At 53.4% G+C, this 50303-nt stretch carries 50 protein-coding genes, 1 other RNA gene and 1 pseudogene (1 of these 52 only partly in view); 30 read left to right on the forward strand and 22 right to left on the reverse strand.

Annotation, left to right across the window (positions count from 1 at the left end; translation table 11 throughout):
- The 7 genes from rnc to rpoE form a co-directional block, all read right to left on the reverse strand.
- Positions 1 to 112, reverse strand: the 5' portion of a protein-coding gene (gene rnc / locus WFP70_RS18500) for a ribonuclease III (RefSeq protein WP_034825618.1). It extends 569 nt beyond the left edge of the window; 112 of the gene's 681 nt are visible here — the first part of the coding sequence; the start codon lies at positions 110 to 112; its stop codon lies off the left edge, out of view.
- Positions 113 to 244: 132 nt separating this feature from the next.
- The gene (gene lepB, locus WFP70_RS18505) at positions 245 to 1216 is read right to left on the reverse strand and encodes a signal peptidase I (protein WP_034825616.1); all 972 of its coding nucleotides are present in this window, start codon (positions 1214 to 1216) and stop codon (positions 245 to 247) included.
- Positions 1217 to 1225: 9 nt separating this feature from the next.
- A complete protein-coding gene (gene lepA, locus WFP70_RS18510) occupies positions 1226 to 3025 on the reverse strand; it encodes a translation elongation factor 4 (RefSeq protein WP_034825613.1) in 1800 nt (599 codons plus the stop codon).
- Positions 3026 to 3243: 218 nt separating this feature from the next.
- Positions 3244 to 3708, reverse strand: a complete 465-nt coding sequence (gene rseC, locus WFP70_RS18515) for a SoxR-reducing system protein RseC (protein ID WP_058959162.1) — start codon at positions 3706 to 3708, stop codon at positions 3244 to 3246.
- Entirely contained in the window at positions 3705 to 4661 is a 957-nt protein-coding gene (gene rseB, locus WFP70_RS18520) for a sigma-E factor regulatory protein RseB (RefSeq protein WP_034825608.1), read from the reverse strand. The genes rseC and rseB overlap by 4 nt, the downstream gene beginning before the upstream one ends.
- Complete coding sequence (rseA, locus tag WFP70_RS18525) at positions 4661 to 5320, reverse strand: anti-sigma-E factor RseA (protein ID WP_337024019.1); 660 nt, start codon at positions 5318 to 5320, stop codon at positions 4661 to 4663. The genes rseB and rseA overlap by 1 nt, the downstream gene beginning before the upstream one ends.
- A gap of 27 nt (positions 5321 to 5347) precedes the next feature.
- On the reverse strand, positions 5348 to 5926 hold the full coding sequence (rpoE, locus tag WFP70_RS18530; protein WP_038645348.1) for an RNA polymerase sigma factor RpoE: 579 nt from the start codon (positions 5924 to 5926) through the stop codon (positions 5348 to 5350).
- A gap of 442 nt (positions 5927 to 6368) precedes the next feature.
- Between rpoE and nadB the strand changes: the two genes are divergently transcribed.
- Positions 6369 to 7988 (forward strand): L-aspartate oxidase, encoded by a 1620-nt coding sequence (gene nadB, locus WFP70_RS18535; RefSeq protein ID WP_166936240.1) that lies wholly within the window; start codon positions 6369 to 6371, stop codon positions 7986 to 7988.
- Here the strand turns inward: nadB and trmN are convergent.
- Positions 7973 to 8722, reverse strand: coding sequence for a tRNA(1)(Val) (adenine(37)-N(6))-methyltransferase TrmN (trmN, locus tag WFP70_RS18540; RefSeq protein ID WP_058959164.1), 750 nt, complete (start codon positions 8720 to 8722; stop codon positions 7973 to 7975). The genes nadB and trmN overlap by 16 nt on opposite strands.
- A gap of 137 nt (positions 8723 to 8859) precedes the next feature.
- On the opposite strand from trmN, the gene srmB reads away from it, so the two are divergent.
- On the forward strand, positions 8860 to 10188 hold the full coding sequence (gene srmB, locus WFP70_RS18545) for an ATP-dependent RNA helicase SrmB (protein ID WP_034825597.1): 1329 nt from the start codon (positions 8860 to 8862) through the stop codon (positions 10186 to 10188).
- Between the two features lie 197 nt (positions 10189 to 10385).
- Here srmB and grcA read toward each other — a convergent pair whose 3' ends face one another.
- A complete protein-coding gene (grcA, locus tag WFP70_RS18550) occupies positions 10386 to 10769 on the reverse strand; it encodes an autonomous glycyl radical cofactor GrcA (RefSeq protein ID WP_038645342.1) in 384 nt (127 codons plus the stop codon).
- A gap of 264 nt (positions 10770 to 11033) precedes the next feature.
- Here grcA and ung point away from each other — a divergent pair, with 264 nt between their 5' ends.
- On the forward strand, positions 11034 to 11711 hold the full coding sequence (ung, locus tag WFP70_RS18555; protein WP_160869443.1) for a uracil-DNA glycosylase: 678 nt from the start codon (positions 11034 to 11036) through the stop codon (positions 11709 to 11711).
- A 49-nt stretch (positions 11712 to 11760) separates the two neighbouring features.
- On the opposite strand, the gene grpE is transcribed toward ung, so the two are convergent.
- Complete coding sequence (gene grpE, locus WFP70_RS18560) at positions 11761 to 12339, reverse strand: nucleotide exchange factor GrpE (protein ID WP_034825591.1); 579 nt, start codon at positions 12337 to 12339, stop codon at positions 11761 to 11763.
- Between the two features lie 122 nt (positions 12340 to 12461).
- Here grpE and nadK point away from each other — a divergent pair, with 122 nt between their 5' ends.
- The 3 genes from nadK to bamE all read left to right on the forward strand — a co-directional run bounded on the left by nadK (position 12462) and on the right by bamE (position 15619).
- Entirely contained in the window at positions 12462 to 13340 is an 879-nt protein-coding gene (gene nadK, locus WFP70_RS18565; RefSeq protein ID WP_034825588.1) for an NAD(+) kinase, read from the forward strand.
- An 85-nt stretch (positions 13341 to 13425) separates the two neighbouring features.
- Positions 13426 to 15087: a DNA repair protein RecN gene (gene recN, locus WFP70_RS18570; RefSeq protein ID WP_337024018.1), complete on the forward strand. Its 1662-nt coding sequence runs from the start codon at positions 13426 to 13428 to the stop codon at positions 15085 to 15087.
- 184 nt (positions 15088 to 15271) lie between these two features.
- Positions 15272 to 15619, forward strand: a complete 348-nt coding sequence (bamE, locus tag WFP70_RS18575) for an outer membrane protein assembly factor BamE (protein ID WP_034825584.1) — start codon at positions 15272 to 15274, stop codon at positions 15617 to 15619.
- 53 nt (positions 15620 to 15672) lie between these two features.
- Here bamE and WFP70_RS18580 read toward each other — a convergent pair whose 3' ends face one another.
- Together WFP70_RS18580 and WFP70_RS18585 are read right to left on the reverse strand one after the other, a co-directional pair.
- Positions 15673 to 15963: an RnfH family protein gene (locus WFP70_RS18580; protein WP_200577615.1), complete on the reverse strand. Its 291-nt coding sequence runs from the start codon at positions 15961 to 15963 to the stop codon at positions 15673 to 15675.
- Entirely contained in the window at positions 15956 to 16390 is a 435-nt protein-coding gene (locus WFP70_RS18585) for a type II toxin-antitoxin system RatA family toxin (protein WP_034825580.1), read from the reverse strand. The genes WFP70_RS18580 and WFP70_RS18585 overlap by 8 nt, the downstream gene beginning before the upstream one ends.
- Positions 16391 to 16548: 158 nt before the next feature.
- Here WFP70_RS18585 and smpB point away from each other — a divergent pair, with 158 nt between their 5' ends.
- From smpB to WFP70_RS18610, 5 genes are all read left to right on the forward strand, one after another.
- Positions 16549 to 17031, forward strand: a complete 483-nt coding sequence (gene smpB / locus WFP70_RS18590) for an SsrA-binding protein SmpB (RefSeq protein WP_337024017.1) — start codon at positions 16549 to 16551, stop codon at positions 17029 to 17031.
- Positions 17032 to 17075: 44 nt separating this feature from the next.
- Positions 17076 to 17437: a transfer-messenger RNA gene (gene ssrA / locus WFP70_RS18595) on the forward strand.
- 78 nt (positions 17438 to 17515) lie between these two features.
- A complete protein-coding gene (locus WFP70_RS18600) occupies positions 17516 to 18118 on the forward strand; it encodes an RNase A-like domain-containing protein (protein ID WP_337024016.1) in 603 nt (200 codons plus the stop codon).
- 8 nt (positions 18119 to 18126) lie between these two features.
- Positions 18127 to 18423 carry a contact-dependent growth inhibition system immunity protein gene (locus tag WFP70_RS18605; protein WP_337024015.1) on the forward strand — a complete coding sequence of 99 codons (297 nt, stop codon included), beginning with the start codon at positions 18127 to 18129 and terminating at the stop codon, positions 18421 to 18423.
- 115 nt (positions 18424 to 18538) lie between these two features.
- Positions 18539 to 19393: a PA4780 family RIO1-like protein kinase gene (locus WFP70_RS18610; RefSeq protein ID WP_337024014.1), complete on the forward strand. Its 855-nt coding sequence runs from the start codon at positions 18539 to 18541 to the stop codon at positions 19391 to 19393.
- Between the two features lie 90 nt (positions 19394 to 19483).
- Here WFP70_RS18610 and WFP70_RS18615 read toward each other — a convergent pair whose 3' ends face one another.
- On the reverse strand, positions 19484 to 19834 hold the full coding sequence (locus WFP70_RS18615; protein ID WP_160834643.1) for an NIPSNAP family protein: 351 nt from the start codon (positions 19832 to 19834) through the stop codon (positions 19484 to 19486).
- Between the two features lie 286 nt (positions 19835 to 20120).
- On the opposite strand from WFP70_RS18615, the gene WFP70_RS18620 reads away from it, so the two are divergent.
- Complete coding sequence (locus tag WFP70_RS18620) at positions 20121 to 20477, forward strand: hypothetical protein (protein ID WP_337024013.1); 357 nt, start codon at positions 20121 to 20123, stop codon at positions 20475 to 20477.
- Between the two features lie 116 nt (positions 20478 to 20593).
- Positions 20594 to 21250, forward strand: a complete 657-nt coding sequence (locus WFP70_RS18625; protein ID WP_034825520.1) for an epoxyqueuosine reductase QueH — start codon at positions 20594 to 20596, stop codon at positions 21248 to 21250.
- Positions 21251 to 21289: 39 nt separating this feature from the next.
- On the opposite strand, the gene WFP70_RS18630 is transcribed toward WFP70_RS18625, so the two are convergent.
- Both WFP70_RS18630 and mgtA read right to left on the reverse strand, forming a co-directional pair.
- Positions 21290 to 21967 carry an SDR family oxidoreductase gene (locus WFP70_RS18630; protein WP_337024012.1) on the reverse strand — a complete coding sequence of 226 codons (678 nt, stop codon included), beginning with the start codon at positions 21965 to 21967 and terminating at the stop codon, positions 21290 to 21292.
- Positions 21968 to 22126: 159 nt separating this feature from the next.
- Entirely contained in the window at positions 22127 to 24850 is a 2724-nt protein-coding gene (gene mgtA / locus WFP70_RS18635; RefSeq protein WP_337024011.1) for a magnesium-translocating P-type ATPase, read from the reverse strand.
- Positions 24851 to 25652: 802 nt separating this feature from the next.
- On the opposite strand from mgtA, the gene WFP70_RS18640 reads away from it, so the two are divergent.
- The 5 genes from WFP70_RS18640 to WFP70_RS18660 are packed head-to-tail and all read left to right on the forward strand — an operon-like array spanning position 25653 to position 30608.
- A complete protein-coding gene (locus tag WFP70_RS18640) occupies positions 25653 to 27221 on the forward strand; it encodes an ABC transporter substrate-binding protein (RefSeq protein WP_337024010.1) in 1569 nt (522 codons plus the stop codon).
- The gene (locus tag WFP70_RS18645) at positions 27221 to 28273 is read left to right on the forward strand and encodes an ABC transporter permease (RefSeq protein WP_337024009.1); all 1053 of its coding nucleotides are present in this window, start codon (positions 27221 to 27223) and stop codon (positions 28271 to 28273) included. Before WFP70_RS18640 ends, WFP70_RS18645 begins: the two co-directional genes overlap by 1 nt.
- Complete coding sequence (locus WFP70_RS18650; RefSeq protein ID WP_034825506.1) at positions 28270 to 29127, forward strand: ABC transporter permease; 858 nt, start codon at positions 28270 to 28272, stop codon at positions 29125 to 29127. The genes WFP70_RS18645 and WFP70_RS18650 overlap by 4 nt, the downstream gene beginning before the upstream one ends.
- On the forward strand, positions 29117 to 29950 hold the full coding sequence (locus tag WFP70_RS18655; RefSeq protein WP_337024008.1) for an ABC transporter ATP-binding protein: 834 nt from the start codon (positions 29117 to 29119) through the stop codon (positions 29948 to 29950). The genes WFP70_RS18650 and WFP70_RS18655 overlap by 11 nt, the downstream gene beginning before the upstream one ends.
- Positions 29943 to 30608, forward strand: coding sequence for an ABC transporter ATP-binding protein (locus WFP70_RS18660; protein WP_337024007.1), 666 nt, complete (start codon positions 29943 to 29945; stop codon positions 30606 to 30608). Before WFP70_RS18655 ends, WFP70_RS18660 begins: the two co-directional genes overlap by 8 nt.
- 143 nt (positions 30609 to 30751) lie before the next feature.
- Here WFP70_RS18660 and WFP70_RS18665 read toward each other — a convergent pair.
- The 3 genes and pseudogenes from WFP70_RS18665 to WFP70_RS18675 all read right to left on the reverse strand — a co-directional run bounded on the left by WFP70_RS18665 (position 30752) and on the right by WFP70_RS18675 (position 33362).
- Positions 30752 to 31537, reverse strand: a pseudogene (locus tag WFP70_RS18665) (ABC transporter ATP-binding protein).
- Positions 31537 to 32382, reverse strand: a complete 846-nt coding sequence (locus WFP70_RS18670; RefSeq protein WP_160869411.1) for an ABC transporter permease — start codon at positions 32380 to 32382, stop codon at positions 31537 to 31539. Before WFP70_RS18670 ends, WFP70_RS18665 begins: the two are co-directional and overlap by 1 nt.
- A gap of 20 nt (positions 32383 to 32402) precedes the next feature.
- Positions 32403 to 33362 (reverse strand): ABC transporter substrate-binding protein, encoded by a 960-nt coding sequence (locus WFP70_RS18675; RefSeq protein WP_337024006.1) that lies wholly within the window; start codon positions 33360 to 33362, stop codon positions 32403 to 32405.
- 229 nt (positions 33363 to 33591) lie between these two features.
- Here WFP70_RS18675 and speG point away from each other — a divergent pair, with 229 nt between their 5' ends.
- Complete coding sequence (speG, locus tag WFP70_RS18680; RefSeq protein WP_337024005.1) at positions 33592 to 34137, forward strand: spermidine N1-acetyltransferase; 546 nt, start codon at positions 33592 to 33594, stop codon at positions 34135 to 34137.
- A gap of 179 nt (positions 34138 to 34316) precedes the next feature.
- On the opposite strand, the gene WFP70_RS18685 is transcribed toward speG, so the two are convergent.
- The 4 genes from WFP70_RS18685 to WFP70_RS18700 form a co-directional block, all read right to left on the reverse strand.
- Complete coding sequence (locus WFP70_RS18685; RefSeq protein WP_038645291.1) at positions 34317 to 34739, reverse strand: hypothetical protein; 423 nt, start codon at positions 34737 to 34739, stop codon at positions 34317 to 34319.
- A 96-nt stretch (positions 34740 to 34835) separates the two neighbouring features.
- Positions 34836 to 35771, reverse strand: a complete 936-nt coding sequence (gene mmuM, locus WFP70_RS18690; RefSeq protein WP_337024035.1) for a homocysteine S-methyltransferase — start codon at positions 35769 to 35771, stop codon at positions 34836 to 34838.
- Positions 35761 to 37170 (reverse strand): S-methylmethionine permease, encoded by a 1410-nt coding sequence (mmuP, locus tag WFP70_RS18695; RefSeq protein ID WP_337024004.1) that lies wholly within the window; start codon positions 37168 to 37170, stop codon positions 35761 to 35763. Before mmuP ends, mmuM begins: the two co-directional genes overlap by 11 nt.
- A 134-nt stretch (positions 37171 to 37304) precedes the next feature.
- Entirely contained in the window at positions 37305 to 37643 is a 339-nt protein-coding gene (locus tag WFP70_RS18700; RefSeq protein ID WP_034825485.1) for a DUF2002 family protein, read from the reverse strand.
- A 149-nt stretch (positions 37644 to 37792) separates the two neighbouring features.
- Between WFP70_RS18700 and WFP70_RS18705 the strand changes: the two genes are divergently transcribed.
- From WFP70_RS18705 to emrB, 11 genes are all read left to right on the forward strand, one after another.
- Positions 37793 to 38110, forward strand: a complete 318-nt coding sequence (locus WFP70_RS18705) for a DUF883 family protein (RefSeq protein WP_337024003.1) — start codon at positions 37793 to 37795, stop codon at positions 38108 to 38110.
- A gap of 332 nt (positions 38111 to 38442) precedes the next feature.
- The gene (locus WFP70_RS18710) at positions 38443 to 38685 is read left to right on the forward strand and encodes a redoxin NrdH (RefSeq protein WP_038645282.1); all 243 of its coding nucleotides are present in this window, start codon (positions 38443 to 38445) and stop codon (positions 38683 to 38685) included.
- Between the two features lie 3 nt (positions 38686 to 38688).
- Positions 38689 to 39093 (forward strand): class Ib ribonucleoside-diphosphate reductase assembly flavoprotein NrdI, encoded by a 405-nt coding sequence (gene nrdI / locus WFP70_RS18715; protein WP_166936190.1) that lies wholly within the window; start codon positions 38689 to 38691, stop codon positions 39091 to 39093.
- Positions 39072 to 41210: a class 1b ribonucleoside-diphosphate reductase subunit alpha gene (gene nrdE / locus WFP70_RS18720; RefSeq protein ID WP_337024002.1), complete on the forward strand. Its 2139-nt coding sequence runs from the start codon at positions 39072 to 39074 to the stop codon at positions 41208 to 41210. Before nrdI ends, nrdE begins: the two co-directional genes overlap by 22 nt.
- Positions 41211 to 41218: 8 nt before the next feature.
- On the forward strand, positions 41219 to 42178 hold the full coding sequence (gene nrdF, locus WFP70_RS18725) for a class 1b ribonucleoside-diphosphate reductase subunit beta (protein ID WP_200577660.1): 960 nt from the start codon (positions 41219 to 41221) through the stop codon (positions 42176 to 42178).
- A 412-nt stretch (positions 42179 to 42590) separates the two neighbouring features.
- Positions 42591 to 43787, forward strand: coding sequence for a glycine betaine/L-proline ABC transporter ATP-binding protein ProV (proV, locus tag WFP70_RS18730; RefSeq protein ID WP_034825478.1), 1197 nt, complete (start codon positions 42591 to 42593; stop codon positions 43785 to 43787).
- Entirely contained in the window at positions 43784 to 45046 is a 1263-nt protein-coding gene (proW, locus tag WFP70_RS18735) for a glycine betaine/L-proline ABC transporter permease ProW (protein ID WP_337024001.1), read from the forward strand. Before proV ends, proW begins: the two co-directional genes overlap by 4 nt.
- Before the next feature lie 63 nt (positions 45047 to 45109).
- Positions 45110 to 46105: a glycine betaine/L-proline ABC transporter substrate-binding protein ProX gene (proX, locus tag WFP70_RS18740; RefSeq protein ID WP_058959187.1), complete on the forward strand. Its 996-nt coding sequence runs from the start codon at positions 45110 to 45112 to the stop codon at positions 46103 to 46105.
- Between the two features lie 653 nt (positions 46106 to 46758).
- Positions 46759 to 47289 (forward strand): transcriptional repressor MprA, encoded by a 531-nt coding sequence (gene mprA / locus WFP70_RS18745; RefSeq protein ID WP_034825472.1) that lies wholly within the window; start codon positions 46759 to 46761, stop codon positions 47287 to 47289.
- Between the two features lie 149 nt (positions 47290 to 47438).
- Complete coding sequence (gene emrA, locus WFP70_RS18750) at positions 47439 to 48611, forward strand: multidrug efflux MFS transporter periplasmic adaptor subunit EmrA (protein ID WP_034825939.1); 1173 nt, start codon at positions 47439 to 47441, stop codon at positions 48609 to 48611.
- Positions 48612 to 48625: 14 nt separating this feature from the next.
- Positions 48626 to 50164, forward strand: a complete 1539-nt coding sequence (emrB, locus tag WFP70_RS18755; protein ID WP_141399025.1) for a multidrug efflux MFS transporter permease subunit EmrB — start codon at positions 48626 to 48628, stop codon at positions 50162 to 50164.
- The last annotated feature ends 139 nt before the right edge of the window (positions 50165 to 50303 follow it).

The raw sequence follows: 50303 nt of genomic DNA on the forward strand, positions 1-50303 counted from the left end.
CATTGTGCTTACTGCTGGCACTGCGGTGAGTCAATGCTTGCTGCAGTAGTTCCGGATGAGTAAAAGTGTAGCCCAGTTTGCGCTGCAGCTTGTTAATAAGGATGGGGTTCATGCGATTCCAGTTATTCTGTGCGTCTGTAACTCTGCATACGAAACAGGGCTGAGGTTCCAACACGTTCTGTTTCGTTTGCAGTGGCCCCCCGAAAGAGGCCAACCGTGTTGCCCACCGCAGTGGGCATAGTGCTTAGTGGATTCCGCCGATGCGACTTAAGCGCACGCCCGTTGGCCACTGTCCTTCTTGTTTCTCAAAGCTCATCCAGATAGCCACCGCTTTACCGACCAGATTCTTCTCAGGCACAAAGCCCCAGTAGCGGCTGTCGGCGCTGTTATCGCGGTTATCACCCATCATGAAATATTGCCCTTCCGGCACGATCCACGTGGATTGCGGCTGACCCGGCTGCTGATAATACATGCTTGCCTGGCTCTGCGCTTCGTTTACTAACAGGATATCGTGCGTCACCGTGCCCAACGTCTCTTTACGTGTTCCCAGACGCAGGCCGCCCTTCATGGTTTCGCCCTGTGGTGCTTCAAAGAAGCCGTTACCGGTTTCATTGCCATCAAAGCCGCTGAAGGTTTGAATGAAGCGGCTTGGCTCCACGTTGGTATAGGTGATCGGCAACGCGGTATCGCATTTGCCCGTGCCACAACCCGGGTTAACCGTCAGCGTTTTACTGTAAGGATCAAACACCACTTTGTCGCCCGGCAGACCGATCACACGTTTAATGTAATCGACGCTCGGATCTTTCGGGTATTTAAACACCGCCACATCACCACGCTGCGGATGACCCGTTGGGATCAGCGTGGTTTGAGTAATCGGATCTTTGATTCCGTAAGCAAACTTCTCCACCAGAATAAAATCACCAATCAGCAACGTCGGCATCATGGAACCTGATGGGATCTGGAACGGCTCAAAAATAAATGAGCGAACGATCAGTACCACTGCCAGCACCGGGAACACCGATGCCGCCGTTTCTACCCAGCCTGGCTGAGCCGCCACTTTGGCCAGCGTTTTGCCGTCCAATGTGTTGCCCGCCTGCGCTTGTGCAGCTGCCTGCTTAGCACGACGCGCCGGAGCCCACTTAAAGCGATCGATACACCAGATAACACCCGTTATAAGCGTGGCGATCACCAGAATCAGGGCGAACATATTAGCCATTAAAGTTCCTTATTTGCTGTCTTTACCGACATGCAGAATGGCAAGGAATGCTTCCTGCGGCAGCTCAACGTTGCCGACCTGCTTCATTCGCTTCTTACCGTCTTTCTGCTTCTGCAACAGTTTCTTCTTACGGCTCACGTCACCGCCATAGCATTTCGCCAGGACGTTTTTACGCAGCTGCTTGACCGTTGAGCGAGCGATAATGTGGTTGCCGATTGCCGCCTGAATCGCAATATCGAACTGCTGACGTGGGATCAGATCTTTCATCTTCTCCACGAGGTCGCGGCCACGATACTGAGAGTTATCACGGTGGGTAATCAGCGCCAGCGCATCAACACGTTCTGAGTTAATCATCACGTCGACACGCACCATGTCAGAGGCCTGGAAACGTTTAAAGTTATAGTCCAGCGATGCATAGCCGCGAGACGTTGATTTCAGACGGTCGAAGAAGTCGAGTACCACTTCTGCCATCGGGATTTCATAGGTCAGCGCAACCTGTTTACCGTGGTAAACCATGTTGGTCTGCACACCGCGTTTCTCAATACACAGGGTGATGACGTTGCCGAGGAATTCCTGCGGCAGCAGCATATGACACTCGGCGATCGGTTCGCGCAGTTCTTCAATATTGTTCAGCGGTGGCAGCTTCGAAGGGCTGTCAACATAGACTGTCTGGCCGTCGGTGGTGATGACTTCATAAACTACCGTTGGCGCTGTAGTAATCAGGTCGAGATCGTATTCACGCTCCAGACGTTCCTGAATGATCTCCATGTGCAGCAGACCGAGGAAGCCGATGCGGAAGCCGAAGCCCAGCGCCGTTGAGCTTTCTGGCTCATAGAACAGTGAGGCATCGTTGAGGCTCAGTTTGCCCAGCGCATCACGGAACGCTTCATAGTCATCAGAGCTGATCGGGAACAGGCCAGCATATACCTGTGGCTTCACTTTCTTAAAGCCTGGCAGGACATGTTCAGCAGGATTGCGTTGCAGCGTCAGGGTGTCACCGACAGGCGCGCCCATGATGTCTTTGATAGCGCAAACCAACCAGCCTACTTCACCGCAGTTCAGTTCATTACGGTCAACCTGTTTCGGTGTAAAGATGCCTAAGCGATCAGCGTTATAGGTCTGACCGGTGCTCATCACCTTCACTTTGTCGCCTTTACGCAGCGTACCGTTCTTGATACGAATCAGTGACACAACGCCCAGGTAGTTATCGAACCATGAGTCGATGATCAGCGCCTGCAGTGGGCCTTCCGGATCACCTTCCGGTGGTGGGATATCACGCACCAGACGCTCAAGCACATCCGGAACGCCAACGCCGGTTTTCGCCGAGCAGCGCACGGCATCAGCCGCATCAATACCGACGATATCTTCAATCTCTTCCGCCACGCGCTCAGGATCGGCCGCAGGCAAGTCGATTTTGTTCAGAACCGGTACCACTTCCAGATCCATTTCCATTGCGGTGTAGCAGTTCGCCAGCGTCTGTGCTTCAACGCCCTGACCTGCATCGACCACCAGCAAAGCCCCTTCACAAGCCGCTAAAGAGCGGGAAACTTCATAGGAGAAGTCAACGTGGCCGGGAGTATCGATAAAATTGAGCTGGTAAGTTTCACCGTTCAGCGCTTTGTAATCGAGCGTGACGCTTTGCGCTTTGATGGTAATGCCGCGCTCGCGCTCCAGATCCATAGAATCCAGAACCTGCGCCGCCATCTCACGATCGCTGAGGCCACCACAAATCTGAATCAAGCGGTCAGAGAGCGTTGATTTGCCGTGGTCGATGTGTGCGATGATGGAGAAATTTCGTATGTGCTTCATTTATATGAATATCTTCACGTAAAAAATCAGTGGAAAACTTGAGCACAGACACATTCAGGAAAGTGAGCTTTACCCGGAATCCTGTCAGCCTCATTAATGACGACGCATATTACACTGTTAACGCCGCGCGTTAAAGAATGGAACTGTGGGGAATCGCAACAGATTTCAGCGGGTAAGCCTAAATGAAAAAGCCGCGCATTGCGCGGCCCTGGCAGGGATCAACCTTCATTTTCTACGCGCATGGCATCGGGCGGTAACGCAACGCTGAGGATGATCGGCTGAAAGGCTTCCCGATGACCGAACACGCTGGAAACCCCTTTAGCCACAATAAAGCCACCGATGCCGCCTAACAGTGCACCGCAGGCCGCCGCCAGATCGCTGTGGAACAGCATCTGAAACAGACCTGCGACTAAAAACAGGCCAAACAGCGGCGTCATGTAAACCAGCAGCGCTGAACCCAGCAGACTGCTTTCACGGATACCCAATTCAATGCGCTGTCCGGGCTGTAAAGGCTCCGGGCTGGCAATGGTCATGACATGAGCATTTTTCGGCCCAAGTTGATTGAGCGCGTGGCTGCCGCAGCCTTTGCGGGCTGAACAGCTGTTACAGGAGGTTTTCGCTTCCGAGTGCAGCGTGGCAATGCCTTTTTCCCACGCCACCACGGTGGCCCATTCTCTCATCATTTTTGTGCACCTGAATCTATGCTGTCCGCGATACGTTTGGCCGTTGCAGGCGGTAATTCGCCCACCACGGTGATTTCACGATTATCGCGCACTTCTGTCTGCACCGTACGACGCCCAGTGCGCAATGACTGCGGCACACTGCTTTTATCGGCAGGCGTAATGTTGATAGCAAAGCTAAATAAGCCATCGCTGTACAGACGGGATTCTACGGTTTTATTCATGGCTGGCATATCGCGGCGACTCTGCGAAATCAGTGTCATACCCGCTGGCAACCAGCCTGGCTGCCAGCTGAGCTGCACTTTATCGCCCGCCGGTAATGACAGCGTGGGCGGCAGATTGGCTTTTTCCAGCCCCTGCATCAGATTACGCACGCCTTCATCCACCGCAAAGCTGATGACACGGAACTGCTCCAGCGTTTCACCATCACGATCCAGCAAATCAATGCGTAGCGGCAATTTAGTATCAACATCCAGCCACACGACATAGCTGTAGCGCGTGCCATCACGCGACACGATGCGCACCACTTCGCACATTTGATCGGCCATACGTGAACGTCCTACCGGAATAAAATCGTAGGCATCACCAAGGCGGGAGAAATCAGCAAACATCAATGCAGGCAGCGCATCAATAATGTGATTGCCCGGTAGTGAGAAAGGATCAAGTCCAGGCTCGAAGTAGCTGATGTCATTGCCACGTTGAATCACTTCACGACGCGGCCCATCCATCTGCAACAGTTGGGCAAAGATACGATTATCGATAACTGCATGACGATAGCGCAGAGATTCAATGCCAAGACGAGAGACATTGATGTAGGCGAATTCGTAGTTGAGGTTCTGGCTTGCCTGCTCCATCTGCTGTAACAACGCCCCGGAAGCAGATGTCTGCGCCGGGGCGGTGGAGGACCAAAGCAGGCTGCCTGCCAGCAGGCTAACGGCACACCAAAGTTGCTTCATTACTGCTGTTGAGTTCCTAACGACTGATTTCCGGGAACGTTAGCTTGCGCCTGCTGAGGATCATTCTTTTCATCGAACTGGACCTGATCAGCATGCAGACGGCGTTGCAGTTCATAGTCCTGCAGCATGGCATTCACACGACGACGCTGTTCCTGTACCTGCTGGTTAGAGCTATTGGTGTCAAACGCGTCAGAAGGGACGCCAAGACTGACAGGAGAAGCTTTACCCATCATCGGCAGCGTATTAAACGCTGGAGAATCTGAGGTTTCCGTTGCACTGCTGCCAGGCTGAGTATTGTAGTGCTGAACACCCACAATCACGGCCAGCGAGACACAGGCAGCCACACCAATCTGCGCCAGTTGTGCAGTCCAGGTGCCGCCACGACGCCAGAACGGCATTTTCTCCCAGCGTGATGGCTCAGGCTGCGCTTCAGTAATCAGCGGAGTCACTTTACGCAATGGCTCATTTTCAATGGCCGCTGCTACGCGTGCGGAGATATCAAAATGCAGCACTTCACCGACATCACCTCGTAAGGTGTCGCGGATTAGATGGTAGCTCTCCCAGCTTTTTTGAAGATCTGCATCCTTCGACAACGACGCCAGCAGCTCGTTATCGAGAGTTTCACCATCCATTAAAGCGGAAAGTTTTTCTTTCTGCATGCTTTGGTACCCTTCCAGTAGCCGTTATCACTGACGTTGGATAAGCGGTTGAACTTTATTATCAATGGCCTCTCGGGCACGGAAGATACGCGAACGAACCGTACCCACCGGGCAATCCATAATGGCGGCAATCTCTTCGTAACTTAAACCATCCAACTCCCTGAGGGTGATGGCCATACGCAGATCTTCGGGAAGCGCCTCAATGGTCCGAAAAACAATTTGTTTCAGTTCCTCTGACAACATTAAGTTCTCAGGGTTCGAAATTTCTTTTAATGCTCCCGCACTTTCGAAATTTTCTGCATCGATAGCATCCACATCGCTGGATGGCGGACGACGCCCCTGAGCCACTAAATAGTTTTTTGCTGTATTCACCGCAATGCGGTACAGCCATGTATAAAAGGCGCTATCGCCACGGAAAGATTCCAGTGCGCGATACGCTTTAATAAAGGATTCCTGAACCACATCAGGCACATCGCCTGAAGGGACATAACGTGAAACCAGGCTCGCCACTTTATGCTGGTATCGAATCACCAGTAAATTAAATGACTTTTGATCTCCCTTCTGAACCCGCTCAACGAGAACCTGATCCGTTAACTGCTCGCTCATCCGAGGTAATGTCTCCCCAAATCTCTTTTTATGCGTAAGTGAACTGCCAGCACATCTCATTGTTCTGAGCAAGCATGCGCTTAGAGTCATATGTTGGCCTGAAGTTCACCACGACCAGATATTTTCCGTATCGGAACCACGACATCATTGTTGTTGATTGTCTTTCAGTGTAGCGACTGGCTACGCCGTTGGCGTCATTTGCGGCACCGATAATCGCTGGGAGAGTACCCTATGACGCCCTAATTTTCACCTTTATTACCTGAATTTTCAGAGTGTTTGGTATAAAAAACACGATGTGCTTATTTTCGGACATAACTTACTGATATCGCGTGATTATGTCGCCGCTCTGGATAATTTTACCGCGTAATTTGTTCAAAATACTTCACAGGACCGGCTTCCAGGCTTATGCTCGGGAAACCTTTTGTTTAGTAAATTAAACACCATGACATCGAATCCTGATTACCAATGTGATGTGTTAATTGTGGGTAGCGGTGCTGCAGGCCTCTCTCTGGCACTGCGACTGGCACCCTATTACCAGGTGACCGTGTTAAGCAAAGCACAGGTGAACGAAGGTTCGACGCTGTATGCCCAGGGCGGTATCGCCGCGGTGTTTGATGAAACAGACAGCATTGAATCTCACGTCGAAGACACATTAATTGCCGGTGCAGGCTTGTGTGAGCGCGAAACCGTTAGCTTCATCGCCAGCAATGCGCGCCATTGCGTGCAGTGGTTGATTGATAACGGCGTGGCCTTCGACAAGGAACCACAAGGTGACGGCGAAGCGCGTTACCATCTGACGCGCGAAGGTGGTCACAGCCATCGTCGAATCCTGCACAGCGCCGATGCCACTGGCCGCGCGGTGGAAACCACGCTGGTGAGCCAGGCGCTAAGCCATCCCAACATCCGTATTATTGAACGCACTAACGCCGTTGATTTAATTCTTTCCGACAAACTGGGGCTGCCGGGCAAGCGTCGGGTGGTGGGCGCGTGGATCTGGAACCGCAATCGCGAACAGGTGGAAACCTGTCGTGCTCGTGCGGTGGTACTGGCCACTGGCGGTGCAGCAAAAGTGTATCAGTACACCACCAACCCGGATGTGGCCTCTGGCGATGGTATTGCGATGGCATGGCGTGCTGGCTGCCGTGTCGCCAATCTGGAATTCAATCAGTTCCACCCCACCTGTTTATTCCATCCTCAGGCACAGAACTTTTTGCTCACGGAAGCGTTGCGCGGCGAAGGCGCATGGTTGCTGCGCCCGGATGGTACCCGTTTTATGCCTGATTTTGACGAGCGCGCTGAACTGGCCCCGCGCGATATCGTGGCGCGCGCTATCGATCATGAAATGAAACGTCTGGGTGTCGATTGCATGTATCTGGATATCAGCCATCAGCCAGAGAGTTTTGTCCGCGCGCACTTCCCGATGATCTACGAGAAATTGCTGACCTTCGGACTGGACCTGACCAAACAGCCCATTCCCATCGTACCTGCCGCCCACTACACCTGCGGCGGCGTGATGGTGGATCAGCAGGGCCGCACCGATGTTGATGGGCTGTATGCCATTGGTGAGGTGAGCTATACCGGCCTGCACGGCGCCAATCGTATGGCATCGAATTCTTTGCTGGAGTGTCTGGTGTATGGCTGGTCTGCGGCAGAAGACATGATTCGCCGCTTGCCGGATGTTGCCGCCGTCGAGCAACTGCCGGCCTGGGATGAAAGCCGGGTCGATGACGCGGACGAACGCGTAGTGATTCAGCACAACTGGCATGAACTGCGCCTGTTCATGTGGGATTACATGGGAATTGTGCGCACCACCAAAAGGCTTGAGCGCGCACTGCGCAGAATTAATTTACTACAGCAGGAGATCGATGAGTATTACGCGCATTTCCGCCTCTCCAATAACCTGCTGGAGTTACGCAATCTGGTACAGGTGGCGGAGTTGATGGTGCGCTGTGCGCTGGAACGCAAAGAGAGCCGCGGCCTGCACTATACGCCTGATTATCCCGATCAACTCCCGGAAGCTTTACCGACTCAACTCCAGCCAGAGCATTATCGGAACAGATAGAAATCACTCACCAGACTCAGCCAGTCAGCCGAATAGCTCTTATCTTCATCACGAATGGCGAGACGTTCCAGCAACGTTTCGCCTGCCGTGGGCGAGAAACCTAACACCAGACGATTCGGCGGACGATGCGCGTAAGCCGCCACGTCGTAGCGATACCGCAGATGCCAGCCTTCAGCCAGCGCCAGTGGAATAAGATTTTCTCCCGCATCTTCGGGCAGCACCACGCAAAAAATCCCCTCTTCTTCAATTAGCTGAGCGGCACAACGCAATAGCGTGGGATGATCCAGGGTGGTGGTACTGCGCGCGCTATCACGCTCTGCGCTGGCTGACGCCGTTCCCGGCGCAAAAAAAGGCGGATTGCTGACGATCAGGGAGTAGCGTTTTTCCGATTGCTCGCTCCAGCTGACGATGTCCTGTTGATGTACAGTGATGCGATCGGCCCAGGGAGAAGCCTGCACGTTTTCCTCAGCCTGGCTAGCCGCACTGGCTTCCAGCTCGACGGCATCCAGCATCACCTGTTGTGGCGTACGCTGTGCCAGCATCAGCGCAATCAATCCGCTGCCGCAGCCAATATCCAGAATTCGTCGCGCGCCTGCCACTGGCGCCCAGGCACCCAGTAACACGCCATCGGTGCCGACTTTCATCGCGCAGCGGTCATGCGCCACGAAAAATTGCTTAAAGGTAAAACCATCTTTTCTTAACATTGCCCGCGTCTGCGGCTGGTCCTGAGACATACTTCACTACCGTTGAATTATCTACTGCGGGGAGTGTAACGTGGTCGTGAGGGGAATTCACCTTCACCTGCTGCACACAAACAGATGAAGATTATGTCTGTTCTGTCTATAATCAGCGCCCCAAACTGAGGTAGACCATGACCGTAACCACATTCTCCGAACTCGAACTCGACGAAAGCCTGCTGCAAGCGCTGCAGGAAAAAGGCTTCACGCGCCCCACTGCCATTCAGGCTGAGACCATTCCTGCCGCGCTGGAAGGCCGTGACGTTCTGGGTTCGGCGCCAACCGGAACGGGGAAAACCGCTGCTTTTCTGCTGCCCGCTTTACAGCATCTGCTCGACTTCCCACGCAAAAAATCGGGCCCGCCACGTATTTTGATCCTCACGCCAACCCGCGAACTGGCGATGCAGGTTGCCGATCACGCACGTGAGTTGGCTAAACACACGCACCTGGATATCGCTACCATCACCGGTGGTGTGGCTTATATGAACCACGCCGAAGTGTTCAGCGAAAACCAGGACATCGTGGTGGCCACCACCGGTCGCCTGCTGCAGTACATCAAAGAAGAAAACTTTGACTGCCGCGCAGTAGAAACGCTGATTCTGGATGAAGCCGACCGCATGGTCGACATGGGCTTCGCGCAGGATATTGAAACCATCGCTGCGGAAACCCGCTGGCGCAAACAGACGCTGCTGTTCTCCGCCACGCTGGAAGGCGAGAACATCAAAGATTTTGCCGAGCGTCTGCTGAACGATCCGGTATCAATTGAAGCGGATCCCAGCAAAAGCGAACGCAAGAAGATTCAACAGTGGTTTTATCGTGCTGACAACCTTGAGCACAAAACCAAGCTGCTGGTGCACCTGTTAAAACAGCCTGAAGCCAAGCGCGTGGTGGTGTTTGTGCGTAAGCGTGAGCGCCTGCATGAGCTGGTGACCTGGCTGCACGAAGCCGGCATTCGTACCAGCTATCTTGAAGGTGAGATGGTGCAGGTAAACCGCAATGAAGCGATTAAGCGTATCAATGAAAATCGCGTCAATGTAATGATTGCGACGGATGTTGCGGCACGCGGTATCGACATTGATGACGTTACTCACGTCATCAACTATGACCTGCCTCTTACTGCCGATATCTACTTACACCGCATTGGTCGTACTGCGCGTGCTGGCCGTAAAGGCACGGCGATTTCGTTGGTTGAGGCACATGATCATGTGCTGCTGGGTAAAATTACCCGCTATATCAACGAGCCGATCAAAGCGCGCATCATTGAAGAACTGCGCCCGGAATCACGTGCACCGAGTGCTAAAGTCACGGGTAAACCATCGAAAAAAGCCCTTGCGAAGCGTAAAGAGCGCAAAGAGAAAGAAGCTGAAAAACCGCGTGTTAAACAACGTCATCGTGACACCAAAAATGTCGGTAAACGTCGTAAGGCAAGCGGCAGCAGCACACCAGAGAGCGGTGCAGAATAAATCAGCACGCACTCAATAAAGCGCCTCGGATGAGGCGTTTTTTTTATCTTTAGCCTGCCAAAATAACGCTTCGGTTATATTTTTGCTGTGAATCCCCTTTCCGGCATTCCCTTTTAGGATCGATAAAGACAAAAAAGCCGCACCAAAGAGTATCGGCGCGGCCTGTATTGCTGTGTGACTTTTCGTCAGCCGATCAATTACAGACTTTCAGTGAAAGTACGGGTAATCACATCGCGCTGCTGTTCAGGGGTAAGCGCATTAAAGCGCACCGCATAACCAGACACACGAATGGTCAGCTGCGGATATTTTTCCGGATGCTTAACCGCATCTTCTAAGGTTTCGCGGCGCAGCACGTTGACGTTCAGGTGCTGGCCCCCTTCAATACGCACCTCGGGTTTCTGCTCCAGCGGGATTTCACGGTAAGCAATGTCGCCCAGATCGCTGATCGCAACGATCTGATCTTCCGTGAAATCGCCTTTTGCACACAGGCAGCGAGCTTCCGCTTTCTCATCATCCAGCAACCAGAATGAGTTCAGCAGTTGTGGGTTATTGGCCTGAGTAATTTGAATACCGGTAATCATAGTGACCTCCAGGGCTTTAGTGCGCGATGTTTCCTATCACGCGGTGTATCCATTGATCTGACACATTGATATACCACTGAGGATTTGCCGCCGTTTTGACCTGTATCAATTATGCTGGCAAGCGAAGTGCGCTTTATCGCTAACACATTGATTTACAACCATTACGTATGAAAACTTTTTCTGTATTTTTTCAAATTATTTTTACCCTTCTGCTGCCGTGTCCGACACGTTAAGCTAGGCGCAAAATTTTGCAGGGAGTTAACGATGGCTGAGAAGCTGACCTGGCACGACGTGCTGGCTGAAGAGAAAGAAAAACCTTACTTCGTCGAAACCTTAAAAGCGGTAGCTAACGAACGTGCCGCAGGTGTGACCGTATATCCGCCGCAAAAAGACGTGTTCAATGCCTTCCGTCTGACGGAACTGGGCGACATTAAGGTGGTGATTCTGGGCCAGGATCCCTATCACGGCCCGAATCAGGCGCACGGTCTGGCGTTCTCCGTGCTTCCCGGCGTGCCCACGCCTCCTTCACTGCTGAATATGTACAAAGAATTGGAGCAGGATATTGCGGGCTTTACGCGCCCACAGCACGGCTTCCTCGAAAGCTGGGCCACACAAGGTGTGATGCTGCTGAACACGGTGCTCACGGTAGAAGCCAGTAAAGCGCATTCCCACGCGCGATTCGGCTGGGAAACCTTTACGGACAATGTGATAAGCGCGATCAATCAACATCGTGAAGGCGTGATTTTCCTGCTGTGGGGTTCGCATGCGCAGAAGAAAGGCAGCATTATCGATACGCAACGTCACCATGTTTTGAAAGCGCCGCATCCCTCACCGCTTTCCGCCCATCGCGGCTTTTTTGGCAGTAAGCACTTCTCGCAGGCGAACGCGCTGTTAATCCAGTCGGGCCAGACGCCCATCGACTGGATGCCTGTCCTGCCTTAGAAATAAAAACGGCCGCAATCAGCGGCCGTTTTTGTATTCAGCAGGGTAATCAGCCCTTGGCTTTGGTTACTGCCACCATCGCTGGGCGCAACAGGCGACCATTGAGGGTATAACCACGCTGCATCACCATCAGTACATGGTTCGGTGCCATGTCTTCTGATTCAATCATCGACATCGCCTGATGCACATCCGGGTTGAATGGCACGTTGGTTTCCCCGACCACTTCAACACCATACTTACGCACGGCACCCAGCAGGGATTTCAGCGTTAGTTCGATGCCTTCAATCATCGAAGCCAGTTCGGTGTTCTCTTTATCAGCCACTTCCAGCGCGCGCTCGAGGCTATCAATCACTGGCAGCAGTTCGTTGGCAAATTTTTCCAGCGCAAACTTGTGCGCTTTTTCCACATCCATTTCGGCACGGCGACGGATGTTCTCAATCTCCGCCTGAGCGCGCAGCTGTGCTTCACGCACGCCACCTTGCGACTGGGCTAATTCCGCTTCCAGTTGCGCGATACGCTCATCACGCGGATCCACCTCAGTTGCCGTCTCTGCGTCCACGTGCTGCTGATCCTGTTGAATTTCGTCTGAGACTTGCTCGTTAGGGGTGTTCTGTTCTTTACTACTCATGAATTTCTCCGCGTTTTGCACATTCATCTCGCTGGTTGGCTTATTATGGGGATCAGTTTGACGGTTTCAAGTGAACCCATCACATTGCCTGGCCGTTTTGGCTTATGAGGAACACGCGCTAAATGAACAAACACTTTAACTGCATTGGGATTGTCGGCCATCCGCGCCATCCTACTGCGTTAACCACCCATGAAATGCTCTGGCGCTGGCTGACAGCAAAAGGCTATGAGGTGATCGTCGAGCAGCAGATTGCGCGCGAACTGAACCTGAAAGATGTGGAAACCGGCAGCCTGGCGGAAATCGGCCAACGTGCAGATTTAGCCGTGGTAGTGGGCGGTGATGGCAATATGCTGGGCGCCGCACGCGTGCTGGCACGTTATGACATCAAAGTGATTGGGATTAACCGCGGTAATCTCGGTTTTCTCACCGATCTCGATCCCGATAACGCACAGCAACAGCTGGATGATGTGCTGCAAGGCGAATACTTTGTCGAAAGCCGTTTCCTGCTGGAGGCGCAGGTGTGCAAAGAAGCGTGCTCACCGCGGATTGGAAGTGCCATTAATGAAGTGGTGCTGCATCCAGGAAAAGTGGCACACATGATTGAATTCGAGGTGTATATCGATGAAGTTTTTGCCTTTTCCCAGCGTTCGGATGGCTTAATCATCTCGACGCCCACCGGTTCTACCGCCTATTCCCTCTCAGCGGGCGGCCCGATTCTGACGCCATCACTGGATGCCATCGCCATTGTGCCCATGTTCCCGCACACACTTTCTGCCCGCCCGCTGGTGATCAACAGCAGCAGCACCATTCGACTGCGTTTCTCATCTCTGCGTAGCGACCTGGAGATCAGCTGCGATAGCCAGATTGCGTTACCTATCCAGGAAGGAGAAGATGTGTTGATTCGCCGCAGCGCGCATCATCTCAACCTAATCCATCCTAAAAATTACAATTATTTTAATACGTTAAGCTCAAAACTGGGCTGGTCAAAAAAATTGTTCTGAAAATCACCGCCAGCCACTTTACTGTATAAAAAACCAGTTTATACTGTATGAAAAACCATATCTGTTTTTACATACAGGTGATTTCATGCTGGCACAACTGACCATCAGTAACTTTGCTATCGTTCGTGAACTGGAGATCGACTTTCATCGTGGGATGACAGCGATCACGGGGGAAACCGGCGCAGGTAAATCCATCGCAATTGATGCGCTGGGCCTGTGCCTGGGCGGCCGCTCTGAAGCAGATATGGTGCGTCAGGGTGCCAGTCGTGCCGATATCTGCGCGCGTTTCCAGCTCAAAGCCTCACCTTCTGCACAGCGCTGGCTGATGGAGAATCAGCTCGATGAAGGTAACGAATGCCTGCTGCGCCGCGTGATCAGTGCCGATGGCCGCTCTCGTGGCTTCATCAATGGCACTTCGGTGCCGCTGTCACAACTGCGTGAACTCGGACAGCTGCTGATTCAAATTCACGGCCAGCATGCGCACCAGCTGCTGCTCAAGCCAGACCACCAAAAACATCTGCTGGATGCTTATGCGGCTCATGATGACCTGCTTGATGAGATGCGTCAGCACTACCAGCGCTGGCATCAAAGCTGTCGTGCGCTGGCTCAGCATCAGCAGCTGTCACAGGAGCGTGAAGCACGCCGTGAACTGCTGCAATATCAGCTGAAAGAACTTAATGAGTTTGCCCCGCAGCCGGGCGAATTTGAGCAGATTGATGAAGAGTACAAACGCCTCGCCAACAGCGGCCAACTGCTCTCTACGAGTCAGCAGGCACTGCAAATTCTCGCCGATAGCGATGACACTAACCTGCAAAGCTTGCTGTATAGCGCGCGCAATTTGCTCGGCGAATTAGTATCGCTGGATGACAAAGTGAGCAGCGTGTTCAATTTGCTGGAAGAGGCAGCGATTCAACTGAGCGAAGCCAGCGACGAACTGCGCCACTATTGTGAACGTCTGGATCTCGATCCCAATCGTCTGCATGAACTGGAACAACGTTTGTCACGCCAGATTGCCCTCTCACGTAAACATCACGTGTCACCTGAAACCTTGCCGGTGCTGTATCAGCAGTTGCTGGACGAAGCAGAACAACTGTCGCAGCAAGAGAGCGACCAGGAAACATTACAAAACGAAGTGGGTTCACACCATCTGGCGGCTGTGGCCTGCGCGGAAAAACTGCATCAGTTGCGTGAGCAGGCAGCGCATGAACTCAGCCAGCTGATCACCCAGAGCATGCGTACCCTGTCGATGCCGCACGGTCAATTTGCCATTGAACTGGAGTTCAAAGCCGATCAACTCACGGCAGATGGTGCTACACGCATTGATTTCCGAGTGACCACCAACCCTGGCCAGCCGTTGCAACCACTCGGCAAAGTGGCATCAGGGGGTGAGCTGTCGCGTATTGCGCTGGCGATTCAGGTGATCACCGCACAGAAAATGGAAACGCCGGCCATGATCTTCGATGAAGTGGATGTCGGTATCAGCGGCCCAACGGCAGCGGTGGTCGGTCAGATGCTGCGTCAACTGGGCGAATCTACCCAGGTGATGTGTGTGACGCACTTGCCGCAGGTTGCCGGTTGTGGACATCAGCACTTCTACGTCAGCAAAGAGACCGATGGCGAGATGACCGAAACCCATATGCAGCCGCTGGATAAACGAGCCCGCCTGCAGGAACTGGCACGTTTGTTAGGCGGTAGCGAAGTCACGCGCAACACGCTGGCTAACGCAAAAGAACTTTTAGCAGCCTGATTCCGCACTTTTTTCTGGCCTGGTGGTCATATGCTTGCTCTGTAGAGGTTTCCAATAGGACAAAGGTTTATTATCATCGGCAGTTATATCGCCATAATAAAGCCTGCCGTAAGCAGAGTTCAGAATTTGATGGCAACAAAACAGCCTGACAAAAGGCGTTTGGCCCCAGAAAAGGAATGTATAGATGCGCTGTAAAACGCTGACTGCCGCGGCAGTGGTAATGTTGATGATGACCGCCGGATGTTCCACCCTTGAGCGCGTTGTATATCGTCCGGATATCAATCAGGGGAATTACCTGGTCGCCAACGATGTTTCGAAGATTCACACCGGCATGACGCAGCAGCAGGTTGCCTACACTCTCGGCACACCGATGATGCATGATCCGTTTGGCAGCAATGTCTGGTATTACGTGTTCCGTCAGGAACCAGGCCATGAAGGCGTGAAGCAGCAAACCCTGACGCTGACCTTTGACAGCAACGGTACGCTGACCAATATCGATAACAAACCGAAACTCACTGGCAAAGAAGGCTAAGTGAGCGGCAACAAAAAAGGCGCTTAAGCGCCTTTTTTGTGTCTGCGATTCCGCTATTTGTTGCTCGCCGAGCGTTCTGCTCGCTGGCGACGCATCTCTTTGGGATCCGCAATCAATGGGCGGTAAATCTCCACACGATCGCCATCCTGAACCGCATCACCCAACTTTACTGGCCGGCTGAAAATACCCACCTTGTTGCTGGAAAGGTCGATGTCTTTGCGCAGTGATAACAAGCCCGAGGCTTTAATCGCCTGCTCTACGGTCGCACCCTCTTCCAGGGTTACCGAACGCAAATACTGCTTTTCAGGCAGCGCATAAACGATCTCAACGGTGATATCAGGCACGATAAACCTCTTTCGCGCGCTGACTGAACGCTTGCACCATGCTATTCGCTAATTCTTTGAAGATACGACCAAAGGCCATTTCAACCAGCATGTTGGTGAATTCGAAGTCGAGACTCAGCTCCACTTTGCAGGCATCATCACCCAGAGACGTGAAGTGCCATCCACCGGTCAGCTTGCGGAACGGACCATCAACCAGCTGCATTAAAATGCTCTGATTGCTGATCAGGGTATTACGTGTGGTAAAGGTTTTACTGATGCCCGCTTTCGAGACATCTACCGCTGCCGTCATCTGATTTCCGCTGTTATCCAGCACGCGGCTGCCGGTGCAGCCCGGAAGAAACTGAGGATAAGCGTCCACATCATTCACGAGCTGATACATCTGCTCAGCGCTATAGGGGACCAACGCCGAACGGCTAATCTGGGCCATAATGGTTCCTGTTCATCACAAAACCGTTGAATAATACCATTTTCGGACACCAAACAAAATTCACGGGTTTGCCAGCTGTGCTAAAATAGTGTGTTTTTTACCGCCCCCAGGACAGGGGGATGCGCCCACAGACTGAGTGATGTAGACTACGCCGCACTATGACAAAGAAAAAAGCTAACAAACCCGGTTCAGCCACTATTGCCCTCAACAAACGCGCTCGCCACGAATACTTCATTGAAGAAGAGTTCGAAGCGGGGATGTCGCTACAGGGATGGGAAGTTAAATCACTCCGCGCCGGTAAAGCCAATATCAGCGACAGCTACATTTTGCTGCGCGATGGCGAAGCCTATCTGTTCGGTTCTACTTTCCAGCCGCTGGCGGTTGCCTCTACGCACGTGGTGTGTGACCCCACGCGTAGCCGCAAGCTGTTGCTTAAGCAGCGCGAACTCGATTCGCTTTACGGTCGTGTCAACCGCGAAGGTTTCACGGTGGTTGCACTATCGATGTACTGGAAAAACGCCTGGGCCAAGCTGAAGATCGGTGTGGCGCGCGGTAAGAAAGAACACGACAAGCGTAACGATGTGAAAGATCGCGAATGGCAGATGGATAAAGCACGTATTATGAAGAATTCAAAGCGTTAAGCACTGGATTCATCCGTCACTATTCTGTAGTATAAGAAGTTCTTGGGGCTGATTCTGGACTCGACGGGATTGTGAAGCCTTAGGTGCATGTCGAGGGGCGGTTTGCCTCGTTAAAAGCCGCAAAAAAATAGTCGCAAACGACGAAAACTACGCTTTAGCAGCTTAATAACCTGCCAAGAGCCCTCTCTCCCTAGCTTCCGCTCTTAAGACGGGGATCAAGAGAGGTCAAACCCAAAAGAGATCGTGTGGATGCCTTGCCTGGGGTTGAAGCACTAAATCTAATCAGGCTAGTTTGTCAGTGGCGTGTCTGTCCGCAGCTGGCCGGCGAATGTAAAGACTGACTAAGCATGTAGTACCGACGGTGTAGTAATTTCGGACGCGGGTTCAACTCCCGCCAGCTCCACCAAAATTCTTTCGCGGCGATACCAGAATCGTCCGCTGAAGTCCTGAAAGCCCGCACGGCGCAAGCCTTGCGGGCTTTTTTATGCCCAGTATTCATGCTGCCGCTAATCAGATTATCGTGGGCAGAAATACCCGAACGGCAACGTACAAAGCAGCTGAAGCAATTGCAAAATCCTTTGGCGCGGATGACGAAACTGCGATGAAAATCGGCCTGACTGTCGACATCGCTGTTCCACCAGGATTTGCATTTGGTATTGGTGCAACCCGGATAGCATCGGTGAGAGCGGGTCGCATCAAACTGATTGAGCATGAATCGATGACGGGTTTAAAACCCGGAGGGCATACGCTTTCCACACACGTTGGCAAAAGCGATGCAGAGTTGTTATCCCGTTTTGAAACCAATAAGCGTTTAACGTTCTCTACCACCTTTACTAACCTGCAGATTGCTGAGGAAGCAATATCGAGAGCGCTTTTTGCTAATAGAGCCGTCATAAAGTCTGTTCTCTCAGGTGGTAAGAAAGGTGTCAGATTGACTATTCGTAATGCAGCAGGGAAAACTATTGGCTACGGCTTCAAACGAGGAGACAGCCAGCGGACAGCCATGACAAATGTGAGAGTGGTCATTGAATTTCAACAATTTAATGGGAAACCCTACTACATTCTTACCGCGTTCCCGTCTCTTTAAGGTGCAAAATGCAAAATTTCCATTTTCTTGATCAACTGATTTTCGGTTATTTCAACCAGGATGCCGACATCATTAATGATGGTGAAGACACAGTTGAAGGCATAGTCAGGCTCTTCAAAAAAACAGCCCCAGATTGGATGCTCAAAGATCTCGTCGAAGAAGTCGATGATTTTATCTCCGCCTATGATAATGGCGTAGAGGAGGAGTTCAAGCGACGCTATGAGTTTGATTTCTCGCCTGAGCTTTGGGACACCACCGCGCGTGAATTCCTGATAACAGTACGTCAAATCTCGCTTGAGAAATGAGAGTTATGGTGATACTGAATCCATCCCCTGCTCATAATGCCATGCGTCTGGCTTTTCTTATGTTAAGCCCCATGTTCTTAATGCGTGAGTCCCCTGAAATGCGGTATAAAGCCGCATGAAAATTCCAAACCGAATCCAACCGCTGGTCGATGACGGCCTGATCGATAACGTGCTTCAGCGCTTGAAGAGCGGCAAAGAAGCTGACGTTTACACTGTCATGTGCGGCGGCAAAGTCCAGTGCGCTAAAGTCTACAAAGAAGCTTCTCAGCGCAGCTTTAAGCAGGCCGTGCAATACCAGGAGGGGCGCAAAGTTCGCAACTCCCGCAGTGCGCGTGCAATGCAAAAAGGCTCCAAATTCGGACGCAAGCAGCAAGAGGAAGTCTGGCATACTGCAGAAGTCGATGCGCTGTTCCGCCTGGCCAAAGCCGGCGTTCGCGTGCCTGAACCCTATATGTGCCTCGACGGTGTACTGTTGATGGAGCTGGTCACTGATGCAGATGGCGCAGTAGCACCACGTCTGAGCGATGTGATTTTGTCGCAAGAGGAAGCTCTGACTGATTTCGCCACCATGATTCGCAATATCGTACGCATGTTGTGTGCCGGCATTGTGCATGGCGATCTGTCAGAGTTTAACGTGTTGCAAGATGAGCATGGCCCAGTGATCATCGACCTGCCTCAAGCGGTGGATGCTTCAGCAAACAATCACGCCGAATCAATGTTTGAGCGCGATGTGAATAATATCACCGAATATTACGGTCAGTTTGCCCCACAGATTTTAGAAACGCGTTATGCGAAAGAAATCTGGCAGCTATTTGAAGACGGCAAGTTAACGCCTGAAACCGTTTTAACCGGTCTGTTTGTGGAAGAAGTTCATGCTGTAGATATGGACTCCCTGCTGGATGAAATCATTTCTGCGGAAGATGAGTATTACAATCGCCAGCGAGCGGCTAAAGAGCGGGATGAAGAATAGTCAGCCAGCCTGATTCGCTGGCTTTAAGTTATAGTAAAACCACTCTTCAAATTTCACCTGCTAAACAGATACATGTGCAGCCCGTCACTCTCATTGCCAGGCTAAAAAGCTGTTTCTCATCTCATCAATTGCGCTGGGTGAAAGCAGCAGCACAGATTTAAGACTCACCTCAATACGTTCAATGATGGCTTCTCTCGGCCCTGAACGCCACGCCTCGCTGGCATAAAATGCTTCCAGAACATCGTGCATTTCCTCTTCATTTTCAAATGCTCGAAGAAGAAAATAGCTATCAGCATCATGGAGAGAACAACCGTAAGCGACGACATCAATTCCCTGCTCGACGTGCAGAGGAACACTGATATCTCGCATGATTCGATGGAAGGTTCTGCCTGTATCTGTTTTCAACCGATATTGCAGGATTTCAACAACTCTACTTTTCATCTCTCATCCTTAAGACATTTTTTGTGGTTATGGCGGCACTAAAATTACCCTTTACCAGAAAAAGATACAGTGTCAGATCCACTAAAGCTGAGGCGACTCACAACTTTCATCGGCTTGCCTGAAGTGCCTTCAGGCTGAGCACATAGCAGCATGGCTTAAAATGCTCATTTCTCGCACCGGGCAAACCCGATGATTCAATTAAGGTTATTCCTGGAGCCAATTCTGGCTGAGCGTGCCATTGTTAACTACGCTCATAACTCATAGAGCGATTGATGAGGGAATATTCATGAAAAAGACAATTATTGCTGTATCTGCCCTGCTGCTGGCTTCTTCGGCTTTTGCCGCTACCACACATGCAACTGACGACACCGTCGCGAACGCACAAGCGGGCGCAAACACCGCCAAAGAGAAGCTGCATCAGGCGCAGCATCAGGGCGAAGAGCAGAAGCTGAAAGCCAAACATGCTGTTGAAGGTAAGAGCGACAGCACCAGCAGCAAAGTGAGCGAAGGCGCACAGAAAGGCTGGAACAAAACCAAAGAAGGCTCTGAAAAAGGGTGGGATGCCACCAAAGAAGGTGCGACTAAAGGCTGGAATAAAACCAAAGAAGGTGCCAGCGATCTGAAGAAGAAAGTGACTGAATAAGTTCTTCTGACAGAATCCCGAAAGGCCGCGATTGCGGCCTTTTTCGTTTTTGCCGCTTTGCGTCCGGCTCGATATCGACTTACACTTCGCTCAACACTCATTAACCATTTTTTCTTATGTCTGACACCTTCAAACGCCAGCCCTTGCCTTTACCCAACGGTCACAACAAAGTGCTGTTGCACTCCTGCTGCGCACCCTGCTCGGGTGAGGTGATGGAAGCGATGCTGGCTTCCGGAATCGATTACACCATCTTCTTTTACAACCCAAACATTCATCCGCTGAAAGAGTACGAGCTGCGCAAAGAAGAAAATATCCGCTTTGCTGAGCAGTTCGGTGTGCCTTTCGTGGATGCCGATTACGATAAAGATAACTGGTTTGATCGGGCGCGCGGCATGGAGTGGGAACCGGAGCGTGGCGTACGCTGCACCATGTGTTTCGACATGCGCTTTGAACGTACTGCGCTGTATGCACATGAAAATGGCTTCCCGGTGATCACCAGTTCGTTGGGTATTTCGCGCTGGAAGGACATGAAGCAGATTAATGACTGCGGTGTGCGTGCAGCAGCGCACTATCCTGACATGCTGTATTGGGAGTTTAACTGGCGTAAAGGCGGTGGATCATCACGCATGATTGAGATCAGCAAGCGCGAGCGTTTCTATCAGCAGGAGTACTGCGGCTGCATCTACTCGCTGCGCGACAGCAATCGCCATCGCGTGGCCAGCGGGCGCGAACGTATTGAGATTGGTGTGCAGTACTACCAGCCAGACGAATAAGGCTATCACCTGCTGGCATCGGTCAGCAGGCGCTTACTATCACCAGGCTAATTGCCTGCCGCTGTAATCGACGTAATGATGTCCGCCCTGACCGGAAAAACGGTTCAGTTGCGCCACTAATCCCTGAGCACTTTCCACCGCAGTAATATCCGCATCATCACCGCCCATATCGGTTTTCACCCAGCCCGGATGCAGTGACAGCAAGGTTGTTCCACGCTGCTCCATCTGCTGAAGCAGCGCACGGCTCAGCATATTCAGCGCCACCTTACTGGCAGAGTAATACGGACGAATCGCCTCGGCATTCTCCGTCAGGCTGCCGAGACGCGATGTCGTGATGCCAAGCACACCCTGCTTTTCCGTCAGCAGCGGTAACAGACCTTCCGCCATGCGCACGGGCGCAATGCTATTGGTCATAAACAGCTGCATCAATTCATCATCGGAAGTGGCGATCAGCTCCATTGAATCCGGGCCGAGAATCCCGGCATTGATCAGCGCGCGGTCAAATTGCTCACCTTTGAGCTGCTGAAGTAATTGCTCACGCTGTGTGGCAACGGTGATATCCAGCGGCAGCCAGCGCAGTTTTTCATGCTGATAGGAAACGGCAGTGCTGCGATAAGTGGCCGTGACGTCCCAGCCATCGGCCAGCAGTTGCTGCACCACCGCCAGTCCAATCCCCTTTGAAGCACCGATAATTAACGCGCGTTTTGTTTGGCTCATTTGTCCCTTCCCGCAGTTAAAAGGCAAAAAGGGCAGGATAACCTGCCCTTGGTTTGACTAACGAAACACCAACGTTAGCACAACAATCACCACCATCATTATCAGCAGATGGCACACCACCTTATTAAGATTTCGATTCCGCATAGCGCCTCCATATGATTAGAACCACTGGCCGAAGCGTTTGATGTAGAGCATTTTCATACCCTGTGCGACCACGCAGTAACCTAACAAGGTCGCGACCAGCCATGGGAAGTAAGCCCAAGGCAACGGGGTCAATCCCACCATGTGTCCCAACGGGGAGAATGGCAGCAGAATGCCTGCAATCATCACACACGCCGTAGTCAGCATCACCGGCAGTGCAGCACGGCTTTGAATGAACGGAATTTTCTGGGTGCGCAGCATATGCACTACCAACGTCTGCGACAGCAACCCTTCTACAAACCAACCGGACTGGAACAGTGACTGCATTTCCGGCGTGTTGGCGGCAAACACGTACCACATCACAGCAAAAGTCGTGATATCAAAGATTGATGATGTAGGCCCAATCCACAGCATAAAGCGTTTGATATTACGCGCGTCCCATTTGCGCGGTTTGCGCAGGAACTCACGGTCCATTTTGTCCCATGGCAGCGCCAGCTGAGACAGGTCATACATCAGGTTCTGAATCAGCAAATGAATCGCCAGCATTGGCAGGAACGGAATAAAGGCGCTCGCCACCAGCACAGAGAACACGTTGCCAAAGTTGGAACTGGCGGTCATGTTCAGATACTTGATGATGTTGCCGAAGGTTTCGCGTCCTTTCATCACCCCCTCTTCCAGCACCATCAGATCTTTTTCCAGCAGGATGATGTCAGAAGACTCTTTGGCGATGTCTGCTGCACTATCCACTGAAATCCCGACATCGGCATCACGCAGGGCTGGCGCATCGTTAATTCCGTCACCGAGGAAACCGACGGTGTGTCCTTGCTGCTGCAATGCACGCAAGATGCGAGATTTCTGCAGCGGCGTCAGTTTGGCAAACACCGCGCTGTGCGCTGCCGCCTCTGCCAGTTGCTCATCGCTCATCATCGCGATCTGATCGCCAGTCACGATATCGCCACTGTCGATACCGACTTGCTGGCAAATACGTGCGGTGACCACCGGGTTGTCGCCGGTCAGCACTTTGACGCTGACGCCGTTTTCACGCAGCGCGTTAATGGCTTTGGCGGCACTCTCTTTAGGTGGATCGAGGAAAGTGAGCAACCCTTCCACGGTTAACCCTTGTTCATCCGCCACACTCAATGCCTGCTGCAAGCCCGGCTCTTCCAGTACACGACTCGCCACCAGCAATACACGGAAACCTTGCTCGTTGTACTGATGTGCCAGAGCTAACAATTCTGCACGGCGTTTTTCATCCAGCGGCTGAACCAGTTTTCCTTCACGCTCAGCCGTAGCGATGCTCAGCATCTCTTCTACCGCGCCTTTACAGATCAGCATCTGTTGATTGAGGCGGCGATCGCGCACCACCACCGACACGCGACGACGCACGAAATCAAACGGCAGCTCATCCACTTTGGCGTAATAGTCGCCCATGTCCGCCGTTACACGATCCTTGCCGTAGCGCAGAATCGCACGATCCATCAGATTCGGCGTGCTGCTCTGATAGTGGCTGTTGAGCCAGCTCAGCATCAGTACGCGAGAGTTTTCCACCCCGGCGCAATCCAGATGATGCTCAAGAATGATGTTGTCCTGGGTCAGCGTGCCGGTTTTATCGGTACACAGGATGTCCATCGCGCCGAGGTTTTGAATCGCGTTCAGCCGTTTCACAATAACTTTGCGGCGTGACATGGCAATCGCGCCTTTCGCCAGATTCGAGCTGACAATCATCGGCAGCATTTCCGGCGTCAGACCCACCGCTACCGCCAGCGCAAACAGCGAGGCATCCAGCCAGTCGCCTTTGGTTAGCCCGTTAATCAGCAGCACCACCGGTACCATCACCAGCATGAAGCGGATCAGCAGCCAGCTGACGCTGTTCACACCGCGATCAAAAGCAGTTTGCGAGCGATTACCGACAATCGATTTCGCCAGGCTGCCAAAGTAGGTTTCGCCGCCGGTTGCCACTACCACCGCTTTGGCGCTGCCGCTGGAGACGTTGGTGCCCATCAGACACACGCTACCGAGTTCCAGCAGTGAAGCCCCGTGATCGCTCGCTCCCGCGCCTTTGCTGGTGACGTGGCCCGTGACGTCATATTTCTCCACCGGCAGTGATTCACCGGTCAGGATCGCCTGGCTGATAAACAGGTCACGCGAATCCAGCAAACGTACGTCGGCAGGCACCAGATCGCCAGCCGATAGATAGATAATGTCGCCGGGGACTAAAGTGGCAATATCCACTTCCTGTCTAGCCGGGGGCTGTTGGGCAGATTCCCGACGCAGTACGGTAGCGGTAGTGCGCACCATGGATTTCAACGCCTGCGCGGCTTTATTGGTGCGGAACTCCTGCCAGAAGCGCAGCAAACCGCTGAGCGTTACCATCGTCACAATGATGATGACACCGGTCAGGTCGGTCTCCTCGCCTTTACGTAATGGCAGCAGGTAGTCAGTGAAAAAACTCACCGCTGCCAGCGCCATTAATACGTAGATGAAGGGGTTATTGAATGCCTGGATCAGCTGAATCAGCGCGTGCGGCGCTTTATCATGCGCCACCTGATTGCGGCCATAGACTTCCAGACGCGCTTCGGCTTCGCGTTCGCTCAGGCCCAGCGCATCACTGCGCAGGCGAACCAGGGTTTCATCGGCGGTGAAACCGGCTTCATCTTCAATCAGATAGCGCGGCGTTTTCTGACGCTGCGGGCGGGCGTTGCTCCAGGATTTTTTTTCCTGGTTGAGTTTCATGTCAGTCATGATGACATTCCTCTATTTTCTACGGCAATAAAAGTCCCTGTGCATGGAGCACATAGTTCGGGATAAATTAAATTAACGACGCTGCGTTAGATGATTAAAAATAACCTATCGGGAATTTCCATATGACCTCCCGTAAATAAAAGACGAAGAAATTCGCTCGTTAAAATAACGAGAAATAGCGATGACGATGTCAATGATGCCGCTGAAAGCGATCTTCAGTCAGTCCAGATTTGCCAGGTAGCCTGAGCACGGACGTGCCAAAACGCGCTAAAACAGCGGTTAATTATGCACGCTGAAAATCAGCGCGCGCATCGAGGTGGAGGAAAAAGTGCGTTTAAAATCATGTGCATGATGAAATCCCCACGGGCATCAACCCGCTACTGTCGTTTAAAGGGGAACAATCATCAGAGAGAAGAGAGGATTGCTGCCCGCCGTGTTGGCAAGCAGCCACAAAAGAATTCGCGCGTCAGCTTGCCTTGTGTTGCCATCTAAAAGGGTGACTGTCCAACTGAATTCTCCTGTTTGAAGTTGGCGCCATTATATTCCTGAAGACTTCGAAGTAAAGTTAATTATTTCCGTTCAGCAACGAGTTTAAATTCCGTTGTAATTTGGTTGATGAAAGGACAAAAATTAGCGAGTCTCTAGCACAGCGCGGTGCGATAACAATAACAGCATATTTAACAGGCTTATAACCAATCCGTCGTGCTTAGAACCGTAAAGCATATGTATAGCCATAAATTGACTATTCTTCATTACGGCGCTCTCGTACACTCGCGTTACTTTTTTAAGGCAAGGAAACAACATGAAAAAAATCATTCCCTCACTGCTGGCGTTATCGCTGGTAGCCGCCTTCTCCTCTCAGGCCGCAACACCAAAAGATACGCTGGTGATTGCGCAGTCGACTGATGATGCTGATAGCTTCGATCCGGCGCAGGGCTTTGAACTCACCACGGTGCAAGCGTTTACTAACATCTATCAACGTCTGGTTCAGTCGGATCCAACTAACCCTACCGATTTGAAGCCAACGCTGGCCACCTCCTGGACGCCAGGCAGTGACAACCGCAGCCTGACTTTTGAACTGCGCAAAGGCGCGCAATTCGCCAGTGGTAATCCGCTGCGTCCGGAAGATGTGATCTTCTCGCTGGGTCGCGTGGTGAAACTTAACCTCGATCCCTCCTTTATTCTGACGCAGCTCGGCTGGAATAAAGACAACGTCGATACCTTCCTGAAAAAAGTCGATGACAACCATGTGCAGATTAGCTGGAGCGCCAACGTCAGCCCGGCCTATGTGCTGAGCCTGCTGTCTGCGCCGGTCTCTTCAATTGTGGATGAGAAAACTGCGCAGGCGAATGCCAAAAACGGCGACTTCGGCCATGCATGGTTAGGCACCAACTCCGCGGGTAGCGGCCCTTATCAGATTCGTAAAGTGGTGCTGCATGAAGTGGTATTGCTGACCGCCAACCCGACCTCACCGGCGGGCGCACCGAAGCTGAAGAACATCCTGATCAAGAACGTGCCGGAACCTGCTGCGCGTCGTCTGCTACTGGAACAGGGCGATGTGGATATTGCTCGTAACCTCGGCGCAGACCAAATTGCGGCGCTGAAAGGCAAAATGGGCGTGAAGACCGAAGCGATTCCGATGGCCTCGCTCTACTACATTCAGTTCAACGTCGGTGAGAATCCAGTGTTGAAGAACCCGGCACTGTGGGAAGCGGCGCGTTACCTGTTCGACTACAAAGGTATTGCTAACGACCTGCTGAAAGGCCAGTTCGAAGTACATCAAACCTTCCTGCCTAAAGGTTTCCTCGGTGCGTTGAATGACACGCCGTACACCTACGATCCGGAGAAAGCCAAAGCGATTTTGAAGAAAGCCGGCTTGACCAACGTCAGCTTTAAACTCTCGACCAGCAACCAACCGCCGTATCTCGACATCGCGCAGGCGCTGCAGGGCAGCTTCGCTAAAGGTGGCGTGAAGGTGGAAGTGCAACCGGGTCTGAGTTCTGAAGTCTCTACCCGCGTGAAAGCGCATCAGTACGAAGCCACGCTGAACGCCTGGGGCGCGGATTACTTCGATCCGAATACCAACGCCGCCTCCTTTGCTTACAACCCTGAAGATGGCAGCAAAACCATTGCTTACCGTTCAGACTGGCACATTCCAGAGCTGAGTAAACAGACGCTGGCCGCCACCGCTGAAGCGGATAGCAACAAGCGTGTTGAACTGTACCAGGCGATGCAGCGCGAAGTGCTGAAGAACTCGCCCTACGTGATCGGCTTGCAGGCGCGCAACCTGATTGCGCTGCGCGATAACCTGAAAGGCTATGTGCAGGGGATTAACCCAGACATGGTGTATTACTCGCAGGTTTCTAAGTAATGGCAGTGTCTGCTTCACAGGCCGGGTTCGCCCGGCCACTCTGGCAACGCGTTAGCCGCCTGGTCACCAGCCTGTTGTCGCTGCTGGTGACGCTGATCGGTTTGTTAGCGTTCACTTTCATGTTGTCGCACCTGTCGCCGGTTGATCCGGTGCAGCAAATCGCCGGCGATCACGCCAGCGAAGCCACCTATGCACAGGTGCGCCACGATCTCGGCCTCGACCAGCCGGTGCTGGTACAGTTCTGGCGTTATATCAGCCATCTGGCGCAGGGTAATTTAGGGCTTTCGCATCTGACTAATCAGCCTGTCAGCGCTGATCTGATGCGCACCTTCCCCGCCACTATTGAACTCGCCACCTGTGCGATGATCTTTGCCGCCGTGTTTGGCATCACTTTAGCCTTGCTGGCCGCGTGGAAGCCGGGCAGCGTGATCGATAACGTAGCGCGCTTTATCTCGCTGCTCGGCTATTCCGTTCCGGTATTCTGGCTGGGTCTGCTGGGTCTGCTGCTGTTTTACGCGGTGTTGCATTGGTCTGCCGGGCCGGGACAGTTGGATGATATCTGGATCTACACGCTGGAGCCGAAAACCGGCTTTGTGCTGATTGATAGCTGGCTATCTGGCGATCCAGAGATGTTCCGCAATGCGATTGCCCACCTGTGGCTGCCGGTGGTGATTCTTGGCTTACTGGCGATGGCCGGTATTACACGCTTATTGCGTGCCGCGCTGTTAGAAGAGAGCAGCAAAGAGTATGTGATTCTGGCACGCGCCAAAGGTGCAGGACGGACTCGCATCCTGCTGCGACACATCTTCCCCAACGTGCTGGGGACGCTGATCACTGTGATTGCCCTCTCCTACGCCACCCTGCTGGAAGGTTCGGTGTTAACCGAAACCGTCTTCGCCTGGCCCGGTGTCGGACGCTACATGACCAACGCGCTGTTTTCCTCTGATACACCAGCGATTCTCGGCTCGACCCTGCTGATTGGCAGTTGCTTTATTCTGCTTAATGCCGTGGCCGATGCCCTCACCTGGTTAACCGATCCGAGAACCCGATGACTCAACAACTCTCTGAACTGGAGACAGTTCGTCCGCGCCGCCGTCGTGCGCGCGTGACTTCACTGACCATCGGTCTGACGCTGGTGGTGATTGTGGTGGCGATGGCGCTGTTTGCCCCGCTGCTGGCACCCTTTGATCCTAACGCCCAGGTGATCGCCCAGCGTTTGCAGGCCCCTTCCGCGCTGCACTGGTTTGGCACCGATGGCTTTGGCCGTGATTTGCTGTCACGCGTGATTTATGGTGCACGTCCTACGCTGTTGCTGGTGTCACTGATTCTGGTACTGACCATTCCGGTGGGACTGCTGGTCGGGATTACTGCCGGCTATGTGGGCGGCTGGACCGAGCGAGTGCTGATGCGCATCACGGATATCTTCCTGTCGCTGCCGAATCTGGTGATTGCTTTGGCGCTGGTGGCCATGCTCGGCCCGGGATTGATGAACGGCGCGCTGGCGCTGGCCTTAACCAGTTGGCCACCCTTTGCCCGTCAGGCGCGTGCGGAAACCCTGGCACTGCGCCGCAGTGATTATCTGGCTGCCGCACGTATGCAGGGTATTACCGGTTTGCGCTTAATGTTCGGGCACATTTTACCGCTGTGTTTGCCCACCGCAGTAGTGCGTGCGGCGCTGAGCCTCGGCGGCATCATTCTCTCCGCTGCGGGCTTGGGCTTCCTGGGCATGGGCGTGCAACCGCCAACCGCCGAATGGGGTTCGATGGTGGCGGAAGGCAGTAAAGTGATTTTCGACCAATGGTGGGTGGCTGCCGCCCCCGGCGGTGCGATTCTGTTCGCCAGTCTGGCGTTTAATCTGACAGGCGATGGCCTGCGCGACCGACTGGATACCCGTCATGCCAAATGATCTGTTAATTGATGTGCAGGGGCTGACCATCCGCAGCGAAGATACGCTGTTAGTGGATAATATCGCCTTTCAAATTGGCCGTGAGCGCGTGGCGCTGGTGGGTGAATCCGGTTCGGGCAAATCACTGACGGCCCGCTCGCTGATGGGGCTGCTCTCTCCTTCATTGCACCTGCAGGCCGATCGCTTACAGGTGGTGGGTGCCGATGCGCTCAACCTGCGCGAACGCGACTGGATCGCCCTGCGCGGCGGCAAAGTCGCGATGGTGATGCAGGATCCGAAATACGCCCTCAACCCGACTCGCACTATTGGCTGGCAGGTCGAAGAACCGCTGGTGCTACACCGCAAACTGAGCCGTGCCGAACGTAAAGAGAAAGTGTGCGAGATGCTGGATGCGGTCGGTCTTCCGGATCCCCGTCAGTTGATGAAGCGTTATCCGCATCAGCTTTCCGGCGGCATGGGGCAGCGTGTGATGCTGGCGATCGCTTTGATCACCGATCCCGATCTGCTGATTGCCGATGAACCGACCTCGGCGCTTGATCATGCGATGCGCGATCAGGTGCTGGCACTGATTCGTCGTTTGGTGGAGCAGCGTAATATGGGCTTACTGCTGATCAGCCACGATCTGCAGCAGGTCTCTGAGCACTGCGATCGCGTGATGGTGATGTACAAAGGCAAATTGCTGGATACGTTGCCTGCGGCAGAGCTATCTAATGCGACTCATCCTTACACACGCACGCTATGGTCCTGTCGTCCGAGCAAAGCCACGCACGGTGAACGCTTGCCGGTGCTGGATCGCGCTGCGCTGGAGGCAGACCATGATTGAGTTAAACAATCTGAGCGTATCGCATAAGCAGGGTTATGAACTGCGCACCGTGGTGCATGACATATCCTTGCAGGTGGCGGCGGGAGAATGTTTCGGTCTGGTGGGGCCATCGGGCTGCGGCAAGTCTTCACTGCTGTGGGTGATGGCCGGACTGAATCCCTTCTGGAGCGGCAGCATGCAACTGGCCGGCACCGACGTGCGACCGGGTAAAGCCTTTACCGGCCCGCTGCGTCGTGATGTGCAGATGGTGTTTCAGGATCCGTATGCCTCACTGCATCCACGCCATCGTCTGCGCCGCACCCTGGCCGAACCGTTGAAGATGCTGAAGCGCGATAATATCGACGACCGCATCAATCAGGGTTTTCGCCATGTCGGGCTGGATCCAGCGCTGGCGGATCGTTATCCGCATCAGCTGTCCGGCGGCCAGCGACAGCGCGTGGCGATTGTGCGCGCCCTGCTGCTGGAGCCAAAGATACTGTTGCTGGATGAGCCAACATCAGCACTGGATATGTCGGTGCAGGCGGAGATCCTGAATCTGCTGAATGATTTGAAGCAGAATGATGGGTTGACCATGGTGCTGGTAAGTCACGATCCCGATGTGATTGATCATATGTGCGACCGCGCGGCGCATATGGCATTGGGTCGGATTGTCGGTTAACGCATTTTCACTCAACCGTTGCGGCGCGATTTTTCATCCGCATCTAAAGCGATCATATCGCAAACAGATGCATGCTCCATCGTGCCGCCACGGACAAGCGTAAATCGATGCGCCATTCAATTTACGCTAAATGTGATCTCTGCTTAATGCGCCATCGCCTGCATCGTTTCGCTACGAATCGACTCGGTCACTTCGGCCTTTAACGCCATAAACTCGGGTGAGGTTTTAATGGTGTAATCGCGCCCATTATTGAAATTCACTGCTACCTCCTGCTTGATGCGGCCCGGTCGGGCGCTGAAAATCGCCACCTTGTTAGCCATGAAAATTGCTTCATCGATATCGTGGGTGACGAACAGCACAGTCTTGCGCGACTGCTCCCACACCGACAGCAACAGCTCCTGCATCATCACGCGCGTCTGATTATCCAGTGCGCCAAACGGCTCATCCATCAACAGCACTTAGGGATCGTTGGCCAGCGCACGGGCGATCGCAGTACGTTGCTGCATGCCGCCCGAGAGTTGGCGCGGATAGTGCTGCGCAAAGCCGCGTAATCCCACCTGCTGGATGTAGTAGTCGCTGCGCTCTTTCTGCTGCGCTGCACTGATGCCACGCTCCTGCAGGCCAAAGCGGATGTTCTCCTCCACCGTCAGCCACGGAAACAACGTATAGCTTTGGAACACCATGCCGCGATCGGCACCCGGCCCTTCCACGCTTTTACCGTCCAGCCAGATTTCCCCGCGCGTGGGCGTATCCAGTCCGGCGATGATGCGCAGCAGCGTGGATTTACCGCAGCCTGAGGGACCGAGGATAGTGATGAAATCATTCTCCTCCACCTGATAGTGGATCGGCTGCAGCGCCTGGGTCTGTTCCCCTTTCGGTCCGGTAAAAATGCGTTCCACGCCGCGCACGTTGAGTTTGATGTGTTTCATTACAGGGTGCTCCATGCAAACAAGCGCCGATTGAGCACTTTGAACAGGTAGTCAGAGATCAAGCCAATGCAGCCGATCACAATGATGCCGAAAATGATCTGCCCGGTATTCAGCAATGCCTGACTGTCGACGATCATATGGCCGATGCCGCTTTCCGATCCGATCAATTCAGCGACGATGACGTAAGTCCACGCCCAGCCGAGCACCAGACGCAGCAGTTCGGCAATACCCGGTGCTGCGCCGGGGATCAGCACGCGACGCACGATCGAGCGGTTGCTGCAGCCTAGCGTGTAGGCCGCCTCCACCAGATCGCGACGTGCGCCGCTCACCGTGACCGCCACCATCAAGACGATTTGGAAGAAGGAGCCAATAAAGATCACCAGGATTTTCTGGGTTTCACCGATACCGGCCCACAGAATCAGCAACGGCACAAACGCCGAGGCCGGTAAATAACGGCAAAAGGAGACGAAGGGTTCAAGAAACGCTTCCCAGGTTTTGTAAGCGCCCATCATGATGCCCAGCGGCACACCTATCACGGCCGCCAGCAGGAAGCCCGACAGAACGCGCATCACCGTCATGCCGATATCCAGCGAGAAGTTGTACTCGGTGAACAGCACCACACCTTGCTGCAGCATGGTGAGAGGATCGGCGAGGAAAGTAGGCGACACCATGCCGCCCAGCGTTACCAGCGTCCATACCGCGATAAACAGCACAAAGAACGCCACGCCGAGCGCGACACGTAAGCGCAGCGAAATCGCTTTCAGCGGCACCATCAACGGATTGTGCCAGCGCTGCGGCGCCTCCGGCAGCGCTGCTGGCGGAGTCACGGGTTGGCTTTTACTCATCTCCATCTCCTTTCTCCTGCTTACTGCACAAAGCTGGCGTCGTACAGGCTTTTCACATCCGGCATTTTCTTGATCACCCCTGCACGCAGCAGCAGTTTGCCGGCTTCATCACTGAAGGTTTCAATTTCGCCATTGAAGAATTTCTTGTTCTCTTCCGGCCCTTGCCAACGCAAATAACTGGCCGATTCCGCAAACTCCTTGCCAGTGGATTTTACTGCTGCACCCATGATCTCGTTGGATTTATCCGGCTGCTGTTTGATCATCTCCAGCGCATCGTAATAGCTGGCCACCAGCGCTTTCGCGGCCTGAGGATGTTCTTTCAGGAACGTTGGCGTACAGCCGAGCGTGTCCATGACCATCGGATAATCCAGCGTGGTGGCGAGGATCTTGCCTGCCTTAGGCTGGTTGCGGATCACCGAGAGATAAGGTTCATAGGTCACGGCCGCATCGTTTTGACCCGCTGCAAAAGATTGTGCCGCCGCCTGCGGTGCCATGGTCGCGAGACGCACGTCTTTCATCGTCATGCCGTTTTTATCCAGCATCCACGCCAGCAGGAAATAAGGTGAGGTGCCGGGCGCATCCACTGCGATGGTTTTGCCTTTAAGATCTTTGATGCTAGTGATATCACTGCGGGCGGCGAGGCCATCCGCACCGTAAGATTTGTCCAGCTGAACGATCTGCTTGATCGGCACGCCTGCGGCGTTCCAGGAGATGTAGGTTTCTACCGTGGTCGCCGCGCACTGAATGGTGCCGGAAGCCACCGCCAGATGTCGGCTGCTCTGCGGGATCATCTTCACATCGACATCAAGGCCGTGCTTTTTGAAAATCCCAGCTTTATCGGCCAGCGTCAGCGGGGCAAATCCGGTCCAGCCGGAAATACCGATGGCGACTTTGGTGTCGGCCGCCTGTGCCCCTAAAGCACTGGCGCACAGGACTGCGGCGGTTAATGCACGAATAACGAGTTTCACTGGCTTGCCCATCTTCCACTCCTGATAAAGGTGATGAAAAACAACGGTTGTATAGTCTTATCTATACAAGCCAAGCAATGGCTGTGCCAGATTGTGAAAGCCCATTGTGATGGGGAGAGGGGGTTGAGATCGCGCACTGAAACGGTGCATAAACCCTATGCCGATGATCACACTGGTGCGAAAGCAACCTTCGGCGGATGGCGCTATAATCACGCCAATTTTTCAACAGAAGGAACACCGTATGACGGTGAAATTGCGTCCGCTTGAGCGAGAAGATCTGCACTTTGTGCACCAGTTAGACAACAACGCCAGCGTGATGCGTTATTGGTTTGAGGAGCCGTACGAAGCTTTTGTCGAGCTCTCGGATCTCTACGACAAGCATATCCACGATCAAACAGAGCGTCGTTTTGTCGTTGAACACGATGAGCAAAAAGCGGGATTGGTGGAACTGGTCGAGATCAATCACGTGCATCGTCGCGCTGAGTTTCAGATCATCATTGATCCAGGGCATCAGGGCAAAGGCTTAGCCAGTCAGGCGGCTAAACTGGCGATGGATTATGGCTTTTCGGTGCTCAATCTCTACAAACTCTACCTGATTGTTGATCAGGAGAATGAGAAAGCGATTCACATCTACACCAAACTGGGATTTGAAGTGGAAGGCGTGCTGAAGCACGAATTTTTCATCAATGGTGAATACCGCAATACCATTCGCATGTGCATTTTCCAGCAGCAGTATCTGGCGCAGCATAAATCCGGTCATGCCATGGTGAAGCCGACAGCACAATAGCTTGAAATCGGCTCTCATTGTCGCTGCCGTCTTGAATATCAAACGGCAGCTATGTGATTTATCGCTTTTAACCAAAAAGATGATGCTGAACCTTAGCAGCGCGGTGTATCGCTCATCTCTCAGCGACATACCTGCTTCGGAGATGCACAAAAAATTGCGCCGCGACCACGCCATGCGGTTTAACCGCCGCGCGCACCCACCACGTTGAGACGTGGCTGCGGATGTTCAGGTTTCAGGTCGTACATGCCGCCATAGAACGGATCCACCAGCAGCCAGCCGGGGAAGCCCAGTAACGGGATATTACCCAGCAGATACCACAGGTTGGCACTGGCCTCGATCGGCAGCGTCACCGGCACGTAGCCCGGACTCTCCAGCATCACCTGATAGTGTTTTTTACCAAAATAATTACCAGTGGATTTTGCCAGCTCGACGGTTTGTGGCGTGTAGCCCTGCGCCACTGCGCGGCCGGTCTCATCCTGCACGGTGAAACGCGCGCCTTGCGGGACAGAGTCGATTTTTACCGGCTGCGTTTCCGTGCCGACAATGGTGGCACAGCCGCTCAGCAGCAATGCAGTGGCGGGAAGAAGGTGTCGCAGGTTCATGGCAGGTCCGCTATAGAATCAGATAGGACAGTCTAAACTGCCCTATCCTGCTTTTCACTCGCCTCAATCGCCCTATCAGTGCTGCTTTTCTGGCCTTTATTGCGGTTGACAACAGGCGGCAATCGCCGCGATATCCTGCGGTGTGGTGCGGCAACAGCCACCAATCAACCGTGCGCCCGCTTGTTGCCACTCAGGGAATTTATCCTGCAGCGTGCAGCCCGATGGCGCCGAGTGCCAGGTTTTGCTGCTCGCATCGTACTGTTCACCGGAATTGGGGTAAACCAGCAGCGGCTTCGCACACAGCGCCTGCAGGGCTTGCAGCGCCGGTGTCACGCTCTCCAGTGCTACGCAGTTGATGCCCATCGCCACCACTTGCGGTGCCGCATTCACTAGCTCAGCCACCTGACTCAGCGGCGTGCCGTCGCTGATGTGCTGCGCATCACGCAGGGTGAAGGAGAACCAGGCGCTGCTGTTTGGGTACTCTGCCAGCAAACTCTCCAGCGCCTGCGCTTCGGCAAACGACGGCAGGGTTTCACATGCCAGCAAATCCACACCTGCGTCCAACAGCGCCTTGACGCGCGGGCGATGGAAATCTTTCATCTCAGTTTCTGGCAGGGCGTAATCACCGCGATACTCAGCACCATTAGCAAGGTAAGCGCCATAAGGCCCAACGGAACCGGCCACCAGCAAAGCGGCTTCACTGCCTGATGCCGCACGATAATCATCACGCGCACGTTGTGCCAGTTTCACACTTTGGTCGATCAATGTGAGCGCTTGCGCCTCATCCAGCCCACGCGCCGCAAAGCCCTGCGGCGTGGCCTGATAGCTGGCGGTGATCGCCACATTGGCGCCGGCCGCAAAATAGTCGTAATGCACCTGATAAATCAGCTCAGGGTTTTCCATCAGCACTTTGGCAGACCAGAGCGCATCGGCGAGATTGCAACCGCGCGCCTCCAGTTCGGTGGCCAGCGCGCCATCCAGAATCAGTGTGTCATGTTGTGTTAAGGCTTCTGCGACAGGATTACGCGACATCATTGGCCTCCCCGGCCTTCAGGTTACGTCGATGCGTGACATGGTATGCGGCATAGCAGAACAGCACAAATGGAATGCCACACCACAGCGCAATACGCTGTGAAGGATCGAAGGCCAGCCCTACACACGCCAGCAGGCACAGCAGGAAACCGAGAATCGGCGTTAGAGGATAGAGTGGCGCGCGATAGGCGAGTTGTTGCAGCGAACCGCCTGCGGCCAAGTGGCGACGACGGAACACATAGTGCGAGGCACAGATACTCAGCCACACCGCCACCACCGCAAAACCTGAAATGGCTGACAGCGCCACAAATACGGTATCCGGCGCGATCACGCTGGAGAACAGCGCCAGCAGGCCGCCGAGCATACTGACGGTTATCGCCAACACTGGAATACCGCGACGATTTACCCCGGCAAAACAGCGTGGCAGCGTGTTTTCGTTTGCCAGCGACCACAGCATACGGCCCGAGGCATACAACCCGGAGTTGGCCGCTGACAGGATGGCGGTGAGGATCACAAAGTTAAAGATATCGGCTGCATAGGGAATGCCGATTTTCTCGAACACCAAAACAAACGGACTTTTGACGATGCCCGCTTGATCCATCGGGATCAGCGCCGCCAGCACAAATACCGTGCCAATGAAGAAGATGATCAATCGCGCGACGGTAGTGCGGATCGCCAAGGGTAAGGCTTTCTGTGGCTGTTCCGTTTCCCCAGCGGCGATACCAATCAATTCCGTACCGGAGAAGGCGAAGTTCACCGCCACCATGGTCATCAGAATCGGCAAGGTGCCGTGCGGTAACCAGCCTGAAGCCGTCAGGTTACTCAATCCCGGTGCGGCACTGCCATCCTTCATCGGGATAAAACCAAACATCGCGCCCGCGCCAAGAATGATAAAGGCAATGATGGTGACCACTTTGATGATGGAGAACCAGAACTCCCCTTCCGCGAAGAAGCGCGTGGAGACGATATTCAGCAGATAGATGGCGATGCAGAACACCAAACACCACAGCCACACCGGCGTGGTGGGGAACCAATACTGCATACAGAATCCGGCGGCGGTCAGGCTGGAGCCGAGCGCCACCGTCCACGTCAGCCAGTAGAGCCATGCCACAGTATAGCCAGTTGCCGGGCTGAGATAGCGCGCCGCATAGACATGGAAAGCGCCGGTTTCCGGCATCGCTACGGCCAGTTCGCCGAGACATACCATCACCAGCCACACCACCAGCGCGCCGATCAGATATGCCAGTAGCGTGCCCGCCGCGCCGGTGGTTGAGATGATATAGCCGGTGTTGAAGAAGAGTCCGGTGCCAATCACGCCGCCCAGTGACAGCATGACCAGATGCCGCACTTTCATGGTGCGCTTAAAGTTTTCCTGCGAAGAAGTATCCTGCGTTTGCATTATTTTTATCCGTATGGACGTCTGAACATCTATATGGACACAGGGTTATACGCGCCAGCGTGTCAATTTGCAACGTGGCAAAGGGGAAGGGTTTTAAAAAGTCGGGGGTGGCCCCGCGTCAACGGGGCCCCACATCAGGCGCCAAATACGCCTTGCAGATAGCGCTCAAGCGCAATGCGCGAGCTAAAACCGTGCGGAATACCGTAGTGTTCCTGGGATTCACCCATCAGATAAAGCGGGAACTGGGTGTAATGATCGCAGGTTTTCATTTCTGAGGCGGGCTCGGCAAAGTGCTGACTTTTCTCTTTCAGCGTGGGGTGAATGATCAATGCGGTGCGGCCCATGCGCGCTTCGCGATTGACGTAGACATAATTTTCACCACGACGATAACCGTAGATTTTTGGCGTCAGGGTGTCCATTTCGAACCCTGCTTTTTCCAGTACGCGCGCTACCTCATCCGGACGTAAATACATGCTTGCTCCTCTCTTCTCACAGCCCCGCAACCTTACAACAGCCCGACATACAGGACATTCGGAATTTCCCTAAAGCCTGGCATACGCCTGCGTTTAGTCACGTTTCGTCTACACTCAGTATTACTTGTTAAATCAAAGGGAGCGAAAAAATGTTTAATCGCGTAAGCAAAAACGATGACATTGATATCAATCAGGATGTAAACGAGCTGGCAGATTCGCTCGAAGCATTACTTAAATCTTACAGCAGCGAAGCCAAAGATGAAGTGGATAGCGCACGCAGTAAAGCACAGTCGTTGCTGAAGCAGACCCGCGCAAAACTGAACGGTGGCAACAGCCGCGTTTCTCAGGCAGCGCGTGACGCCAGTTATCAGGTTGATGCCTACGTGCATGACAAACCCTGGCACGGCGTGGGTGTCGGTGCAGCCGTGGGTCTGGTGTTAGGTGCGCTGTTGATGTCACGCCGTTAACCGTCATTAGCGTTTAAAGAGAGCCTCGCGATTGCGGGGCTTTTTTGTGCCTGTAGTGAATGAATACGCGCAAAATTTGACCTAAATTTCATACCCTCCGCCTTTACAAAATATTTTTTCGGCCGGGAAGGCGCATGATCTCTGGTGTTAGCGATTATCCGAAGATCAAAATAACAAAACCCTATATCTGGTGGGCTTGACCACCGCGAGCACTACATCTAGTATTCAACCCATCAACTCGCTACCAGATGTCGTCAAGGACGAAGTTCGCTGCAAATAGGATTTTGCTTCGTATCTCGCATCCAGACCGCAATCAAAGGGAAATACGAATCATGCGCATTATTATTTACACTAAAAACAACTGTGTCCAGTGCAACGCGACAAAAAATGCCATGGACCGTAAAGGTATCGACTATCAGCTGATCAACCTCGATACCCAACCGGAAGCCATTGATAACCTCAAATCCCTCGGCTATCGCCAGGTGCCCGTTGTCATGACCCATGATGACCACTGGAGCGGCTTCCGCCCTGACAAGATTGCCAGCCTGCGCCAGCTCGCTGCTGTCGGGGGATAAGCGATGTTCCCACTGGTGTACTTCTCTAGCCAGTCGGAAAACACGCACCGATTTATCACTCGTCTGGGACTGCCTGCTTGCCGCATACCGATTGATGGCAAGCAGCGCCTGCATATCGACCAACCCTTTATTTTAGTGGTGCCGAGCTACGGCGGCGGCAGTGCGCGGGGGGCGGTGCCCAGACAAGTGATTCAATTCCTCAATGATGACGCCAACCGACGCGGTATCCGCGGGGTGATTGCTGCCGGTAACCGCAACTTCGGTGAAGGCTATTGCCTGGCAGGCGACATCATTGCGCAGAAATGTCAGGTTCCTTATCTCTACCGCTTTGAGCTGATGGGAACCCCCGACGATATCGCTAATGTAAAAGCGGGAGTAACCCAATTTTGGCAACGACAGACACCCTGAACAGCACGCAGCTGGATTATCACGCGCTCAACGCGATGCTGAACCTGTATGACGCCGATGGCCGCATTCAGTTCGAGAAAGATCACGAGGCTACGCGCCAGTTCTTCCTGCAGCATGTAGAGCCGAATACCGTACAGTTCGCCTCGGCGGCCGATCGCCTGCGCTATCTGGTTGAGGAAGGCTACTATGAAGCCACGGTACTGAATCAGTACGACTTCAGTTTCCTGTGCCAGCTGCACGATGAAGCCGATGCCTGGGGTTTCCGTTTCCACACCTTCCTCGGTGCGTGGAAGTTTTACACCAGCTACACGCTGAAAACCTTCGACGGTAAACGCTATCTCGAAACTTTCGAGCAGCGCGCCTGCATGGTGGCGCTGACGCTGGCACGCGGCAACGAATCGCTGTCACGCGAATTGCTGGCAGAAATGCTCAGCGGCCGCTTCCAGCCAGCCACCCCAACCTTCCTCAACTGCGGTAAACAGCAGCGCGGCGAGTTAGTCTCGTGCTTCCTGCTGCGCATCGAAGACAATATGGAATCGATTGGGCGTGCGGTGAACTCGGCGCTGCAGTTGTCAAAACGCGGCGGCGGCGTGGCCTTCCTGCTCTCTAACCTGCGTGAATCCGGTGCGCCGATTAAGCGCATCGAAAACCAGTCGTCTGGCGTGATTCCGGTAATGAAGATGCTGGAAGATGCGTTCTCTTACGCCAATCAGCTTGGTGCACGCCAGGGCGCGGGCGCGGTGTGGCTGAACGCTCACCACCCTGATATTTTCCGCTTTCTTGATACCAAACGCGAAAACGCTGACGAGAAGATCCGTATCAAAACGCTGTCGCTGGGCGTGGTGATCCCCGATATCACCTTCCAGCTGGCGAAAGAGAATCGCGATATGGCCCTGTTCTCGCCGTATGACGTTGAGCGCATTTACGGCAAAGCGTTTGGTGATATCAGCATCAGCGAGCTATACGAGGAAATGCTGGCGGACGATCGCATCCGCAAGACCTACATTAAACCGCGTGATTTCTTCCAGACGCTCGCAGAGATTCAGTTTGAATCGGGCTATCCGTACATCATGTACGAAGACAGCGTGAACCGCAGCAATCCGATTGCCGGCCGCATCAATATGAGCAACCTGTGTTCGGAGATTCTTCAAGTCAACAGCGCCAGCGAGTTCCATGACGATCTCAGCTATCGTCGCGTCGGCAAAGATATCTCCTGTAACCTCGGCTCGCTGAACATCGCGCATGCTATGGATTCCCGCAATCTGGCGCAGACCGTTGAAACCGCCGTGCGCGCATTGACGGCGGTTTCTGAGATGAGCGAAATCAACTCGGTGCCGTCGGTGGCGGAAGGCAATCGCCGCTCACATGCAGTGGGCCTGGGTCAGATGAACCTGCACGGCTATCTGGCACGTGAAGGCATGGCTTATGGCTCGGAAGAGGCACTGGATTTCACCAATCTCTACTTCTTCTGCGTCACCTATCACGCGGTGCGCACGTCGAACCTGCTGGCTCAAGAGCGCAATCAGAGTTTTGATGGCTTTGAACAATCGCAGTACGCCAACGGCCACTACTTCGATAAGTATGTGGATCGTGCCTGGCTGCCACGCACCGCGCGTGTTGCCCAGATTTTTGCCGATGCAGGCATTGCGTTACCGACGCAGGCAGACTGGCAGGCATTGCGCGAATCAGTGATGCAACACGGCTTGTTTAACCAGAACTTACAGGCGGTGCCGCCAACCGGTTCGATCTCGTATATCAATCACGCGACATCGAGTATTCACCCGATCGTGTCGCGCATTGAGATCCGTAAAGAAGGTAAAACCGGCCGCGTTTACTATCCGGCGCCATTTATGACCAACGAGAATCTGGATCTCTATCAGGATGCGTACCAGATTGGTCCGGAAGCGATTATTGATACCTACGCCGAAGCCACGCAGCACGTCGATCAGGGCTTGTCGTTGACGCTGTTCTTCCGCGATGACGTCACCACGCGTGACATCAACAAAGCGCAAATTTATGCGTGGAAGAAAGGCATCAAAACGCTCTATTACATTCGTCTGCGCCAGATGGCGCTGCAAGGCACCGAAGTCCAGGGCTGCGTCTCCTGCTCATTGTGATGAAAACTATGCAACTTAAACAAATTCAAGCGATTAACTGGAACCGAATCCAGGACGAAAAAGACCTCGAAGTGTGGAACCGTCTGACCAGCAACTTCTGGCTGCCGGAAAAAGTGCCATTGTCCAACGACCTGCCAGCCTGGCAGTCGCTGGACCACCAGCAACAGCAGCTGACCATCCGCGTGTTTACCGGTTTGACGCTGCTCGACACTATCCAGAACGTCATCGGCGCGCCGGGCCTGATGGAAGACGCCATCACGCCGCATGAAGAAGCGGTGCTGTCGAATATCAGCTTTATGGAAGCGGTGCATGCGCGTTCATACAGCTCGATTTTCTCCACCCTGTGCAACACCGCCGATGTCGATGCGGCGTATCGCTGGAGTGAGGAGAACGAAGCGTTGCAGAACAAGGCGAAGATTGTGCTGGAGCACTATCGGGCCGAGGACCCGCTGAAGAAGAAAATCGCCAGCGTGTTCCTGGAATCGTTCCTGTTCTACTCCGGTTTCTGGCTGCCGATGTACTGGTCAAGCCGTGGCAAATTGACCAACACCGCTGACCTGATTCGTTTGATTATTCGCGATGAAGCGGTGCACGGATATTACATCGGCTACAAGTACCAGAAGGCACTGGAAAAAGTTGACGATGCACGCCGCGAAGAGCTGCAGCAATTTGCCATCGATTTGCTGCTGGCGCTGTATGAAAACGAAGTGGTATACACCGAAGCGCTGTATGCGGATGTGGGTTGGGCAGAGGAGGTTAAAACCTTCCTGCACTACAACGCTAACAAGGCGTTGATGAATCTGGGATATGAGGCGTTGTTCCCGTCAGAGCTGACGACGGTGAATCCGGCCATTCTCTCAGCTTTGTCACCGAATGCCGATGAAAACCACGATTTCTTCTCCGGTTCAGGTTCTTCCTACGTGATGGGAAAAGCCGTGGAAACCGAAGACGAGGACTGGAATTTCTAGCCTCTGGCATGTAGCACAGGGCGCGCCACAGCGCGCCCTTTCAGCGCCTTGATATTTCCCGTTCAGATTACCAAATATTCTCTCGTTATTTCCGTTTCTCACCTTCATTATTTTGTCATTTTAGCGCCATTAATTCGTCCATTATATCACCTACATAAGCGCAATTTATTCGTGTTTCACTGAGCATTTGCCGTGAAAGCGGGTTAATTTCATAAAAAATTCAGAAAAAAATGATTCGCTCTCATCCCTTGTGAGCACTGGAATTATCGCCAATCTGCACGCGCTTGCTCAGCCAAATATCCGAATCAAGGGTTGTCAGATATTCTCACTATGCTAGGTTATAGGGCGCTTAAATTTAATCGAGATCACTACAAGAAATAGCTAAACATTTAACCGGGAAATTAATTACTGCATGGCAATTAAACTCGAAGTAAAGAATTTATATAAGGTATTTGGGGATCACCCCGAAAAGGCATTTAAGCTGATTGAGAAAGGCGAAAGCAAAGAGAGTATTCTGGCGAAAACCGGTCTCTCCGTCGGCGTAAAAGATGCCAGTCTGGCCATTGAAGAAGGCGAGATCTTCGTCATCATGGGGCTCTCCGGTTCAGGGAAATCCACCATGGTTCGCCTTCTCAATCGTCTGATCGAGCCCACTCGCGGCCAGGTGATCATTGACGGTGTCGATATTGCGAAAATATCGGATGCTGAACTGCGTGAAGTGCGCAGAAATAAGATCAGCATGGTATTCCAGTCCTTCGCATTAATGCCCCATATGACGGTGCTGAATAATACCGCCTTCGGCATGGAATTAGCGGGCGTGCCGTTACAGGAACGTCAGGAAAAAGCGCTGGAAGCATTGCGTCAGGTGGGACTGGATAATTATGCTCACTCCTATCCAGATGAACTCTCCGGCGGTATGCGTCAACGTGTCGGATTAGCGCGCGCGCTGGCGATCAATCCCGATATTTTACTGATGGATGAAGCCTTCTCCGCCCTCGATCCGCTTATTCGTACCGAAATGCAGGATGAGCTGGTCAAACTGCAGGCGAAACATCAGCGTACCATTGTGTTTATCTCTCACGATCTCGACGAAGCGATGCGTATTGGCGATCGCATCGCCATCATGCAGGGTGGCGAAGTGGTACAGGTCGGTACGCCGGATGAAATCCTGAATAATCCCGCTAACGATTATGTGCGCACCTTCTTCCGGGGTGTCGATATTAGCCATGTGTTTAGCGCCAGGGATATTGCCCGTCGTAGCGCCGGCGCACTGATTCGTAAAGCGGCCGGTTTTGGCCCACGTTCCGCCATTAAACTGCTTCAGGATGAAGACCGCGAATATGGCTATGTGCTGGAGAAACAGAAATTTGTCGGCGTAGTTTCAACCGATTCACTTAAAGCGGCACTGGCTGCGGGTGAAGGTCTGGATAGCGCCCTGCTTGAGACGCCGTTAGCGGTTCCTGCGGATACCTCCCTGAACGATTTGCTCTCCCACGTTGCACAAGCGCCCTGCGCGGTGCCGGTGGTCGGCGAAGAAAATCAGTACGTCGGTATTATTTCCAAAAGCATGCTATTGCGCGCTTTAGATCGTGAAGGAGCCCAGTCATGAGTGAACAAACCAGCAATCCGTGGGATAGCGCCAGCCAGACCACGCAGCAACCCGCGACCACAGATTCGAGCGCGGCAGCCAGCAGTAGCGATCCCTGGGGCGGAAGTAGCAGCAGCGCACCCGCCGACAGCACGTCCAGCAGCGGTTCCGCCGATGCATGGGGCGATCCTTCAGCGGCGAGCGGTGGACATGATGCTGCCAGCAGCGCAGCCAGTAGCAGTGGTTCAGCCGATGCATGGGGTGATCCCTCGGCGGCGAGCGGCGGACATGATGCCGCCAGCAGCGCCGCCAGTAGCAGTGACTGGCTCAACAGCGCGCCCGCTCCAGCTCCCGAACATTTCAATATCATGGATCCGTTCCACAAGACCTGGATCCCACTCGACAGCTGGGTGACCGAAGGCATCGACTGGGTCGTTAGCCATTTCCGCCCGGTGTTCCAGGGCATTCGCGTGCCGGTCGACTATATCCTCAGCGCATTCCAGCAGTTGCTGCTGGGCATGCCCGCGCCCGTGGCGATTGTGGTATTTGCGTTGATTGCCTGGCAAATTGCCAGCCCGGCCATGGGAATCGCGACTCTCATTTCCTTGATTGCGATTGGTGCCATTGGCGCGTGGTCGCAAGCGATGGTGACACTGGCGCTGGTACTGACCGCCCTGCTGTTCTGCATCATCATCGGCCTCCCGCTGGGGATTTGGCTGGCACGCAGTGAACGTGCGGCACGCATTATCCGACCGTTGCTGGATGCGATGCAGACCACACCGGCCTTCGTGTATTTGGTGCCGATCGTGATGCTGTTCGGTATCGGTAACGTGCCGGGCGTGGTGGTGACCATCATCTTTGCGCTACCGCCGATGGTGCGTCTGACCATTCTTGGCATTAAGCAGGTACCTGCCGATTTGATCGAAGCGAGCGAATCCTTTGGTGCCAGCCCACGTCAGATGCTATTTAAAGTGCAGCTGCCGCTGGCGATGCCGACCATTATGGCCGGTGTGAACCAGACGCTGATGCTGGCGCTGTCGATGGTGGTTATCGCTTCGATGATCGCTGTGGGTGGTTTAGGCCAGATGGTGCTGCGCGGTATCGGTCGTTTAGATATGGGTCTGGCAACTGTCGGCGGCGTGGGTATCGTGATTCTGGCGATTATCCTTGATCGCCTGACTCAGTCGGTCGCCCGTGATAGCCGCAGCCGTGGCAACCGTCACTGGTACAGCACCGGTCCAATTGGCCTGCTGCTGCGCCCCTTCAGTAAAAAAGCCTGATTTCTATGGACGGCCCAGCGTGGCCGTCCGTCTCCGACGCAACACGTAAAATAAGGAATGACTATGCGCAAGACAGCTCTGTTCGCTGCCGTCCTGACGACGTTCGCCGCGACGCACGTGTCCGCCGCCGACCTGCCGGGTAAAGGCATCACTGTTAAACCTCTGCAAAGCACCATCGCAGAAGAAACTTTCCAGACGCTGATTGTCAGCCGCGCACTGGAAAAACTGGGCTACACCGTTGAGAAGCCGGGCGAAGTCGATTACAACGTAGCCTACACCACCATCGCGGCAGGTGATGCCACCTTTATAGCCACTAACTGGAAACCGCTGCATGACGACATGTATAAAGCGGCAGGCGGTGATAACAAGTTTTACCGTGAAGGCACTTACGTTGGCGGCGCTGCTCAGGGTTATCTGATCGATAAGAAAACCGCCGAGCAGTATCACATCACCAACATCGAACAGCTTAAAGATCCGAAAATCGCCAAACTGTTCGACAGCAACGGTGACGGCAAAGCCGACATGACGGGCTGTACGCCGGGCTGGGGCTGTGAAGCGGTGATTAACCACCAGAATAAAGCCTATGGCCTCGCTGATACGGTCACGGCCAACATGGGTAACTATTCAGCAATGGTGGCTGACACCCTGGCACGCTACAAGCAGGGCAAACCTATCCTTTATTACACCTGGACACCTTACTGGCTGAGCGACGTGCTCAAACCGGGTAAAGATGTGGTTTGGCTGCAGGTGCCATTCTCTTCCCTGCCAGGCGAGCAGAGCAAAGTGGACACCAAACTGCCTAATGGTAAAAATTACGGTTTCCCGGTCAACACTATGCACATTGTGGCCAACAAAGCCTGGGCTGAGAAAAACCCGGCGGCGGCAAAATTGTTTGCTGAAATGAAATTGCCGATTGGCGATATCAACGCCGAAAACGCGGCGATGCATGCGGGTCAGGCTTCTGAAGCTGACATCAATCGCCACGTAGATGGCTGGATCAAAGGCCATCAGGCCGAGTTTGATAAGTGGATTTCTGACGCACAAGCGGCGGCAAAGTAATCCTCTTCCCTTAAAAGCGGCCTTTTGGCCGCTTTTGTTCTCAATCCCCGCACAGTTCGTGCGTTATAGCGCACTGGTACGTCCTGTCAATTAACACACCATTGAAATAATTTTTTGGGTTACTATTAACCACAAATGATTATCTACGCCTTTCTTCCGCCATGAATGCTGCTAAGCCGAGACTTATCTCTGCGCTGCCTGAGGTTAAATTCTCTCAACGAATGCAATTCATCATTTTAGCTGGTACGGTATTGGTACCGGAATTGTTACGATTAAGTTAATTAACCCATTGATTTCGTGATGTAATGCGTTCAGCTAAAGTGTTTAGAAAGCGTAAAGACCAACCCAATCACGTGAGTGAGACTATTCATTGATGATTGAGTTTGTTATGGTTAGCAGCACAGTTATTCACCAGGGTTATTTTTTCTCGCGAAATTATTTTTTCTTAAAAATATTTCACGATGTGAATTGATGACAATGTAACCATCCTGCGTGGCACGTTGTCAGGGCGAAGCGCCCAGGGTTATGGAACGACCTGGAACGCCAGATGTTGACAATGTGATCGTGCGAACAATCACTGGCGGAAAATATGACTACGCTTAATCTGTCACCATCCTTACTATACCAGTTGCAACTAAGAGGTTTTTTTTAAAATGGAAAGTTCGTTTACTCCCATTGAACAGATGCTGAACATCCGTGCTAACCGCCATAAAGATTTTCCGTTGCAGGAAATCATCCTGACTCGTCTGTGCATGCATATGCAGGGAAAACTGCTGGATAACCGCAACAAGATGTTGAAGGCGCAGGGAATTAACGAGACCTTATTCATGGCGCTGATTACACTTGATGCGCAAGAAAACCAGAGCATCCAGCCTTCAGAACTGAGTTCTGCGCTGGGTTCCTCACGCACTAATGCAACACGTATTGCCGATGAGCTGGAAAAACGCGGCTGGATCGAGCGCCGCGAGAGCGATAATGACCGTCGCTGCCTGCATCTGCACCTGACAGAGAAAGGTAACGAATTCTTACGTCAGCTGCTGCCACCGCAGCATCAGAGTCTGCAGTATCTGTGGTCTTCGCTCTCTACATCCGAGCAGGATCAGCTGGAAGCGATTACGCGCAAGTTGCTTAACCGTCTTGATAAAATGGATGAAGATCAGGTTATCGCTTCCCTGTCGCGCTAATAGCAAGAAGTGCGACACAATCACCTTCCGAAATCGCTATTTTAATCCCCTTTTATCCGGCCAGCGTCTTATACGCTGGCTTTTTCGACTCGGGAAACCGTGTTGAAGGATCAACACAGCCCGGCTAAATGGAAAACGTGGAGAACAACATGAGTGCGACCGCGGAAGCGCAAAGCCCGCAACAGCCAGCGAATAAAAAGAAGAAGCGCAAAGGTGTGCTGATCCTGCTGGCTATCGTGTTTGTATTGATTGGGGTGGCGTATCTGGCCTACTGGTATTTGGTGCTGCGCCATTTCCAGGAAACCGATGACGCCTATGTGTCAGGTAATCAGGTGCAGGTGATGGCACAGGTTTCCGGCAGCGTGAATAAAGTCTGGTTCGATGACACTGACTTCGTGAAAAAAGGCGACATTCTGGTGTCGCTGGATAAAACCGATGCGGAGCAGGCGTTTGAAAAAGCGCAGACTGCACTGGCCACCAGCGTCCGCCAGACGCATCAATTGATGATCAACGGCAAGCAGTATCAGGCCACCATCAAGCTGCAACAGACCGCGCTGGATCAGGCTGAAGCCGATCTGAAACGTCGTGAGCCGCTGGGTGCATCAAACCTGATTGGTCGTGAAGAACTGCAGCACTCACGTGATGCCGTGGCCACGGCGAAAGCGCAACTTGATGTCGCCGTGCAGCAGTACAACGCGAACCAGGCGATGATCCTGAACACCGATCTGGAACAGCAACCCGCCGTCAAACAAAGCGCGGCTGAACTGCGTGATGCCTGGCTGGCGCTGCAGCGCACCGATATCCGTAGTCCAATGGATGGCTATATTTCGCGTCGTAGTGTTCAGGTCGGTTCGCAGATCTCCACCAGCACGCCGCTGCTGGCGGTAGTGCCTGCCACGAATTTGTGGATTGATGCCAACTTCAAAGAAACGCAGCTTTCCGGTGTGCGCATCGGTCAGCCCGCTACTGTGATCAGCGATATTTACGGTGATGACGTGGAGTATCACGGCAAAGTTGTCGGTCTGGATATGGGCACCGGCAGCGCCTTCTCTCTGCTGCCGGCGCAGAATGCGACAGGTAACTGGATCAAAGTGGTTCAGCGTTTACCGGTGCGTATTGAGCTGGACCCGCAACAGGTGGCCGAACACCCGCTGCGTATTGGTCTCTCCACCTTAGTCAAAGTGGATACCCAGAACAAAGACGGGGCCACACTGGCCAGTAGCGTGCGTCCACAAGCGGCTTATGAAAGTAACGCATTGGCAATCGACCTCGCGCCGGTTAACAAGCTGATTACTGATATCGTCCGTGCCAACGCCGATTAATTCCGCGGGAGGCTGTGATGGCACAAAAACCGCTTGAAGGTGCGCCGTTAGTCCTGATGACCATCGCCTTATCATTGGCGACGTTTATGCAGGTTCTCGACTCCACCATTGCTAACGTGGCGATCCCAACGATCGCCGGTAACCTTGGTGCCTCGAACTCACAGGGCACCTGGGTGATTACCTCATTCGGGGTGGCAAACGCCATCTCGATACCGATTACCGGTTGGTTAGCCAAACGTATCGGTGAAGTGAAGCTGTTTACCTGGTCGACCATTCTGTTTGTACTGGCCTCATGGGCGTGCGGCATGTCAGAGAGTCTGGAGATGCTGATCTTCTTCCGTATCATTCAGGGTGTGGTTGCCGGTCCATTGATTCCGCTGTCGCAAAGTTTGCTACTGAACAACTACCCGCCGGCCAAGCGCAGCGTGGCGCTCTCGCTGTGGGCGATGACGGTGATCGTTGCGCCGATCTGCGGCCCGATTCTCGGCGGCTGGATCAGTGATAACTATCACTGGGGTTGGATCTTCTTTATCAACGTGCCGATTGGGGTTGTGGTTGTGGCCCTGACCTTGCAGACTTTGCGTGGACGTGAAACCAAAACCGAGATCCGCCCGATTGACATCGTCGGTCTGGTGCTGTTGGTCGTGGGGATTGGTTCGCTGCAGGTGATGCTCGACCGGGGTAAAGAACTCGACTGGTTTGGCTCCACGGAAATCATCGTACTCACGGTAGTCGCCGTGGTGGCGCTGGCAGTGCTGTTGGTGTGGGAGCTAACGGACGACCATCCGATTGTCGATTTGTCGCTGTTTAAAAAGCGCAACTTCACCATCGGCTGTTTGTCGATCAGCCTGGCTTACATGCTTTACTTCGGCTCGATCGTGTTGCTGCCGCAGCTGCTGCAGGAGGTATACGGCTACACCGCCACCTGGGCAGGTTTGGCGTCAGCGCCGGTCGGCATCATTCCGGTGATCCTGTCGCCCATCATTGGTCGCTTTGCCCACAAGCTGGATATGCGGCGGTTGGTGACCTTCAGCTTTATTATGTACGCGGTGTGCTTCTACTGGCGTGCGTATACGTTTGAGCCGGGGATGGATTTTGGTGCGTCGGCATGGCCGCAGTTTATTCAGGGCTTTGCCGTGGCGTGCTTCTTTATGCCACTGACCACCATTACGCTGTCAGGGTTGCCGCCAGAGCGTATGGCAGCAGCATCAAGCCTGTCGAACTTTGTGCGTACGCTGGCCGGTTCAATCGGTACGTCGATCACCACCACCATGTGGACGGATCGCGAATCGATGCACCACAGCTATCTGTCTGAATCGGTGAATCCATTCAACCCGAATTCGCAGCAGATGTATGACCAACTGCAAAGCATGGGCATGACGCAGCAGCAAGCTTCAGCCTACATTGCACAGCAAATTACCAATCAGGGCCTGATTATCTCAGCGAATGAGATCTTCTGGGCATCAGCGGGAGTATTTTTGATCTTGCTGGTTCTGGTGTGGTTTGCACGTCCGCCATTTGGCGCGGGCGGCGGTGGTGGTGGCGCGCACTAAACAGTAGAAACAAAAACGGGCCTTTCGGCCTAATGCCGATCAGTTAAGGATCAGTTGAACGATCCAGTGGCTGTGTAAGAATCCGGAAACGCTTCGTTTCCGGATTTTTTTATGCAGCTCAGTCAGGCCCTTGATATCG

Source organism: Pantoea sp. USMM079 (assembly GCF_037153115.1).
Lineage (GTDB): Bacteria > Pseudomonadota > Gammaproteobacteria > Enterobacterales > Enterobacteriaceae > Pantoea > Pantoea communis.

Coding starts and splice junctions, on each gene's coding strand:
- lepB (WP_034825616.1), bottom strand. CDS start 1,216: ATGGCTAATATGTTCGCCCTGATTCTGGTGATCGCCACGCTTATAACG.
- lepA (WP_034825613.1), bottom strand. CDS start 3,025: ATGAAGCACATACGAAATTTCTCCATCATCGCACACATCGACCACGGC.
- rseC (WP_058959162.1), bottom strand. CDS start 3,708: ATGATGAGAGAATGGGCCACCGTGGTGGCGTGGGAAAAAGGCATTGCC.
- rseB (WP_034825608.1), bottom strand. CDS start 4,661: ATGAAGCAACTTTGGTGTGCCGTTAGCCTGCTGGCAGGCAGCCTGCTT.
- rseA (WP_337024019.1), bottom strand. CDS start 5,320: ATGCAGAAAGAAAAACTTTCCGCTTTAATGGATGGTGAAACTCTCGAT.
- rpoE (WP_038645348.1), bottom strand. CDS start 5,926: ATGAGCGAGCAGTTAACGGATCAGGTTCTCGTTGAGCGGGTTCAGAAG.
- nadB (WP_166936240.1), top strand. CDS start 6,369: ATGACATCGAATCCTGATTACCAATGTGATGTGTTAATTGTGGGTAGC.
- trmN (WP_058959164.1), bottom strand. CDS start 8,722: ATGTCTCAGGACCAGCCGCAGACGCGGGCAATGTTAAGAAAAGATGGT.
- srmB (WP_034825597.1), top strand. CDS start 8,860: ATGACCGTAACCACATTCTCCGAACTCGAACTCGACGAAAGCCTGCTG.
- grcA (WP_038645342.1), bottom strand. CDS start 10,769: ATGATTACCGGTATTCAAATTACTCAGGCCAATAACCCACAACTGCTG.
- ung (WP_160869443.1), top strand. CDS start 11,034: ATGGCTGAGAAGCTGACCTGGCACGACGTGCTGGCTGAAGAGAAAGAA.
- grpE (WP_034825591.1), bottom strand. CDS start 12,339: ATGAGTAGTAAAGAACAGAACACCCCTAACGAGCAAGTCTCAGACGAA.
- nadK (WP_034825588.1), top strand. CDS start 12,462: ATGAACAAACACTTTAACTGCATTGGGATTGTCGGCCATCCGCGCCAT.
- recN (WP_337024018.1), top strand. CDS start 13,426: ATGCTGGCACAACTGACCATCAGTAACTTTGCTATCGTTCGTGAACTG.
- bamE (WP_034825584.1), top strand. CDS start 15,272: ATGCGCTGTAAAACGCTGACTGCCGCGGCAGTGGTAATGTTGATGATG.
- WFP70_RS18585 (WP_034825580.1), bottom strand. CDS start 16,390: ATGGCCCAGATTAGCCGTTCGGCGTTGGTCCCCTATAGCGCTGAGCAG.
- smpB (WP_337024017.1), top strand. CDS start 16,549: ATGACAAAGAAAAAAGCTAACAAACCCGGTTCAGCCACTATTGCCCTC.
- WFP70_RS18600 (WP_337024016.1), top strand. CDS start 17,516: ATGCCCAGTATTCATGCTGCCGCTAATCAGATTATCGTGGGCAGAAAT.
- WFP70_RS18605 (WP_337024015.1), top strand. CDS start 18,127: ATGCAAAATTTCCATTTTCTTGATCAACTGATTTTCGGTTATTTCAAC.
- WFP70_RS18610 (WP_337024014.1), top strand. CDS start 18,539: ATGAAAATTCCAAACCGAATCCAACCGCTGGTCGATGACGGCCTGATC.
- WFP70_RS18615 (WP_160834643.1), bottom strand. CDS start 19,834: ATGAAAAGTAGAGTTGTTGAAATCCTGCAATATCGGTTGAAAACAGAT.
- WFP70_RS18620 (WP_337024013.1), top strand. CDS start 20,121: ATGAAAAAGACAATTATTGCTGTATCTGCCCTGCTGCTGGCTTCTTCG.
- WFP70_RS18625 (WP_034825520.1), top strand. CDS start 20,594: ATGTCTGACACCTTCAAACGCCAGCCCTTGCCTTTACCCAACGGTCAC.
- WFP70_RS18630 (WP_337024012.1), bottom strand. CDS start 21,967: ATGAGCCAAACAAAACGCGCGTTAATTATCGGTGCTTCAAAGGGGATT.
- mgtA (WP_337024011.1), bottom strand. CDS start 24,850: ATGACTGACATGAAACTCAACCAGGAAAAAAAATCCTGGAGCAACGCC.
- WFP70_RS18640 (WP_337024010.1), top strand. CDS start 25,653: ATGAAAAAAATCATTCCCTCACTGCTGGCGTTATCGCTGGTAGCCGCC.
- WFP70_RS18645 (WP_337024009.1), top strand. CDS start 27,221: ATGGCAGTGTCTGCTTCACAGGCCGGGTTCGCCCGGCCACTCTGGCAA.
- WFP70_RS18650 (WP_034825506.1), top strand. CDS start 28,270: ATGACTCAACAACTCTCTGAACTGGAGACAGTTCGTCCGCGCCGCCGT.
- WFP70_RS18655 (WP_337024008.1), top strand. CDS start 29,117: ATGCCAAATGATCTGTTAATTGATGTGCAGGGGCTGACCATCCGCAGC.
- WFP70_RS18660 (WP_337024007.1), top strand. CDS start 29,943: ATGATTGAGTTAAACAATCTGAGCGTATCGCATAAGCAGGGTTATGAA.
- WFP70_RS18670 (WP_160869411.1), bottom strand. CDS start 32,382: ATGAGTAAAAGCCAACCCGTGACTCCGCCAGCAGCGCTGCCGGAGGCG.
- WFP70_RS18675 (WP_337024006.1), bottom strand. CDS start 33,362: ATGGGCAAGCCAGTGAAACTCGTTATTCGTGCATTAACCGCCGCAGTC.
- speG (WP_337024005.1), top strand. CDS start 33,592: ATGACGGTGAAATTGCGTCCGCTTGAGCGAGAAGATCTGCACTTTGTG.
- WFP70_RS18685 (WP_038645291.1), bottom strand. CDS start 34,739: ATGAACCTGCGACACCTTCTTCCCGCCACTGCATTGCTGCTGAGCGGC.
- mmuM (WP_337024035.1), bottom strand. CDS start 35,771: ATGTCGCGTAATCCTGTCGCAGAAGCCTTAACACAACATGACACACTG.
- mmuP (WP_337024004.1), bottom strand. CDS start 37,170: ATGCAAACGCAGGATACTTCTTCGCAGGAAAACTTTAAGCGCACCATG.
- WFP70_RS18700 (WP_034825485.1), bottom strand. CDS start 37,643: ATGTATTTACGTCCGGATGAGGTAGCGCGCGTACTGGAAAAAGCAGGG.
- WFP70_RS18705 (WP_337024003.1), top strand. CDS start 37,793: ATGTTTAATCGCGTAAGCAAAAACGATGACATTGATATCAATCAGGAT.
- WFP70_RS18710 (WP_038645282.1), top strand. CDS start 38,443: ATGCGCATTATTATTTACACTAAAAACAACTGTGTCCAGTGCAACGCG.
- nrdI (WP_166936190.1), top strand. CDS start 38,689: ATGTTCCCACTGGTGTACTTCTCTAGCCAGTCGGAAAACACGCACCGA.
- nrdF (WP_200577660.1), top strand. CDS start 41,219: ATGCAACTTAAACAAATTCAAGCGATTAACTGGAACCGAATCCAGGAC.
- proV (WP_034825478.1), top strand. CDS start 42,591: ATGGCAATTAAACTCGAAGTAAAGAATTTATATAAGGTATTTGGGGAT.
- proW (WP_337024001.1), top strand. CDS start 43,784: ATGAGTGAACAAACCAGCAATCCGTGGGATAGCGCCAGCCAGACCACG.
- proX (WP_058959187.1), top strand. CDS start 45,110: ATGCGCAAGACAGCTCTGTTCGCTGCCGTCCTGACGACGTTCGCCGCG.
- mprA (WP_034825472.1), top strand. CDS start 46,759: ATGGAAAGTTCGTTTACTCCCATTGAACAGATGCTGAACATCCGTGCT.
- emrA (WP_034825939.1), top strand. CDS start 47,439: ATGAGTGCGACCGCGGAAGCGCAAAGCCCGCAACAGCCAGCGAATAAA.